Source organism: Neobacillus rhizophilus (genome assembly GCF_018343535.1).
GTDB lineage: Bacteria > Bacillota > Bacilli > Bacillales > Cytobacillaceae > Neobacillus > Neobacillus rhizophilus.
Genome location: NZ_JAGYPF010000003.1, coordinates 1 through 57,671 on the forward strand (window position 1 = coordinate 1; position 57,671 = coordinate 57,671).

Genomic DNA, 57,671 nt, shown 5'->3' on the forward strand with positions numbered 1-57,671 from the left:
CAGGATCAAACTCTCCAATAAAGTTGAGTTGATTAGCTCAAAAATGTTACGTTGGCTTCGTTTCAAATGAAACGAATATTATTGTTTGTTGACGTTTTTGTTTGTTTAGTTTTCAAAGAACCATCTTGCGCGTCGCTCAAAAGCGACTTTATCAATATAACACATGGTGTTTATTTGTGTCAACACCTTTTTTAAAACCGTCCACTGCGTAAAACTTTTTGAAAATGTTTCGCAGCGACGGTTATTAATATATCAAGTATTCACGAAAAGGTCAATAGCTTTTTTTGTTTTTTTACGATAGTTTTTGGCTAACGCGGTAACAGCGATGAAAAACACCCTGTCCCTTTGTCTCAACATTAACGATTTCTAATAAATGTTTTTCAATTAAGTATTCAAGCAGGACTGACATATCAACGGAATACGGCATCAATTCCGGTTCACTCATGATTTCGCTAAACATCCAATGTTCTTTTTTACTTAAAACGTCTATTAAGTGTGAGGAACCGATGTTAGTTCTCGAATGAATCAAGAATTCACTGGCAAGGAATAAAAGCTCGAGCCTTTGTTCCAATGTTTCCTCACTTACAACTAACTCAACATATAATTTATAAATTTCCGGTTCAATTTGTTTCACTTGCTGCCAAACGGTCAGTTCAGGATGAAGGCCATTTTCAATAATCGCTAATCTCGCCAAATGATGCAGGGAGTGAACGACATAATTATAGGCATCTAAATACTGTTTATTTTCAAACAGCGCTTTCCCATCCACATAGCGGCGGATTAACTTCGCAAACTCCAATCCCATTTTTATTTTTCGGCCATGAAACGGAAATTCTTCTAGTTCCTTTTTTAGATTGGCTACATACTCATTACGGTCAAATAAAATTTTGGAATGATGAAGCCATTCAAAAATCTTTCGGTTGCTGCCTAATAAGATCCATTCTTGCAGCTGTAACTCGGTGATAATATGCATGGCAGCTTTTTTGTCATCATACGAATAATGTTTTGTATATACATGCTGATCTGCTTCTTTCACAATCATTAAAAGAATCGCATCAAACGAATCGGTTGTTTGACTTGACCGTTGTTTCTTTTCTACCAATAAAATCCCCAGCGTATTTAATTGGCTTGCCCTTTCTTGATAAATGGGCCGAAGAATGTCTTCCATTCTCAATACCTCCATTTTTCTAGCTAGCAATATATGTTCGACAGGAATAAGAAATATCCTTCTAAAATTTAAGACAAAATTCGACATTCTTCTGTGTATCCTTTTTTCTCGATAGAGAATTGTGGTATAGTTTGTCTAGGAGGGAGAATCATGGCAAAATACTCGAGTAAAATAAATAAAATTAGAACGTTCGCATTGTCGTTAATCTTTGTAGGTTTTATCGTTATGTATGGTGGTATTTATTTTCGCACTTCACCACTTATTATGACCATCTTTATGATTTTTGGTCTGCTTTTTATTATCGCCAGCACGGTTGTTTATTTCTGGATTGGCATGCTATCAACCAAAACCATTTCTGTCATATGTCCCAGCTGCGGCAAACCGACTAAAATGCTTGGCAGGGTAGATATGTGCATGCACTGCCGCGAACCTTTGACTATGGATAAAGCCCTTGAAGGCAAGGAATTTGACGAAACTTATAATAAAAATAAAATGAAATAAAGGGATGACCAGCAATCGGTCATCCCCTTTTTTATAAACAAATAGCCGACTCCAATTAGAATCGGCTTTACATTAATGAACTTCTTTTGCAGAGCAATCAGGACAAGTGCCGTAAATTTCCATGCGGTGATTCGCCACTTTAAAACCAGTGACATGTGTTGCCAAATGCTCCACTTCATCCAAGCCAGGATAGTGGAAATCAACAATTTTCCCGCATTCCTCACAGATCACATGATAGTGATGCGAGGTAACAAAATCAAAGCGGCTGGATGCATCTCCATAGGTCAATTCCTTTACAAGGCCTACTTCACGAAATACTCGTAAATTATTGTAAACCGTCGCCACACTCATATTCGGGAATTTGCCCTCTAACGCTTTATAGATTTCATCTGCAGTAGGATGTGACATCGAGCTTATTAAATATTCAAGTATCGCATGACGTTGCGGAGTAATACGCACCCCAGTATCCTTTAAGGTATCCAACGCTTCTTTTAATTGATTCATCGCCATGCACCTCTTTTCTAAAAGATATTATTACATTGTAATTGTTATAATTAGTTTACTAGGTAATTTGTACTTTTGTCAATATTGTAATACTGCAAACACCGAAGTTCATCAGCTATGTAATGTTTGTTCAGAAGCTCCTAACTGGTGGTTGACAAATCTCGCCGTGACAAACAACAAGTCGGAAAGACGGTTTAAATACGCTAGCACAAACGGATTGACATCCTCCCCTAAACCGACGGCACATCTTTCCGCCCTTCTTGCAATGGTCCGGGCCACATGAAAGGCTGCACCTGCAGGATGTCCCCCAGGTAAAATGAAATTCGTCAACGCCGGCAGGCTTGAGTCCCATACGTCAATTTGTTTTTCCAGTTCTTCGATATCCACTAAAGCTAATGACCACTTTACTTCCTTCCCTTTCGGAGTCGCGAGCTCGGCACCGACATGAAATAGGTTTGTTTGTATTTTATGAAATACTTTTTCAATTATTTCTTTCCCTTGAAAATTTTCCTTAGTTAAATAACTTAATGCCAGTCCAATCATGGAATTCGTTTCATCACAGGTTCCGTAGGCCTCGACGCGAAGGTCGTTCTTTGCCACCCTTTGCCCGTAAATTAGAGAAGTTGTTCCTTTATCTCCTGTTTTTGTATAGATTTTCATTTTTCAATACCCCCTATTGGTAAATTTCAGCTCCACATGTTTATTAAATCCTTACTTCATCATATCACCTGGGTCATTTATTAGAAAAGAAAGAAGGCATAAAAAAGGGGTCCGGATGGACCCAAAAAGTTTTATCTGAGGAGGTATGCCCTAATAAAATGATATTCACATGAAGTACTTTTGCATTGGACAAAAGCCTTTTCTCGTGAAAATAGGCAGTCTATTATTGGTTTTCCCTGATATAGGTTAAGGCTTCTTCGACATGCCCTTTCACCTGAACTTTTCTCCATTCCTTCGCAATATTACCCTCTTTATCAATGATAAAAGTCGACCGTTCAATGCCCATGTACTCTTTCCCAAAGTTTTTCTTTAGCTTCCAAACACCGTAATCCTCCGCCACTTGATGATCTGTATCGGCAAGGAGCAGGAACGGCAGACCGTATTTCTCAACGAATTTTTGATGGCGGTCTACCGGATCTGGGCTGACGCCTAAAATAACGGCATTCAAGTCGGCAAACTGCTCATGTTGATCACGGAAATCACACGCTTCCGTCGTGCATCCAGGCGTCATATCCTTTGGATAAAAATAAAGCACAACATATTTTCCTTTTAACTCTGACAAAGTAACCTTCTCGCCATTTTGTGCTTCTAGTGTAAAGTCTGGTGCTTGTTTACCAATTTCTACTATCATTTTATTCACTCCACTTTGAAAAATATTCCTATTTATAGCCTAACCAATATGATGGAACAATACAACTTTCGTGCACCTCGGGATTTATTTTTCCCGATCAAACATGACCTTCGCTACGAAGGCTGCCGGTAGCGTATAGCCAATTAATGCTTCAATGACCGCAACCAGCCTTCCGAGTCCTTGAGGTATCACATCTCCATTACCGACCGAGAACAGCATCATTGCGCTAAAATAAAAGCTTGATTCAAAAATGTTCCGGTTTTGGCTGTCGGTTATTTCCGCCAAGACTTTCATTCCCGCCAATTCAAAAATTAAATAAATCAGCCCAAATCCGAAGATGACAGTTAAATAGCATGTTCCTAAATAAAAGAAATTGTCAAAGGACACCAATTTGCCCTTGATCGTATTGGGTATAAATAAAGTGCGAATACTCATGAAGATGCAAAAAATCACGATCGGCAGCAAGAAATAAATCACAAGACCACCTCTAATATTTGTACAGGTTAGTTCATTGTATGTGGACTTGGCCAATAAAATATCAAAAAACCGTGCCGAATGTAGCGCGGTTTTAATTAATTATTAATTGCCTGCACCGCGGTATTTTTTGACACCCTGATTCCAGAGGAATACAGAGAGGGCAAAAAAGATGATGCCGATTACAGGTGTTAAAAACGAATAGATATACCATTCTTTTTTTTCAAGAAAAAAGGCCGCGGGATAGACGCCGACGAAAGCAAACGGCAAAATCCAAGTGAGAACGAACCGGATCACCGTATTATAGATATTGACCGGATAGCGGCCGTAGTTGCTGATATTGTACATCATCGGCATGAGCGAGGTTTTCGCATCCGCCCAAAAGCTGACACAGGCCAGCATCACAAAGATGCCGCCGTAAACAAGCGCGCCGCCGATGACGAAAATGATAAATAGAATCGGGTCAAACCAATCCAGCTGCAGGTTTAACCGGGTTCCTGCATAAAACATAACCGCCAAGCCGGTGACCGCCCCTAATAAAGCTTCCAGTTCCAGCCGCTCCAGAATGATCTGAAAAAGACTATGAATCGGCCTAGTTAGAATGCGGTCAAGCTCTCCCCTTACAATATAACGCTCGTTGAAATCCCAGATATTAAAGAAGGCTGAAAAGACCGCGTAAGGAACTAAGAAAAATCCATATATAAAAATAATTTCATCACGGCTCCAGCCTCCAAGCAGCTGGGTGTGGCCAAATACGACCAGGATAAAGACGAGATTGATGGCCTGGGACATCAGGTCTGAGAAAAACTCAACAATGAGGTCAGACCGATATTGCAATCTTGTTTTTATATATTGTGACATGTATTGAAAAAACATTGTTACGTAAAACACCATTTACCCTCCTTGTATGACCAGCTGTTTTTTCGCAATAACCCAAAGAATTTGGATGGGAATGAGGAGGATGATAACCCAAATAAATTGCTGGCCAATGGCTTGAATGGCCTGCTGGTGCGTGAATCCCTCTGTATAGATCATGCTTGGTATATAGCTGATTCCTTGAAACGGCAGGAATTTCATAATTCCCTGCGCCCAGCCCGGGAAAAAGCTCATCGGCAAGAGCAGCCCGGAAAACAGGTCAATGACGACCCGCTTTGCGCGGATAAGGCCTGTATTATTATATAAGAAGAAAGTCGTAATTCCGGTTAATAGATTTAACTGGGTGTTGATGAAAAAGCTTAATAGGATGGAGATGGCGAATAATCCCCATACGCTTGGCTTTAATGTGATTTGGATTGGAAATACGAAATAGACAATAATTAGTCCCGGTAGCGAGAAGAAAAATAACCGGAAAATCCCTTCCCCCAGTCCCTGCATGGTTTTCATGCCGAGGTAGTTGTAGGGACGGATCAGCTCAACGGCCACCTTCCCTTCCATGATTTCCATCGCCATTTCCCGGTCCAGGTTGTTGAAATAAAAGGCCCGTGCCATCCAGGAAATCGCCACATAGGTTGTCATTTGTGTAATGGATAGACCCTGGATTTCCTCCTTACCACTGTAGATCGCTGTCCACAGAAAATAATAGGCGCCGATGTTAATGCCGTAGATGAGGATGCCCGTATAATAATTTGTTCGGTAGGCGAGCATCATTAAAAAACGGATGCGAATCATTTCTAAATATTTATCCAACTTCCACCGCACCCTTTTCATAAATATTGCGGATGATTTCTTCCGTGGATGTTTCGTTTATTTTAATGTCCTTTATTTTAAAAGCGGCGACAATTTTGGCAATCAGCTGTGAGATAAGTTCGTCGTTGTTTTGCATGTTGGCGGTAAAGATTTGCTCCTTTTCATCGTGCTCCCATTTGACAGGGAGGGCGGCTGTGAGTTTTTTCACGGCTGGTAGATCGACTTTTTCAAGGAACTGGAATTGCAGCTCTTTGCCATCCCCTAATGTGTCTTTTAAATTTTTCAAAGCCCCATCATAGATGATATTTCCTTCATCAAGCATAATGACGCGTTCGCATAATGCCTCGATGTCAGAGAGATCGTGCGTTGTTAAGAGAATGGTTGTATTGTATTTTTCATTGACTTCTTTTAAAAATTCACGGATTTTTAATTTTACTAGGACATCGAGGCCGATTGTCGGTTCATCCAGAAAAAGAAGCGGTGGATTGTGGATGAGTGCGGCGGCCAGCTCGCAGCGCATTCTTTGACCGAGCGATAGCTTTCTTACTGGTTTGTCAAGAAGCGGCTCGATATCGAGTGTTTTGATGACATGGTTCATATGGTCGTCATATTGTTCATCCGTTACCTTATATACCTTTTTTAGGAGCCGGAATGATTCCTGGACGGCGATGTCCCACCATAGTTGGGAACGCTGGCCAAACACAACACCAATGGTTTGGACAAATTTTTCCCGCTCCTTATGGGGATTCATGCCGTTCACTTTGATTTGCCCCCCGGATGGGGTTAAAATACCTGTTAACATTTTGATGGTTGTTGATTTACCGGCCCCGTTTTCGCCGATATAGCCGACCATTTCCCCTTGCTTGACGTTAAAACTGATATCGTTGACGGCGCGTGCTATTTTATAATTTCGTGTAAAAAGGTCGCGAAATGCGCCCGCTAAACCGGAACGGCTGGAATAAGCTTTGAATTCTTTTCGTAAGTTGTTTACTTCTATGGCGTTCTTCATTTATACGGCACCTCCTGATGTGGCATGTGGCTTACCCTAATGTTTTAGTTTAGCCAATTGGGAGCGGAGGTACAACTTTTGTGCATTTAATATTTTGGAGGAGGATTAAGGCTGGGAGTGGCTTGTTGTTTTAATAAATGGAGTTCAAGTTGGGTATTATTAGACAGTTTTTTATTTGACGGGGGGAAATGTCTTTGGCAGGCGTTCTTATTGGACAATTTCGGCTGGGCGTTGGGTGAAATGTCCTTTAGAAGTTGTTCTATTGGACGATTCCGGCTTGCCGCTGAGGCAAAATGTCCTTTAGAGGCGTTCTATTGGACAAAACTACCTCACCTCCATCTCATAATGTCCATCATCTGCCTCATGAAGGACAAAACTTTCCTCCTTCCGCCCCATAATGTCCTTCATCTCCCCTATGAAGACCAAAATCCACTCATCTCTCCCCCATAATGTCCTTCATCTCCCCTATGAAGACCAAAATCCACTCATCTCTCCCCCATAATGTCCTTCATCTCCTCTACGAAGACCAAAACCAACTCATCACCGCCTCATAATGTCCTTCATCTCCCCTATGAAGACCAAAATCCACTCATCTCTCCCCCATAATGTCCTTCATCCCCTCCTCCACCCCAAAATGTCAAAATAGTAAATCACCAAAAACATGCTAGAATAGGAATGTTAATAAAAAAGGAGGAAACCCAAGTGCATTTTACCAATTCAGAACGAATACATAATGAAGCTCTCGAACATATTGTCGGCGGGGTTAACAGCCCATCCCGTTCCTATAAGGCAGTCGGCGGCGGCGCACCGATTGTGATGGAACGCGCTCATGGCGCTTATTTTTGGGATGTTGACGGCAACCAGTACATCGATTACCTTGCTGCCTACGGACCAATCATTACCGGTCATGCCCACCCGCATATAACCGAAGCCATCAAGCGCGCAGCAGAAACCGGCGTCCTATACGGAACCCCGACGCCGCATGAAGTAAAATTCGCAAAAATGCTGAAGGAAGCCATTCCGGCATTAGACAAGGTCCGCTTTGTTAACTCCGGAACAGAAGCGGTCATGACGACAATCCGTGTTGCACGTGCGTACACAGGCCGTGACAAAATCATTAAATTTGCCGGCTGCTATCATGGACATTCTGACCTTGTTCTTGTCGCTGCCGGTTCTGGGCCGTCAACCTTAGGTACTCCGGATTCAGCAGGGGTGCCGAAGTCGATCGCCCAAGAAGTTATTACTGTCCCATTCAATGATATTGAACCGTACAAAGAAGCACTAGAAAAATGGGGCGATCAAATTGCGGCTGTTCTCGTTGAACCGATTGTCGGCAACTTCGGAATCGTCGAACCAAACCCTGGTTTCCTAGAACAGGTAAATGAACTTACCCACGCGGCTGGTGCGCTAGTAATCTACGATGAAGTCATTACAGCCTTCCGGTTCATGTACGGCGGGGCCCAAGACCTCCTCAACGTCAAGCCTGACCTTACCGCAATGGGGAAAATCATTGGCGGCGGACTGCCAATTGGGGCCTATGGCGGACGGAAGGAAATCATGGAAACAGTCGCTCCTCTAGGCCCTGCCTACCAGGCGGGAACAATGGCCGGCAACCCTGCCTCGATCCTATCAGGAATCGCCTGCTTAGAAGTGTTAAAACAAGAGGGCCTTTATGAATACTTAGATCGCCTTGGCGCGATGCTGGAAGAAGGTATTCTTGAGGCTGCTAAGGAACACAATATCCAAATTACCATCAACCGCTTAAAGGGTGCCTTAACCGTCTATTTCACTGATGAGAAAATTGAAAATTATGAGCAGGCGGAAAAAACGGACGGTGAGATGTTTGCCAAGTTCTTTAAACTGATGCTGCATCAAGGAATCAACCTCGCTCCATCCAAATATGAAGCTTGGTTCCTCACAATCGCCCATACTGAGGAAGATGTGGAAGCAACTCTCCACGCGGTCAGGAATGCATTTTCTTCACTAAAACAAGAATAAATATGCATATTTCATGCAAGAAAGGGAGCTATACATGCTCTCTTTTTATTTTAAAAAACAAATTGTAAGCGTTTTCATGTAAGGCTTTTCATCTATATTTTCGATTAGAATCATGCCAAATTGATATCCAAACTCTTGAATAATTATTTGATTTCTGAAAATTCATATGATACTATATGTTTATTATTTTTCCTTTTTCCTCTTAACTTTTTTCCTGCAATTTTTCAAGTTATCAATAATCAGGAGGTGAAGCGGCTTCCTTTAGGAATTCTGAAGAAGCCCGACAAAATGACACAAAGATGGACGCCATCTCAATTTAAAGATTTTCATAAACATGAACACGATGCTTGTGGAATAGTCGCTTGCCTTGAAAAAGCACAGACCCCAACAAGGAACAACATTTTTGCTTGTATAGACGCTCTAGTGACCATGAACCACCGCGCAGGCTTTATTAACGGTGAGGGAGATGGCGTTGGAATCCATACAGATATCCCAAGGGACCTTTGGAAGGAAAAGCTGCTTCTGGCAGACCTGGACCCGGCACTCACGGAAAAAGAGGGCTTTGCTGTAGGTCATGTTTTTATCAGCAGGAAAGCAAATTGGGCTGAGGTTAAGCAAGAATTAGCAGACAAACTAGTAAAATATGAATTGGAGCTAATCTTTGAAACAACTGAGGTCACCAATCCATCAGCATTAGGTCCAATTGCCATTCAGGAAAACCCGATTTTTTGGCAATTTGCCATCCTATCAAACAAGAACGGCCAGGAATTAAACAAGGTCCTGTTCGAAGCATTGGTTGATTTTGAAAAAAATGAACTTGTTCACGTAGCGTCTTTCAGCCAAAACCATGTTGTTTACAAAGTAATGGGCGCAGGTGACATTCTGCCGCGCTATTACCAAGACTTAGCAAACCCACTTGTGGCTTCCACCATGACACTTGGCCACAACCGTTATTCTACAAACACTCTCTCCAGCTTTTTCCGGGTACAGCCTTTCAGCGTGCTTGGTCACAATGGTGAAATCAATACCATTTCCAAGCTTCGTGATGAGGCAAGAATGATTGGTGTACCACTTGTAAAAGACGGAAGTGATTCCCAGGATTTAAGCAGAACGATGGAAACATTAATCTGTCGTGATGGCTACTCCTTATTTGAAGTAATGGATTTATTATTCCCGCCGATTATTAATGAAATCAAAGCTTATCCAGAGCATTTACAAGATTTATATACTTATATGCGTGAAGCTTGGGGACATTTTGCCCAAGGGCCTGCCGGCATTATTTCCAGATATGGCGATGAGGCCGTGTTCAGTGTCGATGCACTTGGACTCCGCCCGCTGTGGATGCTTGAAACGGAAACTTCCTACCTATTCTCGTCTGAACCAGGAATCATTCCTTCAAGCGAATACGTGAACGATCCGAAGCCATTAGCACCTGGTGAAAAGGTTGGCTTTAAGTGGAACGGAAACCAGCTTGAAGTTTTTGAACAAAGCCAATACCAAAATGTCGTTTATAACCGTTTTTCAAAACGGGTTAACCTCCAAGGAGCAAGACTGCGTCTGCAGCCGCCGGCACTTGGCAAAACCGTAACCATGAATTATCCAGATAAAATTCATAACGGGCAATACAAATCATTTGGCTGGGAACGCGAGCATATTCAATTAATCGAGCAAATGGCCGAAAAAGGCGTCGAGCCGATTCGTTCACTTGGCCACGACTCACCGCTTGCAGCCTTAAATCCAGAGCGTGTCAACATTGCCGATTATATTAAAGAAAGCGTAGCAGTTGTCACAAACCCAGCGATTGACCGCGACCGGGAAACAGAGCATTTCTCTACCCGTGTCATTATTGGCAAGCGCCCAACATTATTTGCAGCTGCCGAAAAAGCGGAATCAGTCATTGAATTGACAACACCGCTGCTCTTAGAAGGAAAAGCGGGCTTCGCATGTGCAGAAAGCTTAGGACAGCCGACTTTTGATCAGCTTGTCCAGCATTTCCAAGAGCAAAAGCTGATCGCTTATATTTCAACTACCTTCCAAACGGATGAAACGGTTGATGCGGCCATTGAAAGACTTGCAAACCAAGCTGTTCAGGCTGTTCAGGCCGGTAAGTCGCTGCTTGTCCTTGACGATGCAAAAGCCCATCAAGAGAATTCTTATTGGCTTGACCCGCATCTCGTCACATCATCGATTGATCAAGCTTTAGTGAAAGCAGAATTAAGAAGAGATTGTTCATTATTGCTTCGCTCTGCTGCGATTCGTTCGCTTCATGACATTATTACTGTTTTTGGCTTAGGTGCAGATTTAATCAGCCCATACTACATGTTCTTAACGGTTCAGAATGAATCAACAACGCCGTTAACGAACCTTTACAGTGCATTAACGAAAGGTATAGAAAAAGTCATTTCAACGATTGGTATCCATGAACTGCGCGGCTATGGACGACTGTTCTCTAGTATCGGTCTGCACGAGTCGATTGCCAATGTATTAAACATTGTGAACTTCTTCGGCTCCGATGAAATTGAAAATAATTTTGAAGCAATGAAACAGGATGCTTTAAAAAGAGCAGAAGATTATCAGAATGATAAGGAAAGAGTCGGAAAAACGTTCAGCCTCTTCCCACGGATTTGGAAAGCGATTGGCGAAGTGGCCTCCACTGGTGATTACAGCGCATATCGCGATAAAATCTCCGAGCAGGAAGCAGCAAATCCGGTTACAATCCGCCATTTAGTTCAATTAAAGCAAGGCCTAAATCAGGTATCGCCTAACGATGTTGATCTTCGTGTCGGTGATCATGATCTGCCGTTTTTGATTTCCTCTATGTCCTTCGGTTCGCAAAACGAAATTGCCTTCAGAGCTTATGCTGAAGGGGCTGACCGCTTAAACATGGTGAGCTTGAACGGTGAAGGCGGCGAGATCAAGGATATGCTTGGCAAATACCCAAGAACACGCGGCCAGCAGATTGCTTCCGGACGATTTGGGGTTAACGCCGAACTTTTAAACTCTTCTAATCTATTAGAAATCAAAATCGGTCAAGGTGCAAAGCCTGGTGAAGGCGGACACTTGCCCGGTTCTAAGGTGACGGCCAAGGTTGCGGCAGCACGTAATGCTACACTTGGTTCTGACTTAATTTCACCGTCCAATAACCATGATATTTATTCGATTGAAGACTTGGCACAAATGATTCAGGAGCTAAAAACAGCAAACGACCAGGCAAAGATTGCCGTTAAGGTTCCGGTTGTTCCAAACATCGGAACAATTGCAGTCGGTATCGCTAAAGCTGGCGCAGATATTATTACTCTAAGCGGTTTTGATGGCGGTACAGGGGCAGCCAGAATCCACGCCCTGCAGCACGTCGGCCTGCCTGTTGAAATTGGCGTAAAAGCGGCTCACAATGCATTACTTGAAAGCGGCCTGCGCCACAAGGTGGAATTATGGGCTGACGGCGGCATGAAGAGTGTAATGGACGTTATGAAAATCATGCTTCTTGGTGCCAACCGTGTTGGCTTTGGTACATTAGCAATGCTGTCGATCGGTTGTACGACCTGCCGCGGCTGTCATTTAGACACTTGCCACGTTGGTATTGCCACTCAGATTGAAACGGAAGCACAGGCAAAAGACCACGGTCTTCGCCGCTTCGTACCGCGTCAATTTGATTTAGCTGTACAAGGAATTATGAATCTATTCACTGCATTTGGTACTGAATTAAAAGCACTTGCAGCAAGCCTTGGAATCCGCAATCTGCAAGATGCAGTCGGTCGTTCCGAACTATTAGAGCAAGTGAAAGGCCAAAATCAGTTGAACCTTTCTTACCTATTAAAGCCATTAGAAATCAGCCAATTTGCTAAAGTTGAAGCTTCTAAGTCTGTTTCCGAAGCGCAAATGCAAGTGGCAGCTGGCGCTGAGTATCTTGATGCGAGTGTGGATCAGCTTCACTCTTCAAGAGAATTCGTCAGCGTAACATCTGAACAGCGGGTATTGGGAAGCCGAGTTTCCTGCCACCGTGTCCGCGGCAGATTGGATGGCTCTTACAAGCAGCTTCCTCCAGTTCAGCTTAAGTACAAAGAAGGCTCCATCCCTGGTAACGGACTAGGCGCATACAACAGTGAAGGAATTGAAATCACCGTTAACGGAGGCGGTCAGGACGGCGTTGGTAAGACCTCCTTTGGCGGTAACATTCATGTTCTAAAATCAAAAGGCAAAAACGGCTATTACGTCAACGGCTCTGTTGGTAAAGGCTTCGGATACGGTGCCCAAAAGGGTCTCCTTGTTGCTCAGGGCAACGCTGATGCCCGTGCCGGAATCCGTCTCTCCGGTGCCGACTTAATCATCGGCGGCCAGCTTAAAAGTGCGCTACCTGAAAAAGAAAACGGCAATATCGGTTCCAACGCTAATATCAAAGGATTTGCGTTTGAATATATGACAAACGGACGCGGTCTTGTTCTTGGAGACCCAGGTCCATGGATTTGCGCAGGTATGACCGGCGGTGTTATTTATGTCCGCCAGCAGCCTGAACTTGGATTAACCAAGGAAGCTGTACAGAGAAGGGTTGCCAAAGGCGCCAAAGTATCTGTCGTCAATTTAACCGAAAAAGGCAAACAGGACATCAATGAGCTCTTAGGCAAATATACAGCCCTGTTAGCCGAGAACGGCCAAACGGAAGAAGCCGAACAGCTTCAAAGCTTGCTAGCAAGCCCAGAGGAGCACTTCGTGCAAATTACTCCTGTCAAAGAGCAGGCTGACCCATCTGTATCTACAGAATAATAATATTGCAAAAAGCATTCGCATATTATTGCGGATGCTTTTTGATTTAAAAAAGTAATTTCGACTTTGAGAATTGTTCAGCTCCAGCGCCCTGTGACTAGTGTACTTCGCCTTCGTGTTTCCTTTATCTCAGTCGAAGCGCTACAGTCCTGTCGTGCGCTAACCGGGGGCTTCCGCTTTTCGTCTATTAAGCAACTTTTAAAAATAATGTCATATAATTTCTCTTGATTAAATAGTTTAATCCCTGTATAGTACTTAATTGTTTAGCTCTCGAGCAAACTATAATAAATTATTTATCTTTGAAAGGAATCTATTAACAAATGAAGTTAGGTGCCCGCATTTTAAAAACGGGAATTGCGATTGTCTTGTCTCTATACTTGGCATATTTGCTGCATTCACCCTCTCCTGTCTTTGCAGCTATTGCCGCAATCTTTGCCATCCAACCGACTATTTACCGCTCTTTTTTAACAATTATTGAACAGGTTCAAGGGAATATCATTGGCGCCATCCTAGCAGTCGTCTTTGTTCTTCTGTTAGGAAATCATACGATCGTCATTGGACTGGCAGCGATTACTGTCATCACTCTTAACCTTAAATTTAAATTGGAAAATACCATTGGGTTATCGCTTGTTACGCTTATTTCTATTATGGAGGCACCGGGAAGTGATTTTATCACCTTTGCGGCAATCCGCTTCTCCACGATCATGATTGGGGTATTTTCGGCCTTTATCGTCAACCTGGTGTTTATGCCGCCCAAATATGAAAATAAGCTTTATTTAAAAATTGGCAGCACAACCGAGGAAATCATCAGATGGATCCGCTTGAGCATACGCCACGATTACGACCACCAATTGCTGAAAACGGATATTGGTAAGCTAAAGGAAAATATTAAAAGCATTGAACAATTTTATACGATGTATAAAGAAGAGCGAAGCTATTTTAAAAAGAACCTTTTAGAAAAATCAAGAAAACTCGTTGTTTACCGACAAATGACCATAGCCGCCAGAAAAGGTCTTGATACCTTAAAAAGGATTCATCGCTTTGAAAATGAACTATTGCTGCTGCCAGAACCATTTAAGGAAGCCATCCGGGAGCAGCTTGACAGCCTCATTTACCAGCATGAGCAGATTATGCTACAGTTCATTAAGAAAATACCTATTTCAACAGCTTCACCCGTCGAAAAGGTCAGCATAGATAAAAAGCTGCTCTTTGACCTCTTCTTAGTCCATCAAAAAGAGTTTGCAGCTGATGATGATAATCAGCATCTCTACCATACCATGCAAATTGTCGCCTCAATTATTGATTACAGCGAGCAGGTGGAGCATCTCGATGTGTTAATTACCAGCTTTCATTCGTTCCACCACAACGAAGTATCCATTGAGGAAGAAAGCAACCAATAGAAAAACCGAAGCCATTACGCTTCGGTTTTTTTTGTGAATCCAGCACTTTTATTTGCGATTTTTCGAGTTTTATTTGCTAATTCAACCCTTTTATTTGCGTTTTTGCAAACTTTATACGTTGGCTTGCTCTTCCTTACTATCCAGCTGCTGGACTTGAAATAGTTTATAATAATTCCCTTGCTTAGCCATTAACTCATCGTGCGTACCTGATTCCACAATCTGCCCATGTTCAATCAGAATAATTCTGTCAGCATGTGTGATCGTTGATAGCCGGTGGGCGACGATAAAGGTCGTTCTGTCCTTCGCCAGTTCCTCCAGTGCCTCTTGAATGTAGTGTTCACTTTCCAAATCGAGTGCTGAAGTTGCTTCGTCAAGAATTAAGATAGGTGGATTTTTCAAAAAGACACGGGCGATCGCGACCCGCTGCTTTTGGCCGCCGGACAGCTTGACGCCTCTTTCCCCCACCTTCGTATCATAGCCATCCGCTAGATGCTGGATAAACTCGTGGGCATTGGCCGATATAGCAGCCGCAAACACTTCTTCTTCGGTAGATCCCGGCTTACCTAGTAAAATATTATCCTTAACCGACTCGCTGAATAAAATATTGTCTTGGAACACGACACCGATTTTATCCCGTAACGATTGAACCCTAAATTGGCGGATATCTACCCCATCAAGCGTAATCCGGCCTTTGGTGACATCGTAAAAGCGCGGAATCAGACTTACCAGTGTGGATTTACCTCCGCCGCTCATCCCGACAAGCGCGATTGTTTCTCCCTTTTTCACCTGAAGGTTTATATTTTTTAATACCGACTCTTCGTTTTCGTTATAAGCGAAGGAAACATTTTCAAAGTTGATATTCCCAGTTACCTGCTCGCATTCCACCGCATCCGGGGAATCCACCACATCATATTTTTCATCCAAAAATTCAAAAACCCGGTCCATCGATGCAAACGACTGCGTAATTGTCGTGGACGAGTTCACCAATCTTCTAAGTGGATTGTACAGCTTATCAATGTAGGCGAAAAACGCCACCATCGTCCCTAAGGAAAGCTGATGGTGAATCACGAGATAAGCGGAGTACCCAATCACAATCAATGGAGCAATATCCGTAATCGTATTTACCGCTGAAAATGATTTCGCATTCCAGCTCGTGTGTTGGAGTGCTTTTTCTAAAAAGTTCTTATTCTGCTTATCAAACTGGGTTTGTTCGTATTCCTCAATCGCAAAGCTCTTAATTACCGGCATGCCCTGCACCCGCTCGTGGAGATAGCTTTGTACCTCAGCAAGGGCTTGTGAGCGTCTTCTGGTGAGGTTGCGCAGATTCCCGAAAAAGTACTTAATCGAGAAAGCATACAGCGGGAACAACAAAATAGATACAAGCGTTAGCTTCACATTCATAGAAAACATGAGAATAATGGCAATAACAATGGTGGCGATATCAAGCCAGAGGTTCATCAATCCGGTCACAACAAACGTTTTTGTCTGCTCAACATCATTGATGACCCGTGAAATGATTTCTCCTGCCCGGGTATTGGCATAATATTTGAAGCTTAATTTTTGAATATGCTTATACATTTTATTGCGGATATCATATAAGACCTTGTTTGATGTCCATTGCGCATAATACTGGCGATAATACTCAATCGGCGGCCTCAGGATCACAAAAACGAGCAGCATGACGCCCATGATGAGCATTAATTTATGAATTTTTCCATCGGTGGATAAGGCATGATTGCCAATGATATCATCGATCACATACTGAATTAAAATGGGAATGATGAGCGGAATGGAAAATTTAATAATACCGATGAAAATCGTGGCGATGATTTGCCAGCGGTATGGTTTGACAAATTGAAGGTATCTGCGGATGCTTTCCAAACCAGTTTCCCCCCTTCTTTCTAAAGTGAAAATAATGAAAACTCGCCGATTTGCGAGTCCGATAGGACGGTTCATGAGGCGTAGTTGAATTTATACTTTCTTTTTAGCCAAATAAAAACCTGTTGATGAAAATCAACAGGCGTTTGTTTCATAACACACCAATTAACGTCTGTATGTTAAATAACGCTCATACCAAATATCAATAAAATCTGGTGCGAATGGGCCGCTTCGCTGCCTAATCCATTGGATTAGTTTGTCTACATTCCGTTTTAGGATTTGGTCAATGACATCTGGATAATTCATTTCCCGGCGGTGACGTTCATATTCATCCTCGTCAAGAAGATTAAAAGTCATGTCAGGATACACCTTAATATCAAGATCATAATCAATATATTTTAACGCCTCTCCATCAAAAATGAAGGGTGAGCTTATATTGCAATAATAATAAATCCCGTCTTCTCGAATCATGCCAATGACGTTAAACCAATATTGGGAATGAAAATAACAAATGGCTGGTTCCCGTGTAATCCACGTTCTGCCATCCGACTCCGTGACAAGTGTCCGATCATTTGCGCCAATCACTAAATTCTGCGACCCTTTTAAAATCGTTGTTTCTTCCCAGACGCGATGGATGTGCCCATTGTGTTTATAGCTATGTATTTGTACTGGTTCACCTTCGATGGGTACGCCCATTTTCTCCCCTACCTTCATTTCCGAACCTTTGCTAACCTGACCTGCTATTTAAATTAAACGACAAAAGGCAACAAAGTAAATTCCTGTTTTCTATTATTATAACGGTTGAAGCCGGAATTTAAAACAAAAGAACCATATTTCTATGGCTCTTTGTAAAAATTTGCGGATTATTTTTTCCTCTAAATGGTTTGTGTTAAATTCATTTCCCGGTAGGAATTGATCACTTCTTCAGTCTGTTTTTCAAACATCGCCTGAATTTCTTTTAATTCCTTTTTCATTTGTTGAATATCGGCTTGGATACTTTCTAAATCAGTTTCATTTTGCAAAGCCTGCAATTCCGCTTCGATCTGCTGGCAACGCTCAAGTTCAGCCTGAAGAAAAAGCAACTTTTCCATTGTTGCCATTTGCTCGGAAACTAATCGATTAAAATGATCCATTTCCCTCACCGCCTTAATAATTGTCCTTACTAATAATTCTTTGTGGCAGATATTTTTTCCTTTGACTACTTATGTAAAGTAAAGGGAGGTTTTGTCGAATTTCCGCATAAAAAAAACTCGATGATTGGCGAGCCCTAAAGGGCGAAGACAGAGGCGTAGTTGCACTTAAGTTTATACTTGCTTATTAGCCGAAAAAAAGAAGGCACTCTACCGGTTAAGAGTGCCTTCCATGTAAGTATTGTTATTAGCTTTGGCCATATTGACCAGATGTACCTTGGTTTTTACGAGCTTCTGATTGTTGATTTTGCTGTCTTACTTCTTGTGCATTTGTTTCAGCACCAAATTCAGTTCCGAATTGGCCAGCAGCACCTGCGCCAGCAGCACCTGCACCAGCAGACTGAGCGTTTTGTTGTCTTACTTCCTGGATGTTAGTTCCAGCAGAAGTTTTGTTTGGTTGTTGATTGAAGTTAGCCATTTGTTATCACCTCCACGAGTTTAATTTACCCCGGCTCGTGGAGTTTATCCGTCAATTTTTCAAAAATAATTTTTAAACAAGTAACGAAATGCCCCCATCGACGATGATGGTCTGGCCGCGAATCATGTTTGAGTCGTTTGAAAGCAGGAACATAATGCAATTCACCATATCATCCACTTCAACCATTTTTCCGGCAGGCGTTTTTTGTCTTGCCTCTTCTAGGAGTTCTTCGCGATTTGGAAAAGATTTTAGGGCATCCGTATCAACAGCACCACCTGAAACGGCATTCACGATGATATTTTTCGGAGCAAGTTCCACTGCTAAATATCTAGTGAGTGCTTCTAGCGCCGCTTTTGATACCCCAACGGCTGTGTAATTTTCCAAATAGCGGATCGATCCTAATGAGCTGATGCTGACAATTTTTCCGCCACCGTTTCTTTCCATCAGTTTTGCCGCTTCCTGGGCGCAAAATAACAGGGCTTTACTGTTGATGTTTAGTGTCCAATCCCAATGTGATTCCTCCAGTTCCATCGCTGGACGCTGGACACCTGATGCGGCATTGTTTACGAATACATCTAAGCGGCCAAATTCCTCGTCAATTTGCTTGAACATTTCTTTTATTTTACTGACATCGCCGACATTGGCTTTGACGATGAACGCTTTCCTGCCTAAAGCCTCCACTTGCTCAGCAGTTTCTAAGGCACCCTTTTTGCTTCGCGCATAATTAATGACGATATCATATCCTGCTTCTGCTAAGCGGATGGCGGCTGCTCTGCCAATTCCACGGCTGCTGCCTGTTACTAATGCTACTTTTTCTGTCATCTTTCTGTCTCCTACCTTTTATTCAATTGGTTCCATTTTAGCTTTTCCATGAATAGATGACAATTAATATACAAAACTAAGGCAAGAAACCCTTTTGAAAGGATGTAGTCAAATGTATGTAGGACGAGATATGACCGAACTCTCGATGATGGCAAAAAACGATTGGAAGGATAGCGAACTTGCCTTTTTTCATCATGCCATGCAGCAGATTACTCCCTATTTGAACAGTGAGGGGCAATCTATTCACAGACAGATTATTGAAGAAATTGAAAGCCGAGGCGGCTTAGACAGAACTGAAGCAAATTACACACACGGCACCAAGGCCACATACGATTAAAGATTTATGCTCAAAAAAAAGGGCCTAGCCCCAGAGCTGCATGACTGTGTTAAGCTTTAGCAGCATTGGGGTCAGGCCTATTTGAATATTCGAGATAGATTTTGAACATTTTTTGATAAGGGACTGGGAAGGCGTAGTCCTTTATTTCATCTAAAGTGACGAGTTTCCAATCGCTTCCTTCCGGTATGTTAGATTGTAATTCTCCGTTATAAATTTTGATATTCCAGACAAGATGAGAAAAAACATGCTCGAGTTGCCCGATGATTTTTTCTAACTTTAAATGGATTTGCAGTTCTTGCTCGAAAAGCTCGGAAATCTTTTCACGCTCATGGTGCAGCGGGTGCTGAATTTCGACGTTCGGGAATTCCCATAAATTAGCAAGCAATCCATCTGATGGCCGCTTATGAATAAGAATTCTTCCTTCTTCATCTGTAAGCAGTACTGCTGCAAGCTGCACATCCCGGGTTTTATTCTTTTTCGTTTTGATTGGCAGTTCCGCTTGAACCCCTTCCTCAAACGCTTGGCAGTGTTCGCGGACTGGACAAAGCAGACAGGATGGCGAAGTCGGAGTACAAACTAGCGCCCCAAGCTCCATTAATGCTTGATTAAATGCTGAAGGATCCTCATGCGAAATCATTTCCCGGACAGCATGTTCAAAAACTTTACGTGAAGATGGCTTCGCGATATCCTCCCATATATTTAAAATCCTCGAAAACACCCTCATCACATTGCCATCTACTGCAGGTTCTGGAATACCGTAGGCAATGCTTAAAATGGCCCCTGCCGTATATGGGCCTACCCCTTTAAGCGTAGAAATTACTTCAGGGGTGTTCGGCACTTCGCCATTATATTTTTCTTTAACTTCTCGAACGGCGGATTGCAAATTCCGGACCCGAGAATAATAGCCGAGTCCCTCCCACGCCTTAAGGACCTTGTCCTCCTCGGCTTCTGCCAAGTCATCTATTGTTGGAAACCAATCTATAAAACGGTTAAAGTACGGGATAACGGTATCCACTCTTGTCTGCTGCAACATAATTTCGGAAACCCATACCTTATAAGGGTCACGGTCCTTCCGCCAAGGCAAGTCACGCTGCTCTGCCTTAAACCAAGAAATTAAATCATGTTGAAAATCATTTATATTGATTTTTTCGATATTTTTTAGCTCAATCATCATAAACTTACTCCTTTTTGCTTGTAAACAACTCTAAAAAAGGGGAATATAATATTAACAATTCTTTTTTAACGATATGCCAAATTGGGCGTTTTGACAAGATAATTTGAAGGGGGATTTTTTACCTTTGGATACTGGAACTCATATTGTAATGGGCATTGCGCTCGGGGGGCTGGCCACGCTTGACCCGGCCGTTTCCGCCAGCCATGCCACTGCTGCCAGTGTTTTAATTGGAACGATTGCCGGTTCACAAATTCCGGACATTGATACAGTCTTAAAGCTACGAAATAACGCCATTTATATACGAAATCACCGGGGAATTACCCACTCTGTTCCTGCCGTCCTGTTATGGCCGCTTCTACTTACTGGGCTGATTTATTTCTTTTTCCCCGATGCAAACCTGCTTCACCTCTGGGCGTGGACGTTTGCTGCAGTTTTTATTCATGTCTTTGTTGATATTTTTAACGCCTATGGAACGCAGGCACTAAGGCCTTTTTCGGCTAAATGGGTTGCACTTGGTGTCATTAATACGTTTGATCCGTTTATTTTTACCATGCATGTTATTGGGATCATCGCTTGGGTTCTCGGTGCACCTCCTGGATTTACCTTTTTAGCGATGTATATCATCATAATCGGCTATTATTTACGAAGGTACCAAGCTAAAAAACGTGTTCTTGTGGAAGTCAGGGCTTTGATCCCTGATGCGACTGAGATTATCATCGCCCCTACAATGAGGTTCCATCAATGGCGGATTGCGGCCATGAACGAAAATATTTTTTTTGTGGCTAGTTCGATTAACGGTAAGGTCGAAATTCTTGACCGTTTCAGACGGATTCCTGTACCAAAAACACCTGTCATTGAAGCAGCCAAAAAGGATCATAACATATCAGCGTTCCTATCCTTCTCTCCGGTTTATCGCTGGGAGGTGGACGAATATGACAACTATTACGAGGTGCGCTTCATTGACCTGCGCTACCGGAGTAACGGCCACTATCCGTTCGTCGCTGTTGTCCAGCTTGACTGCGATTTAAAGCCAATCAGCTCTTACACCGGCTGGGTTTTCAGCGAGAAAAAACTACGAAAAAAATTGGGGATTATTCCAGGATAACATAGAAAAAGCGGGGGATATTTTAATCACCCGCTTTTTTTTAATGCAATATATTTTTTGCATGAGCTAAATATATTTCATATTTAGGATTGGTTGCCGTGAAATCATGCAGTTTGTCTCCATAATTTTCAATCCACTGTTTGACAACTCTTTCCGTCATTTCGCTGCCCATATACTCTTGGCCTGCCCTGGCGAATGTCGTTTCAAAATCATCCCATAAAAGCTCCACCCATGTCCGGGCTTCGTTATAAGAAAGATGGTCGTTTTTGTTTAATAAAATTTTGGTCAGTTTTTCATGGTAGTCGTTCATCTATCCACCCCATTGGCAATTTCTTATCACATAAGCAAAAAAATTAAGTAAATAATAATAGTACGTGGTCAGCATTAGGCTGTCCTATGCTTTTTACGTTTTCTCATTCCCTTTAATTGGAGGTACAGCATGAGAAATAAACAGCGCAGCTTTCCAAATCAAAATAACAATAAGTTCGAAGGAGAGCCACGGGCGAAAGCCGAATATGCCTCTAAAAGAGCTAACGGCACCATTAACACGCATCCACAGGAGCGCATGAGAGCATCTGGTGAGCGTGATGATGAATCGCCTCAAGTTTGGCAATAAGTATTAAAAACAAGCCAGAGACCTTGGGTTCTCTGGTTTGTTTTTATATTAATTCAGCCATTTTAATAAAGAAATCGGCAGTGCCTCTTGGGTTCCGTCCCCCTTCGTACGATAGCCCCAGGCAAAAACGCCATTCATATAATCGATTTTGAAATACTCTCCAGGTGCACCCTCAATTTCGTAAATTTCACCTGGCTTAAAGGTACTAGGGTCCATTATGTACGCCTTTGCCATAAGCACCTTTCTTTCCAACACGGCAAATTCACTGACCATTCCCATTTGTTCCGCTTTGCGGGCTTTCTCTTGAAGCTTGGATATTTCCTGTCTTAATTCCTGCTCGGTCATGTCACTATACCGTTTCTCCTGCTGCATCGATAATTCCTCCCCGTTCCTCTTTATTTTAGTATAGTGATTTTTGTAAAATTAATAAAGGCAAAACTACGGAAGGATATGACGATATGAAAACAATTATTATTACCGGGGGAGGATCCGGATTAGGAAAAGAATTAGCGCTGCTTTTTTCCCAGAAAGGGTATCATGTGGTGCTGGCCGGCCGGACTGTTGAAAAATTGTCTTCTGTGAGGAATGAGCTTGCGGATGGCGGCGGGAATGCTGATGTTATGGTAGTGGATATTAGGAATCGTGAGGATGTTTTTTCAAAGGTAAAAGAATTGTGTGGCAAGTATGATGTGTACGGCTTGGTGAATAATGCCGGGGTCGGCCATTTTGGGCCTTTCGGTGATATGGATGATGCTCAGATTGTGGAGATGTTAGATACCAATGTGTTGGGAACCATTCTTATGACAAAAGCCGTTCTGCCTATTTTGCTTGGACGCCGCGAAGGCCGGATAATGAATATTATCTCCACTGCCGGCCTGCGCGGGAAGGTAAACGAAGCCGTTTATTGTGCCAGCAAATTTGCGGTGCGCGGGTTTACCGAAAGCCTACAGAAGGAATTTGAAGGGCGAAGCATAAAAATAAACGCTGTCTATATGGGCGGCATGGACACACCGTTTTGGACTGACAGCGACCATGTGAAAGACCCATCGCGTTTGCGATCGGCCCGAGAAGTGGCGGAATTTATTATGGAGCAGATGGAGCAGGATACGATTGTTATTGAGAGTAAGAAGGGATGATGGGATTATTTAGTGCTGTGAACACCATGAAGGACATTTTGAAAGCTTTCTTGGTGCTGTTTGTCCTTCATTAGTTGGATGAAGGACGTTTTATGGCGTTCCCTGGGCGGTTCGGTCTTCATGGGCTTATATGAAGGACATTTTGTGGCAGCTCATAAAGCGTTTTGTCCTTCATGGGCTTGATGAAGGACATTTTGTGGCAGCTCATAAAGCGTTTTGTCCTTCATGGGCTTGATGAAGGACATTTTGTGGCAGCTCCTAAAGTGTTTTGTCCTTCATGGGCTTGATGAAGGACATTTTGTGGCAGCTCCTGAAGTGTTTTGTCCTTCATGGGCTTGATGTGAAGGACATTTTAAGGCGATCCCTGATGTGTTTTGTCCTTCATGGGCTTGATGAAGGACATTTTGGGGCGGACCCTGATGTGTTTTGTCCTTCATGGGCTTGATGAAGGACATTTTAAGGCGATCCCTGATGTGTTTTGTCCTTCATGGGCTTGATGAAGGACATTTTGAGGCGGCTCCTGATGTGTTTTGTCCTTCATGGGCTTGATGAAGGACATTTTGGGGCGGCCCCTGGTGTGTTTTGTCCTTCATGGGCTTGATGAAGGACATTTTGAGGTGGCTCCTAATGTGTTTTGTCCTTCATGGGCTTGATGAAGGACATTTTGGGGCGGACCCTGGTGTATTTTGTCCTTCATGGGCTTGATGAAGGACATTTTGGGGCGGACCCTGGTGTGTTTTGTCCTTCATGGGCTTGATGAAGGACATTTTGCGGCAACTCCAGATGTGTTTTGTCCTTCATGGGCTTGATGAAGGACATTTTGACCCGGACCCCCTTGTATTTTGTCCCTCATTAGCTTAATGAAGGACATTTTGAGGCGGCCACTAGGGTATTTTGTCCTTTAGAGATCTCCTATTGGACATTTCCTCTCCAAGCCCTACCCGTTTTGTCCTTTACCTGCTTTCTATTGGACATTTCCACTCAAACCCGCACCCGTTTTGTCTTTTAAAAGCCTCTTAATAGTCATTTTGCTTCCAAAGGGAGAACATATTGTCTTTTACAGCTCAGACAAGTATTTCTCAATCAACTCCATGGAAAAACCTTTCCGATAAAGTACCTGTTTCATTTTTTGCTCGAATTCAAAACCACTATATTGCGAGTATTTCCGAAGGGCCTTTTCACCATGATAGCGGATCGCTTCAAGCTCGCCACCACCACCATCATCGTCAGCATTATCTGCTTTCCTCGTACCCGCATCCTCAAGCGCAATCTGAATAACTTCATACGAATACCCTTTACGAAGCAGCATCTGTTCCAGCTTTTGTTTCTGGGTCCGCAGCGAATCCTTAGATCCCTTTTTGAAAAACTTCTCGATAAGCTTAGAGGCCTTTTCGATTTGCTGTTCCTGCGTAAATTCCTTTAGCGCCTCAACCAAAATTACCTCGCTAATCCCCTTTTGCTTTAGTTCCTGCTTGACCACATCAGGGCCTTTATCCGTGGTATTTGCCTGCGTCCGCACAAAGGCGAAGGCAAATTCCCTGTCATTTATGTATTTCTGAGCTGTCAGCTTATGAATAACCTCATTAATAACTGGCTCTTCCATTTCTTTTTCATCAAGATAGTCTCTGATTTCTTTTTCTGACCTTATTCGCCGTGCCAGGTAATGAACTGCTAAATTATAGGCTTTGCGGATGTCGTCTTGATATTGAATTTCCAAAAGGGAAAATTCGTCCACTTCCATCCCTTTCTTTAAGCCAAATTTGATCAGCACATCACTGTCAACACTAAAGGCAAATTCTTCACCTTTGCCGTAATCCATAAAAATATTAAAACGGTCTGTATTTTTTTGCTGTGTGGTGATTTTTGTAATTATAGCCATCACGGTCACCCCCACTCTAATTTACCATATTGGTTAAAAAATATAATAAAATAAAGGTAATAAGGAGGGCGAAAAAATGAAAATTGCGATTGCGGGCGGAACAGGCTTTGTTGGTAAAGCACTTGTAAAAGAATTAACCAAAAACGGCCACCAGGTAATTGTTTTAACGCGAAAAGCAAATCAGGATGGACCTGTTCAATACGTTCAATACGTTCAATGGCTGCACCCAAATTCTAACCCAGCCACGTTAATGGCAGGAACGGATGTCATCATCAACCTAGCCGGTGAATCCATAAACAGCGGGCGCTGGACAGAGCATAGAAAGAAAACCATCTTGAACAGCCGGCTCGAAGCCGTCCATGAGCTTCTAACAATCATGAACGAATTAAACCCAAAACCAAAAGCATTTATTAATGCCAGTGCGGTCGGGTATTACGGGACCTCATTGGATAAGACTTTTTCAGAAGATAACAAAGGCAGCGGTGATGACTTCCTGTCACGTACAGTCATGGAATGGGAAAAAGAAGCCGCAAAAGCAACCGAAATTGGGATACGATCCGTTTTTTGCAGATTTGGCATCATCCTTGATCAAGAAGAAGGTGCCCTGCCAAAAATCGCACTCCCTTATAAATCATTTATTGGCGGGCCAATCGGCACAGGAAAGCAGTGGATGTCATGGATTCATATTGAAGACGTTGTTAAAGCCATACTCTTTATCATCGAAAATGAAACCGTTCAAGGTCCGGTCAACTTTACGGCCCCAAATCCTGTCACCATGAATGAATTCGGCTTAGTACTAAGCGAAGTTCTCAAGCGGCCGAACTGGCTTCCAGTGCCTAGCTTTGCCTTAAAAACTCTATTAGGGGAAATGAGCACACTGGTGATCGATGGCCAAAAAGTGCTGCCAGCCAAACTCTTAGAATCCGGCTACACCTTCCAATATCCAGATTTAAAACCTGCGCTGAAAAATATATTTACTTAAAACCGTATCTTTCAGAGTTGATAAGGCAAAAATGGTGAAGTGTACATTATGTACCATTTTTACCTAATTCAAATAGTTGAAAGGATGAGCATGATGTCAGAAAATAAGAAGCGCAATAAGGATCGGGAAAGAACAAATTTAACAAGTATGCAGGAAGTCGCGTACGGTCATGAGTTTAAAATGGCGGACCGGGCCGGCGGCTACACGAAACGTAAAAGGTAACTTACTAAAAACTTTATATAAATTTTCCATTAATGGACCCCTTGCCATTTGCAAATGCTAGTAAAGGGAGCAAGCCTTTAGCTCCACTAGCGATAAAATGAAAGGGGTTTTTTTTAATGGGCCGTTCACACGGGCATAAAAGTCGTGACAAAAACAAAGCCTCACTTCCTCAAGTACCGAAAAATATGAAATCAGATGGACAGGACGTAGAATTCTCCAAGGAAATGGCGGATGGAGCTGACTTAGAAGCAATGGCGCGTGCAAATGCGGCAAACCAGCGTGTCAGAAATCGCAAATAGATAAATGAAAACTCGACGATTGGCGAGTCCGATAGGACGAAGACAGAGGCGTAGTTGAATTTATGCGTTAGGAAAGAATAAATTTGTGAAAATTTATTCTTTCCTATTAGCTAAAAAAAGAAGAAGCAGGATTCCTGCTTCTTTAAATGTATTTAAAAGGGGGAATTAACGATTATTAATTGGTGCTGCCTTATTGCATTTTTACCTCATTTACATGAGCCTTTTTGAAATAGCCTTTGATAAAAGGAACTGCATATCGGTCAAGCCCGAAATAGTAAGCTCCTGCACCTGCGAATAAAAGAATCATCGCGGCTGTATAAAGAATTGGGTTCGTGCTTGTCGTACCTGCCAGCATAAAGTTCAGGTTCATAAATGCACCGGCAACCAAGGCTGGGATAGTGGCAAGGCCAACGATTAAGCCAATACCGACTAACATTTCTCCCCAAGGTATTAATGTATTAAAAATTCCCACGTTAGGAACAGCGAATTGCTGTAAGAAATCTGCGTACCACGCTTGAACTGCAGGGTGATCGCCGGTTGCTGCCGCCATTGCTCCTTTTAGGAATCCGGTTGCATCAAAACCGCCTGTTAACTTATGATATCCTGCCTCAATCCATTGTAATCCAAGCCAAACACGTAATACTGTCCAAACAACAGCTGCGTATGGAGTTTTGTACCATCTCATCATAATCATCTCCAAGTTTTTTGTGAAATGATTCACAATTTTATTTGGTTTTACCCCTTTTTAAAGGGATTGATCAGCTAGCTGTTTCTTATAAAGAAGTGTTTGTGAATTGTTTCACTATCTTCTTTACACTTTTAATATACTCCCCTCCTATTGAAAAAACAACGGCTTTCACAGTTTCTTAACATATTAAAGTTAGAAATTTGAAAAGAATGTGAACTCGATACGGCATGTTAGTGTTATCCTTCCCCTTCACCTTTTGTGGACAATGTGAATAATGTGGACAACACCAGCTTCCCCCTTATAAAACCTGATTTTTAAAATCAGCCTTTCTGTTAATAATAATCGGTAGGTAACCGCTTCCGAAATTTGGATAATGTGCATAAACCTGCGGAATGCCTATAAATACAGGACTTTAGATGTGGAAAAAACGCTGGATAAATTAATGTCCATTCATAGCAAAGGAGCATCAGATAAAAGATGCCCCTTAAACCCTATAATGCCTTTGCTTCCTCGTTCCCCCGAACAAGGAATTCTTCCTTACCCAGGATCGAAAAATATTGAACCGATGGTTGTCTTTGAGCAAGCTGCTCTATGTCCTTTTTAGTACCCTTTAGAACAAAGATTCCTTCAGAGATTTCATCCACCAGTGTAATAGCGGGACTGCCATATTTTTGGACCAGTCCTTGAACCAGCCAGTATTCCCTCTGGTGTTCATTTTTTAACTCAATGTCCTCCCCTGAGGTTTTCAAATAATTAGATTTAGTCATGTGGCTTTGACATACATGGACTAAATCCTCAATGATGGCACTAGCAGTTGGGTACATGCCTGCACCCGGTCCTTGAAGGGTGATTTCGCCAACGATATCAGATTTTACATTCACCGCGTTCTCCACCCCTTCAACATGGTAAAAAGGGTGTTCAGAACCGACCAGAACCGGCTTCACCGATGCCTGAATGCGGGTGCCAGACTTCCAGATGCTCGCGATATGTTTAAACCTTAGCCCTAAGTTTTGCGCTGCTTCGATCAATTCACTTGTAATAGACGTAATCCCTACCCGCTCGACATTACGCCAGTCAGGCTCTTCTCCAAATGCCAGCCTGCTGAGGATCATTGTTTTATAAAAAGCATCAAAGCCTTCCACATCATTGGTCGGATCCGCCTCGGCATAGCCATTTTCCTGTGCACGCAGCAAGCTTTCGGCAAATGACTGCCGCTTCTCCCTCATCTCGGTCAAGATGAAATTTGACGTTCCATTAAGGATTCCCAGGATCCGCTGGACACGATTAATTTTTAAAAGCTGTCCGAGAGTTTGAATGACCGGAATCCCTCCCGCCACTGTTGCCTCAAAACCAACCGACACCTGATGCTGTTCCGCTAACTCTATAAGCTCATTCCCGTGGTGGGCAAACATCTCTTTGTTCGCTGTAATGATGTGGCAGCCCCGTTGGATTGCTTTTTTCAAGTAGGTAAAAGTCGGGTCTTTATCCACGATGCACTCAATCACGACATCAAGCTTCGGCAATTGCAGAATTTCTTCGAAGTCCGTTGTCAGCAGAACATTTCCGTTAATCTCCCGCGGCTTTCGCTTGTTTCTGACAAGGACGGCAGCAACCTCTACTTCCTTCCCTAATTCTGCCGCTAGCTCATCGCTATGTGATTGAATGGTCCGATAAACCCCTTCACCAACCGTACCGAACCCGAGAATTGCCACTTTAATTACAGACATGTCTGCCACCCCTTTATTTTTTTGAAAAATAAAAACCCTCTTCATAAGAAGAGGGCTTTATTCCTCCTCTTATCTATCAGGCTACAAATAACCTGCAGGAATTAGCACCTTTTCAAGGAATACCTTGAAGGTTGCCGGGCTTCATCGGGCCTAGTCCCTCCGCCGCTCTGGATAAGAGATATTTATTTGATTTTTCATTAAATTTCCAAAGATATATAAAAAGTATATTATCTGAATTTTCAAGAGTTGTCAATATTAAAGTGGTAAAAGGGCGACCGTTTCTTTTGCTGCTAATTTCTCAACCATATCCAGCCATTTCTGTGGTTTGTTTGAGAGCACCGAGTAATAGGTGGTAAGAAAGTCTCTAACAAGTGATGCCGGAATTTCGGCGATTTCTTCCTTTATCGGCATGAAGCATAGATCGAGGCCAGACACCGCTTCCCCGTTGTTTTCCCAGGACGGGTGAACGTAAGCAAGGTCAAGGCGCTTATAGCCTAAATGTGACAGAACCTCACGGCGCACGTACGGGTCCATGACCTTCACGCCGCCAAATTCGTGGTGCTCTACACGGTATGGGTCATAGATTTCGGCAAACATTCCGAAAAGCTCTTTTCCGTTTTGGGCAGCAAGCTGTTTTAAGTCTTTCAGACGATTTTCTGCTAAAAATCGGCCAAGCGAGAGGCCTGGTTTGCTGATGATGGTGAAGTCGGTCATCGCAATGTTCCAGTCCGGATAATAGCGGTATTCAGTGGCACCGACGACCTCTTCCTCATAGACGGCAACGAATACGCGGATACTTGGGTCTTCTAACGGTTCTTTCCACAATTCATATTCGAGGACCTCTTCCGGAGGAAAAATCTGTCCCATTAAATCGTGAAGCTTTTTAAAATTTGGGTCTTCGATATTGGTAATGCGTTTAAATTCCATTTTTTCTAATTCCCCTTCTAAATTATTTAAATGGGTTCTTCCATTCCATTAATGCCGCATTGTTGAGGGATTCTTCATCCTCTAAATAGTTTCTGGCGACACCGATTGGGACACGTCCGCAGCGGAGGAGAAAGCTGATGACGGGATCCTTCAGCTCGCCTTTAATGACAGCTTCTAGATACTCTTCCGGCGTCATTTTTTCAGCCACTTTATGATAGCACGGCATCCGACCGCCACCCAGCAGTCGGTCATAGCCTTTTTCAATGACCACATGGTACATGGCATACATCATTAATTTTCCGAGCCCAAGCTTGCGGTACTTCGGACGGACGCTGATATCAACAATGTAGAGGGTGTTGCCGTTCGTATTATGGTTGCGGATGTAGCCGTGGTCGGTAACTTCTTCCCAAGTATGGCTGTGATTGTCCGGATCCAACTCGACACAAACTCCGGTGAGCGAGCCCGCCAATTTCCCATTGATTTCAACGCATAATGCCCCTTCCTGAAACAGGGTCACATGATTAGTTAATTGTTCTTTATTCCACCAAAGCTCTGATGGAAAAGGAGGCGGGAAGCATTCGGACTGGATTTCGATGAGCTGATCAAAGTCCTCCATTGTGTAATTACGGATGCAAACCGGCAGAGGCCGGTCCTGATCATAAACGTAAAATTCACTACGATACATGGCAAGACCTCCCTCGTTTTAATTCCAATCTGTATATAAATCGGTGCGGCGGTCGCGCCAGGTGGTCACAGAACCGCGCGCGCGAACTTCGTATAGCAGTTCCAGGTCAAGGTCGGCTGTTACGACCATGTCGTTGTTGATTTCCCCTTCTACTAAAAGTCCTTTTGGCGGGAACGGGATATCGTTTGGAGTGATGATGACGGCCTGGCCAAAGTTTGCCCGCATGAAATCAACGGTAGGCAGCGCGCCAACCGTTCCGGTTAACACCACATATACCTGATTTTCAATCGCTCGGGCATGGCTCGTGTAACGAACGCGGTGGAAGCCGTGGCGGTCGTCCGTACAGGATGGACAGAAAATCACGTCTGCTCCCTTCGCCTTCGCCATCCGGACGATTTCTGGAAATTCAATATCATAGCAGGTTAACAGAGCAATTTTTCCTTTTTCTGTTTCAAAAATTTGAAACGAGTCCCCTGCTGCCATATTCCATTCGTTAACCTCGGTTGGCGTGATATGCAGTTTAGCCTGCTCGCCTACACGGCCATCTGGGTAAAATAAATGGGCAGTATTGTAGAGCTTGCCATCCTTTTCAAGAACATGGGTCCCCGCGATGATATGCATGTTGGTTTCTTTTGCAAATTTAATAAATAGTTCACGGTATTGGTTGGTGAAGCTAGGCAGGTCATTGATGGTCAGGCTTTGTCCTTGACCATTTCCAATGGAAAGTAATTGCGTAGTAAAGAATTCAGGAAAAAGGACAAATTCAGCCCCGAATTCTTCGGCGGTTTTTATATAATGCTCACATTGAGCGGCAAATTCCTCAAATGAGTTGATTGTGTGAAGATGGTACTGAACAACAGATACTCTAAGTTTCATTTTTCGCCTCCAGATTGGTTATTGGAAGTTAGATTCCATATAGAATTATCTTATAATCTAGCATTTTATACAAATGAAATGCCTTCCATATTTACGGGCATATAAAAAGCCAGCACGGTCGCTGGCTTTAATTGTAGAGATCCTACTAATTTCTTTTCCAAAAGGTAATTTAGTTACCTATTTAAAAAGCTTACTGCTCTAGTTTTCCCTCAGCAAGTTTAATTTGCTCTCTTACCTGCTCCGGCGAGGTACCGCCAAAGCTGTTTCGGACCGCTACTACATGCTCCGGCGCCAACACAACGTAAATATCCTCTTCAAACAGAGTACTAAACTGCTGGTATTCGTCCATCGTCAAATCCAACAGGAATTTGCCGGATTGGATCGAGTAAAGAACAATTTTCCCAATCACTTCATGTGCCTCACGGAATGGCAATCCTTTGCGGACAAGGTAATCGGCAATGTCAGTAGCATTAGAAAAGTCATTATTGATAGCTTTTCGCATGACATCCTTGCGAACGGTCATTGTTTCAATCATTGGTGCCAAAAGCTTCAATGAGCCTTCTAGGGTAACCACCGTATCAAACATGCCTTCCTTGTCTTCCTGAAGATCTTTGTTATAAGCTAGCGGCAGTCCTTTCAACACAGTCAGCAAGCCAATCAGATTGCCATACGTGCGTCCTGTTTTTCCGCGCAGAAGCTCTGGTACGTCAGGATTCTTTTTCTGTGGCATGATGCTGGATCCTGTACAGAACGAATCATCGAGCTCGACAAACTGAAATTCCTGGCTTGACCAAATAACCAATTCCTCTGAAAGACGAGAAATATGTGTCATTATGATTGAGCCAATCGACAGGAATTCTAGGATAAAGTCGCGGTCGCTGACGGCATCCATACTATTTGGATAGATGGTCTCAAAGCCTAGTTGCTCGGCAACAATCTCACGGTTAATCGGGAATGTTGTTCCTGCCAACGCTCCCGAACCAAGTGGCAGCCAGTTCACGCGTTTCAACGAATCCATCAGTCTCTCCTTATCCCGCTCGAACATCCAGAAATAAGCCATTAAATGATGGGCGAATGAGACAGGCTGCGCGCGTTGCAAATGGGTGTAGCCCGGAATCAGCGTTTCCACATGCTCCTTCGCTTGTCCGATAATCGCCTGCTGAACCTCTTCAACCAACGTGATCAACTCAGTTGTCTTTGTTCTTAAATAAAGATGCATATCCGTCGCCACTTGGTCGTTCCGGCTGCGGCCTGTGTGGAGTTTCCCGCCAACAGGTCCAATCTCTTCAATTAGCTGTCTTTCAATATTCATATGAATGTCTTCATCTTCAACTAAAAATTCGACCTCGCCGCGGTCTACTTTTTCCTTAATCAGCAGAAGGCCGTTTTTAATTTTTTCCGCATCCTCCACTGGGATAATGCCACATTCACCAAGCATTTGCACATGAGCAAGGCTTCCTGCAATATCTTCCTTAGCCAGCTTTTGGTCAAAGGAAATCGATGCTGTAAACTCTTCCACTAATTTGTTGGTTTCCTTTGTAAAACGTCCGCCCCATAGCTTAGACATCACTTGCTCCTCCTAAATGTAAGAAGATTGCCCCCGAAACAGCTTCGAGGGCACTCCAAATTTATTTTTCAAATAAGATTATTGTTTCACAACAGATTCTTCTTTTTTATTAACCTCAGAATATACCTTTGTTGGCAGACCCCAAAGCTTAATGAAACCAACCGCTGCATTATGATCAAAGGCATCGCCTTTTGTATAAGTAGCAAGCTCTTCATTGTAAAGGCTATGAACGGACTTACGGCCGACAACCGTATGGTTACCTTTATGAAGCTTCACGCGGATTGTTCCGGAAACAACCTTTTGAGTTTCGTCGATAAACGCATCAAGCGCAGCTTTCAATGGTGAATACCAAAGACCTTCGTAAATGATTTTTGCCATTTGCTGGTCTACCTGTGTTTTGAATTGAGTTACTTCACGTGGTAATGTCAAGAACTCCAATTCTTTGTGAGCATTGATTAAAATCAGTGCAGCTGGGTTTTCGTATACTTCACGGGATTTAATCCCTACTAATCTATTTTCGATGTGGTCGATACGGCCGACACCATGTTTGCCGCCAAGGGCATTTAACGTTTCAATCATTTGAACAAGCGGTAAAGTTTCACCATTAAGGGCTACAGGAACACCTTGTTCAAATTCGATTTCAATATATTCAGCCTGATCTGGAGCTAATTCAATTGGGTTGGTCCAATCGTATGCTGCTTCAGGTGCTTCTGCCCATGGATCCTCGAGAACTCCTGCTTCGCAGGCACGGCCCCAGATGTTGGCGTCAATCGAGAATGGATTGTCTAAATCCACTGGAATCGGAATCCCATTCTCCTGTGCATAGGCGATTTCTTCGTCACGGGTCATACCCCATTCACGAACTGGTGCGACAACCTTTAGACTTGGATTTAATGCCTGTACGGAAACCTCAAAGCGGACTTGATCGTTTCCTTTACCAGTACAACCATGGGCAACCGCTGCTGCTCCTTCCTGCTCTGCCACATCAACCAATAATTTAGAAATTAACGGTCTTGATAGAGCAGAGGATAAAGGATATTTGCCTTCGTATAAGCAGTTAGACTTTAATGCAGGAATAATATAATCCTTTGCTAGCATTTCTTTGGCATCTACCATGATGGCTTTGATAGCCCCAACGTTCAATGCCTTATTTTTAATAGCTTCTAAGTCTTTTCCTTCGCCGACATCAAGTCCTAGCGCGATAACATCATAGCCATATTTTTCTTGGATCCATTTAACCGAAACGGATGTATCTAAACCGCCTGAATAGGCCAATACGATTTTTTCCTTAGCCATTTTAAACGCTCCTTACATTACTGTGTATTTAAATTCATTCAATGGTATTATTATACATCAAATCTCAAAAAAAGAAAGTCTATTTCTTAAAGAAAATTCGCCGATTGGCAAGCCCCTTAGGGCGAAGACAGAGGCGTAGTTGCCCTTATTTGTTTGGGAATAATAAATTTTGGAAAAAATTTATTATTACCTATTAGCCTAGTAAAAGTTTTAAAATTGCTTTTTGTGCATGAAGACGGTTCTCTGCTTCATCAAAAACAACGGAATGAGAGCCATCGATAATTTCTGCCGTTACCTCTTCACCGCGGTGGGCAGGCAGACAATGTAAGAAAAGATAGTCATCTTTTGCCAGTTTGCATAGTTCTGCATTCACTTGATAGCTTTGGAATGCCTCAAGGCGTTTTGCCGTTTCTTCTTCCTGACCCATGCTGGTCCAAACATCTGTTACGATTACATCTGCATCCTTAACTGCTTCCTGTGGGTTGTTTGTAATCGTAACGGTACTTCCTGTTTGTTGACCAAACTTGATGGCTCTTTCGGTAATTTCCCCATTTGGCAAATATCCTGACGGGCTCGCGATGCTGATATCCATGCCTACTTTTGCAGCACCTTCCATTAATGAATGAGCCATATTGTTATTTCCGTCGCCTACATAGGCAAGCTTTAAACCCGCTAATTTCCCTTTATTCTCTAAAATGGTTAATAAATCGGCCAGGACCTGGGTTGGGTGCTGCAGATCAGTTAAACCGTTAATAACCGGAACGGTAGCATGCTCTGCTAATTCTTCAACCGTCTCGTGTGCAAATGTACGAATCATAATGCCGTCAACATAGCGTGATAAGACCTTGGCTGTGTCAGAAATGCTCTCCCCGCGGCCAATCTGAATGTCTCTTGAACTTAAGAAAATCGCATGGCCGCCTAGCTGCAGCATTCCTACTTCAAAGGATACTCTTGTACGTGTGGATGATTTTTCAAAAATCATTCCCAGGACCTTCCCGCCCAAATGCGGATGCGGCTTTCCTTGCTTTTGCTGGGCCTTTAATTCCTGGGCCACTTCTAGCATATAAAGAATTTCTTCTGTTGTATAATCAGCCAGCTGAAGGAAATCCTTCCCCTTCAGCTGTAATTTATTTGAATTTAATTTAACGGCTTCTAACATGAACCGCACCTTCCTTTTCCAATTGATAAAACTCGCTTACAGTATGAACTGTAAAATCTGCTGCTACTGTTTTTTGCAAGTCGAGGATTGCTTTCACCGTATCAAGGTGGGTGTACACCGGCACCTTATAGCGGATCGCCTGCTCGCGGATATAAAAGCCAAATTTCTGTTTGTTCCGTCCTTGATTTGGCATATTGATTACAGCTTTCATGGGTTGCTTTTTGAACAGGTCATTCACATCCTGGTCGTTTTTCACAACAGTCTCTACAATGATGCCATTCGCTGCTAAAAAGGCTGCAGTGCCTTCTGTTGCGGCAAGCTTCCATTTTCCTGCAAGCTCTTTTAAAATTGGCAGGCTTCCCGCTTTCTCACGGTCAGAAATGGAGCATAACAGGTAATCTTCTTCGGCAGTTCCTCCTATGGAAGGAAGCGCCTTATTGAGGGCCTCCTGGAAAGTTCCGCCCATACCAAGTACCTCACCAGTTGACTTCATTTCCGGACCAAGCACATGGTCAACACCCTTTAACTTGCTTGATGAAAAAATTGGTGCTTTTACGGAATAGTATGCCGGTTCAGGAAGCAAACCTGTTGTTTGACTTACATCCTTAAGAGTCTCGCCTAATTGAACTCGTACTGCCCATTCAATCATTGGAACGCCAGTTACCTTGCTGATTATCGGCACCGTTCTTGACGAACGAGGATTCACTTCTAAACAATAGACGATATTTTCATAGACAACGAATTGGATATTCATCATGCCGATGATTGAGGTAACCTTGGCAATTCTGGCACCGTACTCGATTAACGTCTCTTTCGTTTCTGCTGTTAACGAAATCGGCGGGAATACGGAGATACTATCACCGGAGTGAACCCCTGCTTTTTCAATATGTTCAAAGATTCCAGGAACGACAATATCGTTACCGTCACTGATAACATCAATTTCACACTCTAATCCTGGCATATATTTATCTACTAATAATGGCCACATTTTTTCGTTAGAATTTTTTTCGAGCTGCTGAATGTAACTGATTAATTCTTCTTCTGAAAAAATGGTAAACATGGACTGTCCACCGATTACGTAAGATGGTCTTACGAGTACCGGGTAACCAAGGATTGTTGCCGCATCGAGCAATTCCTGAGCACTTTCAGCTGTTTTCCCTTCGATATGCGGAATATCTAGTTCCTCTAAGAGCTGATAAAATTCTTTTCGGTCTTCGAGTTGGTCGACATGTTTTACAGAAGTTCCTAAAATTTTGACGCCCTCTGCTTCTAACTCATGGGCAAGATTAATAGCCGTCTGCCCGCCGAACTGAATTAGGACGCCTTCAATCTGTTCTTTTTCAATCACATGCAGAACATCCTCGGCAGCAAGAGGTTCAAAGTAAAGGCTGTCGGCAACTGAGTAATCCGTGCTGACTGTTTCCGGGTTATTATTGATGACAACCGCCTGATAGCCTTTTTTCTTAATGGCCTTTGCGGCGTGTACAGAGCAATAATCGAATTCGATTCCCTGGCCGATTCGGATTGGCCCTGAACCGATGACAAGGATTTTCGGCAAGTCTTTAGCTTCAACCTCGTCAAAGCCCTGCCAAGTAGAGTAATAATATGGCGTTACCGCATCAAATTCTGCGGAGCAGGTATCAACCATCTTATAGCCTGGTTTCAGGTTTAGTGCTTTACGTTTGCTTCTAATTTCTTTTTCAGGAACACCATAAATTTGCGACAATAACTTATCACCAACATTGGTGCGCTTGGCTTTCTTCAGGAGTGTGTCAGGCACTTCGCTCCATTGGTAACTAGCCAATTCCTTTTCCATGGCCACCATAGAGCTAATTTTGTGTAAAAACCACGGGTCAATCTGAGTCAACTGTTGCACTTGTTCAAGCGTCAGCCCTCTTCTGAACGCTTCAGCAATAATGAATAACCGCTGATCATTGGCCGTTTCCAAAAGCTGTACCAGGGCAATATCTTCTAAAGATTGATTTGCTTCTTTGCAAAGACCGTATACATTCATTTCCATCGAACGGATTGCCTTGTTTAAAGCTCCCTCGAAGGTCCGGTCAATCGCCATGACTTCTCCCGTTGCTTTCATCTGCGTTCCTAGCGTCCGGTCAGCTTCAGGGAACTTGTCAAACGGGAAGCGCGGCAGTTTTACCACAATATAATCAATCGCCGGTTCAAAAGATGCGAAGGTATTGCCTGTTATCGGATTCACAATCTCATCCAAGTGATAACCGATTGCGCACTTTGCCGCCATCCTTGCAATCGGATAACCCGTAGCTTTGGAGGCAAGTGCCGAAGAACGGCTGACCCTTGGGTTTACTTCGATGATGTAATATTCGTTGGATTCCGGATGGAGTGCGAACTGAATGTTGCAGCCCCCGATAATCTCTAATTCTCTGATAACTTTTATCGAAACGTCACGGAGCATTTGATACTGAACATCTGTTAATGTTTGCGATGGAGCAACGACAATTGAGTCGCCGGTATGAACACCGACCGGGTCCATGTTTTCCATGTTACAAACGATGATGCACGTATCATTGGCATCCCGCATGACCTCATATTCAATTTCCTTCCAGCCCTTGATGCTCTTTTCCACTAATACTTGATGAATCGGGCTGGCTGCCAAACCTTTTTTCAAAACGATCTCAAGGTCCTCTTCGTTATAGGCAAAACCTCCGCCATCTCCGCCTAGCGTATAGGCAGGGCGAATAATAACTGGATAGCCGATTTCGTTAACGAATGCAAGGCCTTCGTCGTATGTGTGAATGATCGCCGATTCCGGAATCGGTTCGCCGATTTGCAGCATCAAATTCCGGAACTTCTCGCGATCCTCGCCGTTTTTAATGGAGGCAACCGAGGTTCCCAGCAGCTCCACATTATATTTTTCAAGAATTTTTTGCTCAAATAATTCAACAGTTAAGTTCAAGCCTGTTTGCCCGCCAAGGGTACCGATGACCCCGTCCGGTTTTTCTTTTTGAATGATTTTTTCAATCGTTTCCACATTTAGCGGTTCAATATATACCTTATCGGCAACTGCCTCATCTGTCATGATGGTCGCCGGGTTGTTATTGATGAGGACAACCTCAAGTCCCTCTTCCTTCAGGGCGATACACGCCTGCGTTCCTGCATAATCAAATTCTGCAGCCTGCCCGATGACAATCGGGCCTGATCCGATGACTAGTACTTTTTTCAGGTTCTTATTTAATGGCATAACGTGTCTCTCCCACTGAAGCAATCTTGCTTACGAATTCTGTTAAAATATAAGTGGTGTCGCTTGGTCCCGGGTGCGCTTCCGGATGAAATTGCACGGTTTGAATTTGATAGTTTTTATGTGTTAATCCTTCAATGGACTTGTCATTCACATTTCGGTAGGTGACGTTGAATACCTTTTCGTCGATGCTGTTATCAACGACTACGTAGCCATGGTTCTGGGCGGTGATTTTTACTTTGCCGGTCATTAATTCTTTAACCGGATGGTTGCCGCCGCGATGACCGTAGGCAAGCTTTTCTGTTTTAGCACCGTAAGCAAGGGCAATAAGCTGGTGTCCCAAGCAAATACCAAGTGTCGGATAGTTCTGGCTGATTTTCTTGATTTCCGGGAACCATTTTTGCAGTGACATCGGGTCCCCAGGTCCGTTGCTGATGAGCACACCATCCGGTTCTAAAGATTTTATTTTTTCAAACGGCGTGTTGTAAGGAACAACCGTTACCGCGCAATTTTCTGCTAACAGAGCGGTAAGGATCGATTTTTTATAACCGAAATCCATTAAGACCACATGCGGGCCGTTATTTTTGAAAAATTGCACCTTTTTCGTGGATACTTGGTCTACCCATAATGGCGTTTTTTCTTCTAACGGGAAGCTTTCTTCAATCTTTTTGCTGATATAACCCTTAACGGTTCCGCGGCTGCGGATTGTTTTAACTAGTAGTCTTGTATCGACGTTTACGATTCCGGGAACACCGGCCTGTTTTAGTTTTTCAGAAAACTTTTGAAAGGATTGATAATGGCTCGGTGTTTCACATAAGTCGCCGATGACAACCCCAGCAAGTGCCGGTGAAATGCTTTCATCATCCAAGGCGTTGATTCCATAGTTTCCGATAATCGGATAGCAAAATGTAATGATTTGTCCAGCGTAGGACGGGTCAGTGATAATTTCCTGATAGCCGGTCATGCTTGTATTAAAAACTACTTCCCCGAGAGATTCGTTATTTGCGCCGATTAGCACACCTTCAAATACTTCTCCCGTTTCCAAAGTAAGATATCCATGTTCCAACCTACCTCACTCGCCTTTCTCTAAACTTTGGAACGCCTTTTCCAGTTTTATTATAAATTCGTCAATTTCGTCTTTTGTAACAGTTAACGGTGGTAAAATTCTGATGACATTAGGACCTGCTGTTAAAATTAACAGGTTTTGTTCGATGGCTTTCTTGACAATGGCTGATGCATCATTGTCGACGACTAAGCCTTTTAAAAGTCCTGTGCCACGGAGTTCTTTGATAAAAGTGTATTTTGCAGACAGGTTCTCAAGCTGTTGGTCGAGATACTCTGCCATTTCGTTCGCGTTGGTAAGTATGTTGTTTTCAAGTATATGTGTAACGGTTGCCAACCCTGCTGCTGTTGCCAGCGGGTTGCCGCCGAATGTGCTGCCGTGGCTGCCTGGTTCAAAGCCTTTTGCCGCTTCTTCCTTGGCAATAATGGCGCCAATTGGAAATCCAGAGCCAAGACCTTTAGCAACGCTGATGACATCCGGTTCGATGTTGTATTGTTGGTATGCAAAAAGGGTTCCTGTACGGCCGATGCCGGTTTGGATTTCGTCAACCATTAAGAGAATTCCGTTCTCCTTACAAATCTGGTCAAGCTTTTGCACCCATTCTGGGAATGCTGGAATGACGCCGCCCTCACCTTGGACAAGTTCGAGAAGAACTGCCGCCGGTTTTAGCTCCACCAAGACATTGAGTGCCTCCATGTCGTTGTATGGCAGATAGCTGAAACCAGGCATCAATGGTGCAAAGCCGTTTTGAATTTTCTCCTGGCCGGTTGCCGTTAGGGTTGCTAATGTTCGGCCGTGGAAGGATTGCTTGAAGGTCACGACTGTGGATAAGCCGCTGCCTTTTACTTTGTTTGCATATCTTCTTGCAAGTTTAATCGCTGCTTCGTTTGCTTCCGCCCCGCTGTTGCAGAAAAAGACTTGATCGCCGCAGCTGTTGGCTGCAAGGAGGCCTGCTAATTTTTCTTGGTTTGGGATATTATATAGATTTGAACAGTGCCAAAGGTTTTGCAGCTGTTCTTCAAGTTTTTCTTTTATAGCATCCGGTACATGGCCCAGGTTGCAGGTTGCGATACCGGAGGTGAAATCTAAATATTTTGTGCCTTTGTCGTCCCAGACGTAGCTTCCTTTGCCTTTTTCGAGAGTGACAGGGAAGCGTCCGTAGGTTGGCATTACCGGTGAAATGTGAGAGACGGTATTATTGGCTGTCATTACGCTATCTCCTCTTCTAAAACAATTTTTGTTCCTATATTTTTTCCGTTCACGTAATCTAGTAAGCTGCTTTTTTCAAAACCGTTGATGATGGCCACTTCACTAATGTTATGGACAAGGCCATCGATGGCCGCTTTTACTTTTGGAATCATGCCGCCGTAAATAGTTTTGTTTTCGATCAATTCTTCAATAATCGCTTTAGAAACTTTATCAAGCTTCTTCTTGGCTCCTTCTTCTTCGACCAGGATTCCTGGGATGTCGCTGATAAAGCAGAGGTTAGCCTGGAGCGCCTTGGCGATGGCAGACGCCGCGATATCACCATTGATGTTGTAGCGCTGGCCGTTTGCATCAATTCCGATTGGGGAAATGACTGGGATGTAGCCTTGGCTGACGATTCCCTCAATAACATTTTTATTTACATCAACAACTTCCCCCACGAATCCAAGGGTTTGGGCGTCTGCTGTCGGTTCAGCTTTTAACAAGCTTCCATCTACGCCGCTGACCCCAAAGGCAGTGCCGCCGACTTCTGCGATGTTTCTAACAACCTGCTTATTGACCATGCCGCTTAATACCATTTCAACGATATCGAGGACATCATGGTTGGTCACTCGAAGTCCGTTCACAAATTTAGTTTCTATATTTAAACTTTTTAATAATTGATTGATTAATGGGCCGCCGCCATGGACAATAACTGGAGTCCATTCGCCTGATTCTTGCATCTTTACTATGTCTTCATAAAATGACCTTGGCAGATTTTCTAACACACTTCCGCCACACTTAATGACTAGGTATTTCATTTTTCAAAAAGCCTCCTTAAGTGCGATAGGATGCGTTGATTTTTACGTAATCGTAGGTAAGGTCGCATCCCCAGGCGGTTGCACTGCTATTTCCTTGATTTAACTCTACAAAAATTTGTACAGTTTCTTGTTCTAGGTAACTCTTTGCTTCTACTTCGTCAAACGGACAAGGCAGCCCATTTTCAAATACAGGGATGGAGCCTAATGACACCTTTACTAAGTTTGGTTCAACAGGGACACCGCTGTACCCAATCGCTGTCACGATTCTGCCCCAGTTGGCATCTGTTCCGTAGATGGCCGTTTTTACGAGGTTGGAAGAAATAATCGATTTTCCAACCGCTCTCGCATCTTCAGCCGTTAAAGCACCATTTACCTGAACCTCGACAAGTTTTGTTGCCCCTTCACCGTCACGGGCAATTTTTTTAGCAAGGGTTTCACTGACAACTTTTAATCCGTTAACGAATACATCCCAATCAGGATGCTCTTTGGTAAGCTGGTCATTTTCAGCTAATCCATTTGCCATGACTAAAACCATGTCATTCGTACTTGTATCGCCATCAACTGTAATCATATTGAAAGTTTGGTTGGTAACTTCTCTAAGTGCTGATAAAAGGTCTTCATGTGCAATGTTTGCATCGGTTGTGACAAAGCCAAGCATGGTTGCCATATTTGGATGGATCATACCGGAGCCTTTCGCCGCTCCACCGATACTGACTGTTTTGCCGTCAATTGTGAACTGAACGGCTATGTGCTTTGCGCAAGTGTCAGTAGTTAGGATGGCTTGTAGGAAGTTCTCCTCTGCTTCAAACTCCGGTTGAAGGATTTGGCTAATTCCTGTCGTTATCTTATCCATTGGCATTAATTCGCCAATCACTCCTGTTGAAGTGACGGAGACTAGGTGCTCTTGAATATTTAATTGACTTGCAAACTCTTTTTGCATCTGGTAAGCGTCTTGAATACCCTGCTCCCCTGTACAGGCGTTGGCGTTACCGGAATTGACAATGATTGCCTGGGTCTTATTTTCTTTTGCGATGCTTTCTTGTGTTACTAATAGTGGAGCTGCTTGGAATAAATTAGTTGTGTAAACACCAGCCACATCAGCGGGAACTTCTGACACAATATATGCCAAATCAAGTCTTTTTCTTTTCACTCCGCAGTGCATTCCGCCTGCTTTGTATCCCTGTGGTAATGTTATTCCTGCATTTTCTAAAACAACGATTTCGTTGGTTGATGTTGCTTGTGTCAATGTAATTTCCCCCTTTATGGTTCCCTTGTTCATATTCAATCAAACTATTTAACTATCAATTTATTATGGATACATCGGGATATCTTGGAGACCTGCTTGCTCATCCCAGCCGTTCATTATATTTGCATTTTGGATTGCCTGCCCTGCCGCACCTTTTACCAAGTTATCGATTACAGAGATGACTGTAAGTCGATTGGTCCGAGGGTCAACATGTAAGCCGATATCACAATAGTTGCTTCCCCATACTTCCTTTGTAGAAGGCACCTTCCCTATTGGCCTTACTCTTACAAATGGTTTATTTTTATAAAATTCATCATATATTTGATGAACATCTTCTGTAGTAACCTTTTCTTTTAGTTTTATATAAATAGAACACATAATTCCTCTAGTCATCGGTACTAAATGTGTTGTAAAAGATACCGTTATCGGGTTACCGGCCTCGTCTGTGAGGACCTGCTCAATTTCCGGTATATGTTGATGTGCTCCAAGTTTGTAAGCCTTTAGGTTTTCATTGATTTCTGCGTAATGGTTGGTGAGAGAAAGCCCCCGTCCTGCTCCACTTACACCTGACTTTGCGTCAATTATTATAGAATCATAGTCTCCTAGGTTTGTTTTAAGGATTGGTATTAGCCCCAGTGTTGTTGCTGTTGGATAGCAGCCTGGATTGGCAATTAAATTTGCGGTTTTAATTTTTTCCGGATAAATCTCGCTTAGCCCATAGACCGCTTTCTTTAAATACCCCTCATCCGCGGGGGAATGTTTATACCAGGTTTCGTATTCTTCAACCGACCTTAACCTGAAATCTCCAGATAAATCTATACATTTAATCCCTTTATCGATTAATTCTGGGACCATCCTGCTACTTACCCCAGATGGTGTTGCCAGAAATACTACATCATTTTTATCGGCTAATTGATTTGGTTCAAATTTTTCTAGTGGTTGCTCAATTATTTCCGAGATATGCGGGTAAGTATCACTAAATTTATTTCCTGCCTGGGAGTTTGAAACGACAGTACCAACCTCCAAATAAGGATGCTTATTGATAAGCCTAATTAGTTCAATTGATCCGTAACCCGTACCGCCTATAATAGCAGCCTTCATTATGTCTTCACTCCCGATTTCGTTTATAATGAATTATTATACATTCACATATATAATTATTCAATGAAAAAATCACATATTTTTCAGATTTAATTCTATTTTCAGGTATAAATTTGTGTAAACGCTTTCAATAATTTTTAAATAAATATACAACTATTTATGCAATAAATCATAAAAAAAAGCCCATAAAGGGCCAGATTACTATGTATTCTTATTATTGATTCAACAGGTTTAACATACTTCTTAATTCATTAACCGCAATTTGTCCAGGTGCAGAACCCACCTTCGCCGCGCCAAACGTCAGTGCGGATCCAAATCCTGCTACACGGCTGATTGCCCCTTTTTGTCCCATTGAAATAGTAATTATCGGTCTGTCTGCATATTTTTCATACATTATATTCGTTGCATCTAATAGAGCTAGTACATCTTCATTTGTTTTAGGCATTACAGCAATTTTGGGGATGTCGCCTCCAAGGTCCTGGGCACTGCGTAAGCGTGATACAATTTCTTCTTTCGGCGGTGTTTTTTCAAAATCATGGTTGGAAACAATCACGAAAACATCGTGTGAATGAGCAAAGTTAATTAGGGTTTTAACATCCTTTTCTTCATTAAATAACTCCACATCTATAAAATCAACCTGACCAGTTTGCAAAATTTCCTTATTTAATTCAATGTAATGGTCATTGCTAATTTCTTTTTCTCCGCCTTCCTTAGTGCTTCGGAAAGTAAAGATTAAGGGTATGTCGGTTAAAACACTACGAATATTGGCTAGTGCCTCTTTTACTTGCATGAGGTCATCTACCTGTTCGAAATGATCAACCCTCCATTCTACAAGATCCAGGTCAAGTGTCTTATGAAGTCTAGCCTCTTCTATTAATTGAGATGTAGTTCTCCCTACCATCGGTACGCATATTTTTGGGGTACCTTCACCTAACGTTATCCCTTTAACTTTAATTGTTTTCTTCATTAAACTGCACCTTCTCTAAAATTTCGTCCGCAATTTGCTCGGGAATCTTATAATCAGTACTTATTTTTATATGGTGGTTAGAATAAATTTCTCTTCTATTATTATAAAGTTGTTCCATTTCTTCGATTGTTTTTCCATGTAGGACTGGGCGGCTGTCAATGATTAGATCTAATCGTTCCTTCCAGCAATCAAAAGAAATATCAAGTAAAATGACTGTAGCCTTGGATAAACAGACCGCACGGATTTCCTCTTGAAGAAATGCTCCGCCGCCTAGCGAGAGAACCAAGTTTTTTTCTTCATTTAAGCTAGTAATTAGGCTTTTTTCCTTTTCTCTAAAAACCTTTTCTCCATATACTTTAAATATTTGCGATGGGGGCATTTTGAATTCCTCTTCAATTAATTCATCCGTATCGATAAATTGTCGATGTAGTTTTTCTGCAAGAAGTTTACCAACGGTTGTTTTGCCCGCTCCCATAAATCCGATAAAAATAATGTTTTTATCTTCTGCGTTTTGGTGTGCCGTCAAAATTTTCAGCTCCTATCATAGATGTTTTGCATTTATCTTACAAACGATTTTTTATCATGATAAACAGCCACTGTGAGGCCGAAACTGCCATTGGGATGATGAGATCCCATAACATTAAGTCCCATGATAAAAAGGAATCTGCACCATAAAACTTCAAAGCTATTATAACCATTAATCCTGGTATTGTTGAAATTAGCAGCCAATATATTAGCAGCCTCTTTTCATCTCTTTTTATAAAATGAACTACTAGAAAACACAATATTAGCATGATTGATATAGAAATTACCGATAGAAAAGGCATAGCCACTACGAAACTACCGCCTAAGGCAAAAGTAAAAAGAGCTAGAATGATTATTAAAGCCGGTACTGCTAGGTACTTCAATCTAAATCTCTCCTTAACATAATACCTTTTTAAGAGTCTATACTTATGAAGGACATTTCCTTCACGTTCTTTATCGAATTTGTCCTTCATCCTATTATGAAAGATATTTTACCAAAACACCACAAGAAACTTAAATATTCTGCAAACTCATCAAATAGCACCCATATAGAAAAGAGACCCCTCTAGGAGCCTCTCACATTATTGTTTCATCTTCGGATCAAGCACATCGCGCAGTCCGTCCCCCATCAGGTTAAAGCCTAATACAGTCAACATAATAGCCACACCTGGAAAGAACAGTGTCCACGGTGCTTGGGTTATATAGTTCTTAGAGTCAGCCAGCATTTTCCCCCATTCAGGCTCTGGCGGCTGGGCGCCTAATCCCAAGAAACCAAGTGCTGCCGCTTCGATAATCGCAGTTGCAATCGCCAATGTTGCTTGGACAATGACCGGGGAAATACTGTTCGGTAAAATATGCCTCAAGAGAATCCGGGAATCCTTCATCCCAATGGCTCGGGCAGCCATGATATATTCCTCCTGCTTGACGCTTAACACCTTCGAGCGAACAAGTCGGCCAAAGTTTGGGATGTTGATTACAGCAATCGCGATTAGAGCATTGCGTAAAGACGGTCCTAAAATAGATACTACTGCAATCGCTAATAGAATACTAGGAAACGCCAGCATGACATCAAAAACCCTTGAAATGATAGCGTCCACCCAGCGGCCATAATAACCGGCGACGATGCCAAGTAGAGTTCCAACTACGACAGATCCTAGTACGGAAAAGAATCCAACCCATAAAGAAATTCGCGCACCATATAAAATCCTTGAAAAGATGTCCCGGCCAAAGTCATCCGTGCCAAACCAATGCTTGCTCGATGGGGCCTGCATCCGGTCTGCTAAAACTTGTTCTTTGAACCCGTATGGCGCTACCAAAGGAGCAATAATCGCGATAACAATAAAAAATAGCACGATTCCCAAGCCAACAACGGCAAGTTTATTTTTATAGAAAGATTTTAGTGCTTCCTTCCATGGAGGTGTCAGCTTTTCTTCAGCGGGTATCACTAGGATATCTGCTGCATTTTTAGCAAGTTCAGCCACATTAACTCCCCCCTACTTATTATATTTAATCCGCGGATCAACAAAGACATACAATAAATCCACGATTAAGTTAATCAATACGAAAATCGCAGCAATCAGCAAAATTCCTGACTGGATAACGGGATAATCACGATACGCAATCGCGTCATATAGGTATCTTCCGATTCCCGGCCAGCCAAAGATTGTTTCTGTTAGTATCGCACCACCTAAGAGAAGGCCTGTTTGTAGACCGATAACCGTTAAAACAGGTATAATGGCATTTTTCAAAGAATGTTTGTAAACTACCCAGAACATCCTTAAGCCTTTCGCACGTGCTGTACGAACGTAATCCGAGCGCATGACCTCAAGCATGGTGGCGCGAGTCATCCGGGCAATGATTGCCATTGGAATTGTCGCCAGCGCAAGGCTTGGCAGAATTAGATGTTGAACAACGACCCAAAATTGATCGAATCTACCCTGCAGCAAGGTATCGATTAAATAAAGATTCGTAATCGCCGAAATGGGATCTCTGACATTCTCCCGGCCAGTTGTAGGCAGCCACCCTAACTCAATCGAAAAAGCCCATTGCTCCATTAGACCGAGCCAGAAAATTGGCATCGATACGCCTACCAGGGCAAGAACCATTGCAACATAATCAAACCATGATTTAGAGAACCAGGCGCTGATGATTCCCGCGTTTACGCCTACAATCACGGCGATAATCATCGCAACCAGTGTGAGTTCAAATGTTGCTGCTAGATATGGCCAAATTTCCACGTTTATTGGACCTCTAGTCCTCAAAGAGGTTCCTAAATCGCCTTGAAAAAGCTGACCAATATAATCAAAATATTGTATGTACCAAGGCCTGTCCAACCCTAATTCCCTTGTTAACGTTGCAATCGCTTCGGCGGTAGCCCTTTGTCCAAGGATCACCTGGGCAGGATTCCCCGGAATCGCATGGATAATCGCAAATACTACCAGCGTCATTCCAAATAAAACTGGGATTAAGGAAAGAATTCGGCGAACTGTGTAAGTAAACATTTGTTTCACCTCTTTTTTTCAAAAAATAAAACCGTACCGTTTGTTGATAAAAGGGGAGGAAAAAAACTCCTCCCCCATTCAAGATGGATTATTTAAAGTACACTTTTGTTAATGCTTCAGATCCAGTTGGATGTGGTAAATAATCTGCCACATCTTTGGCTGCTGCTAACAGCGGTGTAGAGTGAACAAGCGGAACCCATGGAGCATCATCATGAATGATTTCCTGAGCTTTCTTGTAAAGCTCGTTACGCTTAGCTTGTTCTGTTTCAGTCTGTGCAGCAATCAATACATCATGAAGTTCGTCATTGCTGTATTGAGAGTAGTTGTTGCTGCCAATGCTGTCTTTATCAAGCAATGTGTATAAGAAGTTATCTGGATCACCATTGTCACCAGTCCAGCCAAGCATGAACATGTCAAACTCGCCTTTTGTTGCTTTCTGTAAATAAGTAGCCCAGTCAACAGATTGAATCTTAGCTTTTACATTAATTTTCGCTAAGTCCGCTTGAATAACCTCTGCAACCTTTTGTGCTTCAGGCATGTAAGGACGTGCTACAGGCATTGCCCATAGGTCGATTTCAAAGCCTTTTTCATAGCCTGCTTCTTTTAATAATGCTTTTGCCTTTTCTAAATCGTAATCATAATCCTTGATGCTATCGTTGTAGCCTTCAATGGACGGAGGCATTGGGTTCTTCGCTGCAAGAGCCTTTCCGCCGTAGAATGCTTTGATAATATCTTTCTTATTAACTGCGTGGTTGATTGCTTGACGTACTAACTTGTTATCAAATGGCTTACGAGTAGTTGTTAATCCAAGGTAACCAACGTTCATAGATGGACGCTCGATCACTTGAAGCTTGTCATTTCCTTTAACAGTAGCTTCGTCTGAGTTGTTCAGACCGTCCATTACATCGATTTCGCCATTAGCAAGAGCGTTTAGACGTGCAGTGTTTTCCGGAATAACACGGAAGACCACTTTGTTTAACTTAGGAAGACCTTTTTGCCAGTAGTCAGGATTCTTTTCAAGTGTAATTGTATCGTTTTGCTTCCACTCTACGAATTTGAATGGACCTGTTCCAACCGGATTTTTTCTAAAGTCGTCGCCAAATTTTTTCACAGCTGTTGGGCTCGCGATACCAAATGGAGACATTGCCAGGTTCTTTAAGAAAGGAGCCTGTGGCCTTTTTAATACAAACTCTACTGTGTATGGGTCAACTGCTTTTACTTCTTTAATAACGTGGCCTTCATCAGCCTTGTAACCGCCAAACATGGTATAATACGGGAATTTATCTTCGTTCCCGTTCATCCAGCGGTCAAAGTTGAAGACTACAGCGTCTGCATTGAAGTCTGTTCCATCATGGAATTTTACGCCTTCTTGCAGTTTGAATGTGTAGGTTAAACCGTCATCAGAAACCTTCCATTCTTTAGCAAGACCAGGGTGCAGGGTTGTATCCTGCTCGCCATACTCTAATAGTGTTTCAAAAATGTTCTCAGTTACTTTAAAGGCTTCCCCTTCAGTTGTGGTGATTGGGTCTAATGATGTGGAGTCACCGCCACGACCATAGACTAGCGTATCCTTTGCTGAACCGCCGCTAGTAGCAGGCTCTTTCTTGCCGCCAGTTTCTTTGGTCGTTTTGCCGCCGCAGCCTGCTAAGAACATGCTAAGGGCCAATAAGAAAATCAACAGCAATTTAATTGACTTTTTGCTCATAAGTGTTTTTTTACCCCCTAAAGCTTTTTTATTTATCATCAATGCCGCCTACTACTTGTTATACAAATGACAGGCAACAAAATGACCATTAAGGTTGTGTTCTGTTGGTCTAGTAGTTTTACAAATATCCATGCACTCCCCGCATCTTGTGTGGAAGGCACAGCCTGAAGGAGGATTTGCCGGACTTGGCAGTTCGCCTTCTATTAAAATAGTCTTCTTTTTGACATCCGGGTCCGGAATCGGGACTGCGGACAGCAGTGCTTTCGTATAGGGATGCTTTGGATTTTCATAGAGTTCCTCACTATCAGCTAACTCTATCAATCTTCCCAAATACATCACGCCAACGCGGTCGCTGATATGGCGAACCACTCCTAGGTCATGAGCGATAAATATGTAGGTTAACTGAAACTCTTTTTGGATGTCTTTCATCAGGTTAAGCACCTGTGCTTGAATCGAAACATCGAGTGCGGATACAGGTTCGTCGGCAATGATTAGCTTTGGCTTTGTCATCAATGCTCTGGCGATGCCAATCCGCTGGCGCTGCCCGCCGCTGAATTGATGCGGATAGCGTTTCGCATGATAGCTGCTCAAGCCTACTACCTCAAGCATTTCTTTAACACGTTTTTGGCGTTCCGTTTTTGTTCCAATTCCGTGCACAATTAAAGGCTCTTCGAGAATTTGCTCTACCGAATGCCGAGGGTTCAATGATGCATATGGGTCCTGGAAAACCATCTGGATATCGCGACGAACCTTCCTTAATTCCGAGTTCGACATACTCGTAATCTCTTTATCTTCAAAAACAATTTTCCCATCACTAGCTTCAATTAAGCGCATAAGCAAGCGGCCGGTCGTTGATTTACCACAGCCGGATTCGCCTACGATGCCTAAAGTTTCACCTTTTTTCACATAAAAAGAAACATCGTCAACGGCCTTTACTTCCCCTTGTTTTTTTCCAAAAAGTCCACCGGTGATTGGAAAGTACTTTTTTAAACCATTAACCTCAAGAAGTAACTCCGACATGTTTGTCACTCTCCTCTTTCAATGTATGTAGGAAACAGCGCACTTCATGTCCGTCTTTTTCCGATTTAAATAATTGTGGGGAATCGGTATGGCACTGGTCAAACGCTTCCGCACATCTGGCGGCGAAGCGGCAGCCATTGTGAACAGTACCTGGTACCGGAACCGTTCCTGGAATGCTGTAGAGTCGTTCTTTCTTACCTCTCAAGTCTGGAACCGATTTCAATAATCCTTTTGTGTAAGGATGCTGCGGGTCTTTTAGAATTCTTCTGACATCGCCCTGCTCAACGATTTGTCCGGCATACATGACGACGACACGTTCACATATTTCTGCGACTACGCCCAAATCATGAGTAATAAGGATGATGGATGTTTTCGTTTTTTCATTTAAATCCTTCATTAAGGCAAGGATTTGCGCTTGGATGGTGACGTCGAGTGCCGTTGTCGGCTCATCCGCAATCAGGACTCTTGGGTTGCAGGCCATCGCCATGGCGATCATCACCCGCTGCCGCATGCCGCCTGATAATTGATGCGGATGTTCTTTTAAAATCCCTTCCGCTCTCGGTATTCCAACTAGCTTAAGTAATTCAATGCTCCGGACTCTTGTCTCTGCCTTAGAGAGGTCCGTATGTAATCGAATGGCTTCCGTCAACTGATTCCCGATGGTAAACAGCGGGTTCAAGGATGTCATCGGCTCCTGAAAAATCATCGAGATTTGGTTGCCGCGTATTTTCCGCCACTCTTTTTCTGTTAAGTTCGTTAAATCAGTTCCATTAAAAATAATTTCGCCCTTTTCAATTTTCCCCGGCGGTGATGGAATCAAGCCCATAGTTGCTAAGGAGGTAACACTTTTACCGCTGCCGGATTCCCCTACAATTCCTAGGATTTCGCCTTCCTTAAGTTCAAAACTAATCCCATCCACTGCAGGTAAGAGCTTTTTTCCGGATTGGAAGGAAACTTTTAAATCGTTTATTCGAAGAATGGAATTTTGATCCATACTAAACACCTGCCTGACTAGACTATTATTTTCAAATAAATAACGTTCTGAAATATTATAATATAATAAATTTTAAAATTATTATGACATAAGTCACCCTGTAAGTGCTATCTAAAAATGTCATTTTGGGGAAAAATTTTAAAATGAGGGAAAATAAGGGATACTACTTTAAAGCGTTAAAGTGGAAATAAGCGACAAATAAGGCAATTTAAGTCATTAATGTAAAGAGGCCAGACCCTTGCGCTTTAATATGTTACGCAGTTTCGGCCTGACCTAAATGGTTAGTTATTTTTTTATACCAGTATAGATTTCGATCGCGTCTCTTAGAAATTCGGCTGTGCCAGGTTGGTCTTTGTCGTAGTAGGCTTTGAATCTTTCATCGTCGACGTACATTTGCGCCAGTCCTGCGTGGGCTTCTTTACTGTAATCCTTCCAGTAATAGGTGAGCCATCGCTTATGGAGGTCTGCTGCTTTCTGTGCCAACTCTCCTGCAGGGTTGCCAGTTTTCATAGCCGCCGCTAAGATGGTTTTAATTTCTTCAGCTAACGCGGTTACCTCTTGATACTGCTCCTCGCTCATATTCATGACCTTGGCATTCGATTGATTGACCACATCATCGCCGTACTTAGCGCGGACTTCCTTGCCATATTTTTTCTCATTTTCATCTATCATTTTCTTCTTGAAGCCTTCGAATTTTTCTTTATTAGACATCTTGAATCTCCCTTCTGTCATCGCGATTGTCTTTTCAACATTCGCGATTAACAAGTCTAATTGTTCCCGCTTTTCGAGGAGCTTTTGGCGATGTTCCATGAGTGCTGCGGCACCATCGAAGGAAGGGTCCGTTACAATCTCCTTGATTTGGTCGAGACTAACACCTAACTCCCGGTAAAACAGAATTTGCTGGAGCCGATCCACTTCTGCCTGCCCGTAAATTCGGTAACCTGATGAATTGATTCTTGCCGGCTTAAGAATCCCTATTTCATCATAATACCTTAGCGTCCGGGTGCTAATCCCTGCCAAACTCGCAAGCTTTTGCACCGTATATTCCATTCCTCTCACCTCCTCACCAACAACGATACACCTTTACGCAACGTCAATGTCAATCACTAATATGCCTTTATTTTTAAAATTTCTTTGCACAAATTGTCGAGTAGTTTTAATAATAATTGGTTCTTTTTCCCTTTATAATGAGAGGGTGATTGTACTATTTTAGAGGTTGAAAGGGGAAAGCAAAGATGGCTAAATTAGTTGTTATTTATGATCAACCGAAGGATCAAGAAGGTTTCGAAAACTATTATTTCAATGTTCATATTCCTTTAGCAGAAAAACTGCCTAATATCACAGGTGCGGAAGTTCACCGCGTTTTGCAAAAGCAAAACACAAGCGATAACCAATATCTTCTTGCAGAACTTCATTTTGAAAACTCAGCCATTCTAGCTCAGTCATTAGCAACCCCTGAGGGCCGTGAAGTCACTGCAGACGTGGCCAATATGATGCAATTTCTGAATAAGCCTCCAGTTGTTTTAATCGTGGATTAATTAATAGGGATATGAACAAACAGCAGGCACCAGGCCTGCTGTTTGTTCATTCCAGAGAAACTATCTGTCATTGTTTGTCCCCATTATTGCATATGTATTACAAAGGAGGCGGACAAACATGCATACTTCATTTTCAACTATGAATCTACTGCGCTATTCGGTCGCATACGTGTTTATCATCTCAGGTTTAATGAAACTACTTAACACTGATTTAGCCAACTATTTTTTGAGCCTGAGGCTGCCATATCCTCAGCTCATGTTGAAGCTTGTCATTCTTCTAGAAATTGGCTGCGGTGCTTTAATTCTGGCGGGCAAAGCTGTAAAAAATGCCGTCATACCCTTAATCGCAATTATGATAGCAGCTATTTTATTAACGAAGCTGCCAACACTTAACACGGGGCTTTTGCAATCTGCTTTTAACGCACGCTTAGACATCGTCATGTTAATCCTATTAATCGCTTTATACAAACAAAGTCCATGATTAAGTTTACCAGATTGTTAATGCAATCTGGTTTTTTATTTACAGGAAATATTAGACAGAATCCACGATATATTCCCTATGATAAAATTATAGGAACAATATGTTTGGGAAGGAAAAAAACATGGATTTAAAAGAAAAGGTAAAAAATCTCCCCATTACTCCCGGGGTTTATTTGATGAAGGATTCTGCTGGCCAAATCATATATGTGGGAAAAGCCAAAAATTTAAAGAATCGAGTTCGTTCCTATTTCCAGCATTCCAAGGCCCATTCTAAAAAAACGATAAAACTTGTTGCTACATTAAAGGATTTTGACTACATCCTGACAGACACGGAGTTTGAAGCCTTTCTCCTGGAATGCCAGTTAATAAAAGATATCAAACCTTTTTTCAACAGGAAAATGAAAAACCCGCAGAACTATTCCTATATCGTCATGAGAATGGACGAGCTTCATCCTACGCTTGAAGTAACGAATGTTTGCATTGAAAATGACGGAAATCTTTATTTCGGACCCTTTATCAGTAAGTTTGCAGTAGAAAAAGCGGTACAGGGGATCAAGGAATTTTTTAAAATTAGCTGCAGCAACCGTTCCACAGGAGGTTCTCCATGTTTGAATCATTCTCTTGGCCTCTGCATCGGCTTGTGTACAGGAAAAGTCCCGAGAGAAAAATATGATTCGATATTAACCCGCATCATCGCCTTGATCAAGGGAGATGACTTAAGTCCGCTTGCGGAAATGGAGGAAAAAATGGCTGCTGCTGCGGGGCAATTGGATTTTGAACTGGCCGCAAAGTATAAAGGATATTTGGAGGCAATCAGTTTTCTTCATTATAAAGAGGGTGTCGTTGATTTTGCGGAGGCCAATCAAAATATCGTCACGATCGAATTTTTGGATGACCGCACCTTTAAACTTTTTTTAATCAAAGGCAACACGGTGTTATTTTCAGAGAAGTTTTCGCTTGAAGGAACGGATGTCGTTATAACGGTAAGGGCGAATATCTTGAACTTTTTCAAAGGTGTCAGGGATGAAACACCCCTTAATGTCCACAAAGAAGACCTTGACGAAGCACAAATTATTTATAGCTATTTAACAGGTAATCATGGCAGATACGCCCTAATTCCTGATGCTCTGCTTACTGCACAGGATCACACTCTCATGGATGAGACAATTCTAAAATTACTAACAAAGCCCTAGAGATCTCGAGGGCTTTTTATTATGGATAAATCATCCAAAAGATACCAAAATACAAACTTATCCGAAAATAATTATTATTTTAAAAAAACTTTCTTTTCGCGTGAACATTTTCTGAAAACATAATAAAATCAAGGTTTTTAACCGTTTTGTAAATCTAATTCCAGAAAAAAGATTTTGACCATTCACAACTTTAAAAGTATTATAGAATAACAAAAGGAGGTAGATTTATGTCAAACATAAATAAACAGAAAATTGTGGACAGTGTACCTCAGAAGGGCTTTTTCGGTCACCCTAAAGGCTTATTTACACTGTTCTTTACAGAGTTTTGGGAACGTTTTTCTTATTATGGAATGAGAGCAATTCTCGTATACTATATGTACTATGAAGTTTCCAAGGGCGGCCTTGGAATGGACCAAACTCTGGCATTATCTATCATGTCCATTTACGGATCGTTAGTTTACATGTCCGGAATCATTGGCGGCTGGCTGGCTGACCGGATTTTCGGTACATCAAAAGCAGTGTTCTATGGCGGTATTTTAATCATGTTTGGTCATATTGCGCTAGCCATTCCGGGAAATATTACGTTATTCTTTGTTTCCATGGTATTGATTGTTCTTGGTACAGGGCTGCTTAAGCCTAACGTTTCCACCGTGGTTGGTGATATGTATGCAGAGAACGACAATCGCCGTGATGCAGGTTTCAGTATTTTCTATATGGGGATTAACCTTGGGGGATTTATTTCACCATTAATCGTTGGGTCCCTAATGGGTGTCAGCTTCCATTTAGGATTTGGTATCGCAGCGATTGGTATGTTCGTAGGGTTAGTAATGTTTGTTTTAACAAAGAAGAAAAACCTTGGATTAGCCGGTACTACAGTTGCAAACCCGCTGTCACCTGCTGAAAGGAAAAAAGTCTTTACTTATATTGGATTAGGCATTGTCGTGATTGCCGTAATTTGCGCCATTGCGATTCCTAATGGCTATTTAACATTTGAAACATTTGTTAACCTAATTGGTATTTTGGGTATCTTAATTCCTACTATGTACTTCATTGTCATGTACCGAAGCAAAAAAACAACATCGGTGGAACGCTCTCGATTAATCGCTTATATTCCGTTATTTATCGCGTCTGTTATGTTCTGGGCGATTCAAGAACAGGGTTCAACGATTTTAGCAAACTATGCGGACAAACGTACCCAGCTTGATTTTGCAGGAATTCATATTTCTCCTGCATGGTTCCAATCCTTAAATCCATTATTCGTTATTATATTAGCGCCTGTTTTTGCATGGCTTTGGGTGAAGCTCGGAAAAAAAGAACCGAATATTCCACAGAAGTTTTCATTAGCATTATTGTTCTCTGGTTTATCATTTATCGTGATCTTGCTTCCTGCTTACTTTGGCGGAACAGATTCTTTGGTAAACCCATTATGGTTGGTGCTTAGCTATTTAATCTGCGTACTTGGTGAATTGTGCTTATCACCAGTTGGATTATCAGCTACAACTAAGCTGGCGCCTGCTGCGTTCTCAGCCCAAACAATGAGCTTGTGGTTCTTATCAAGTGCTGCTGCTCAGGCGATCAACGCACAAATCGTAAAATTCTACACACCAGCAACCGAAATGGCCTACTTTGGCACAGTCGGCGGTGCTTCATTAGTATTAGGTATTATCCTGTTAATGCTTGCACCTAAGATTCAAGGGTACATGAAGGGCATTCGATAATTTTTATAAAAAGCAAAGGTGTCTGCCGTATAGTCAATCGGCAGACACCTTTTTTATCTTTTATTAAATAAATGTTTAACGCCATAAATCGGATGATACAATAGCATCCACGGGCCGGAGTAGCGCATGACGGCTTTGATTTTTTGTCGGTAGGCTGGTTTATAACAGTGAACTTTACAATGGGAGCAGGATGATTTCTCCTCACCAAAACGGCAGAAGGAGAGCCTCAACATACAGTAGTTTTTCAACTCCTGACATTCATTGCACAAACCATTGGGATGTTTATGCTTATGGCGGCAATAAATCTCAATCATTTGCTTGACGATTTCTTTTTCCTTTTGGATAACTGGACCAGTGTTTGGTTCTATTAAACGCGCTCCCATGTTAAAAACCTCCTACCTATAGATTCATCACTTACCTTTAAGATAACATGAAAGCTAGTTTATAGATGGAAAACTTTTTACAAATTCCGCACATTTAATAGAAACTAAAAAAGTACTCCCGCGAGTACTTTTTAGAAAACTCTATACCTCTTGCAAATCCTTGTGAAAAACAATATCGTTCA

At 42.5% G+C, this 57,671-nt stretch carries 57 protein-coding genes and 1 riboswitch (1 of these 58 running past the window's edge); of the genes, 15 read left to right on the top strand and 42 right to left on the bottom strand.

The window, feature by feature from the left end; genetic code table 11:
- Nucleotides 1–292 precede the first annotated feature (292 nt).
- Nucleotides 293–1,168: a nucleotidyltransferase-like protein gene (locus KHA99_RS13490; RefSeq protein WP_213118012.1), complete on the bottom strand. Its 876-nt coding sequence runs from the start codon at nt 1,166–1,168 to the stop codon at nt 293–295.
- 147 nt (nt 1,169–1,315) lie between these two features.
- On the opposite strand from KHA99_RS13490, the gene KHA99_RS13495 reads away from it, so the two are divergent.
- The gene (locus KHA99_RS13495; protein ID WP_307852092.1) at nt 1,316–1,669 is read left to right on the top strand and encodes a YgzB family protein; all 354 of its coding nucleotides are present in this window, start codon (nt 1,316–1,318) and stop codon (nt 1,667–1,669) included.
- A gap of 72 nt (nt 1,670–1,741) precedes the next feature.
- Here KHA99_RS13495 and perR read toward each other — a convergent pair whose 3' ends face one another.
- The 7 genes from perR to KHA99_RS13530 form a co-directional block, all read right to left on the bottom strand.
- Nucleotides 1,742–2,179 (bottom strand): Fur family transcriptional regulator, encoded by a 438-nt coding sequence (gene perR, locus KHA99_RS13500; protein WP_213118014.1) that lies wholly within the window; start codon nt 2,177–2,179, stop codon nt 1,742–1,744.
- Between the two features lie 105 nt (nt 2,180–2,284).
- The gene (locus KHA99_RS13505; protein WP_213118015.1) at nt 2,285–2,833 is read right to left on the bottom strand and encodes a cob(I)yrinic acid a,c-diamide adenosyltransferase; all 549 of its coding nucleotides are present in this window, start codon (nt 2,831–2,833) and stop codon (nt 2,285–2,287) included.
- A gap of 223 nt (nt 2,834–3,056) precedes the next feature.
- A complete protein-coding gene (bcp, locus tag KHA99_RS13510; RefSeq protein ID WP_213118016.1) occupies nt 3,057–3,524 on the bottom strand; it encodes a thioredoxin-dependent thiol peroxidase in 468 nt (155 codons plus the stop codon).
- A gap of 84 nt (nt 3,525–3,608) precedes the next feature.
- Nucleotides 3,609–4,001, bottom strand: a complete 393-nt coding sequence (locus KHA99_RS13515; RefSeq protein ID WP_284037353.1) for an ion channel — start codon at nt 3,999–4,001, stop codon at nt 3,609–3,611.
- Between the two features lie 102 nt (nt 4,002–4,103).
- Nucleotides 4,104–4,889: an ABC transporter permease gene (locus KHA99_RS13520; RefSeq protein WP_213118017.1), complete on the bottom strand. Its 786-nt coding sequence runs from the start codon at nt 4,887–4,889 to the stop codon at nt 4,104–4,106.
- Between the two features lie 3 nt (nt 4,890–4,892).
- On the bottom strand, nt 4,893–5,684 hold the full coding sequence (locus KHA99_RS13525; protein WP_213118018.1) for an ABC transporter permease: 792 nt from the start codon (nt 5,682–5,684) through the stop codon (nt 4,893–4,895).
- Nucleotides 5,677–6,693 (bottom strand): ABC transporter ATP-binding protein, encoded by a 1,017-nt coding sequence (locus KHA99_RS13530; RefSeq protein WP_213118019.1) that lies wholly within the window; start codon nt 6,691–6,693, stop codon nt 5,677–5,679. Before KHA99_RS13530 ends, KHA99_RS13525 begins: the two co-directional genes overlap by 8 nt.
- A gap of 702 nt (nt 6,694–7,395) precedes the next feature.
- Between KHA99_RS13530 and KHA99_RS13535 the strand changes: the two genes are divergently transcribed.
- The 3 genes from KHA99_RS13535 (at nt 7,396) to KHA99_RS13545 (ending at nt 14,852) form a co-directional block, all read left to right on the top strand.
- Nucleotides 7,396–8,691, top strand: coding sequence for a glutamate-1-semialdehyde 2,1-aminomutase (locus KHA99_RS13535; protein WP_213118020.1), 1,296 nt, complete (start codon nt 7,396–7,398; stop codon nt 8,689–8,691).
- 288 nt (nt 8,692–8,979) lie between these two features.
- Nucleotides 8,980–13,452 (top strand): glutamate synthase-related protein, encoded by a 4,473-nt coding sequence (locus tag KHA99_RS13540; RefSeq protein ID WP_213118021.1) that lies wholly within the window; start codon nt 8,980–8,982, stop codon nt 13,450–13,452.
- 320 nt (nt 13,453–13,772) lie between these two features.
- Nucleotides 13,773–14,852 (top strand): FUSC family protein, encoded by a 1,080-nt coding sequence (locus KHA99_RS13545; RefSeq protein WP_213118022.1) that lies wholly within the window; start codon nt 13,773–13,775, stop codon nt 14,850–14,852.
- A 111-nt stretch (nt 14,853–14,963) separates the two neighbouring features.
- On the opposite strand, the gene KHA99_RS13550 is transcribed toward KHA99_RS13545, so the two are convergent.
- The 5 genes from KHA99_RS13550 to fabL all read right to left on the bottom strand — a co-directional run bounded on the left by KHA99_RS13550 (nt 14,964) and on the right by fabL (nt 19,160).
- Complete coding sequence (locus tag KHA99_RS13550; RefSeq protein ID WP_249366679.1) at nt 14,964–16,733, bottom strand: ABC transporter ATP-binding protein; 1,770 nt, start codon at nt 16,731–16,733, stop codon at nt 14,964–14,966.
- Nucleotides 16,734–16,895: 162 nt separating this feature from the next.
- Nucleotides 16,896–17,426 carry a nucleoside tri-diphosphate phosphatase gene (ntdP, locus tag KHA99_RS13555; RefSeq protein ID WP_213118024.1) on the bottom strand — a complete coding sequence of 177 codons (531 nt, stop codon included), beginning with the start codon at nt 17,424–17,426 and terminating at the stop codon, nt 16,896–16,898.
- Between the two features lie 179 nt (nt 17,427–17,605).
- Nucleotides 17,606–17,863 carry a YgaB family protein gene (locus tag KHA99_RS13560; protein ID WP_213118025.1) on the bottom strand — a complete coding sequence of 86 codons (258 nt, stop codon included), beginning with the start codon at nt 17,861–17,863 and terminating at the stop codon, nt 17,606–17,608.
- Nucleotides 17,864–18,107: 244 nt separating this feature from the next.
- Nucleotides 18,108–18,338, bottom strand: a complete 231-nt coding sequence (locus KHA99_RS13565) for a gamma-type small acid-soluble spore protein (RefSeq protein ID WP_213118026.1) — start codon at nt 18,336–18,338, stop codon at nt 18,108–18,110.
- A 72-nt stretch (nt 18,339–18,410) separates the two neighbouring features.
- The gene (fabL, locus tag KHA99_RS13570) at nt 18,411–19,160 is read right to left on the bottom strand and encodes an enoyl-[acyl-carrier-protein] reductase FabL (protein WP_213118027.1); all 750 of its coding nucleotides are present in this window, start codon (nt 19,158–19,160) and stop codon (nt 18,411–18,413) included.
- A gap of 112 nt (nt 19,161–19,272) precedes the next feature.
- Between fabL and yfhS the strand changes: the two genes are divergently transcribed.
- A complete protein-coding gene (gene yfhS / locus KHA99_RS13575; RefSeq protein WP_213118028.1) occupies nt 19,273–19,497 on the top strand; it encodes a mother cell protein YfhS in 225 nt (74 codons plus the stop codon).
- A gap of 49 nt (nt 19,498–19,546) precedes the next feature.
- On the opposite strand, the gene mutY is transcribed toward yfhS, so the two are convergent.
- Entirely contained in the window at nt 19,547–20,671 is a 1,125-nt protein-coding gene (gene mutY, locus KHA99_RS13580; RefSeq protein WP_213118029.1) for an A/G-specific adenine glycosylase, read from the bottom strand.
- Between the two features lie 124 nt (nt 20,672–20,795).
- On the opposite strand from mutY, the gene KHA99_RS13585 reads away from it, so the two are divergent.
- Nucleotides 20,796–21,776, top strand: coding sequence for a metal-dependent hydrolase (locus KHA99_RS13585; protein WP_213118030.1), 981 nt, complete (start codon nt 20,796–20,798; stop codon nt 21,774–21,776).
- Between the two features lie 40 nt (nt 21,777–21,816).
- Here KHA99_RS13585 and KHA99_RS13590 read toward each other — a convergent pair whose 3' ends face one another.
- On the bottom strand, nt 21,817–22,086 hold the full coding sequence (locus tag KHA99_RS13590) for a YfhJ family protein (RefSeq protein ID WP_213118031.1): 270 nt from the start codon (nt 22,084–22,086) through the stop codon (nt 21,817–21,819).
- 129 nt (nt 22,087–22,215) lie between these two features.
- Between KHA99_RS13590 and KHA99_RS13595 the strand changes: the two genes are divergently transcribed.
- Nucleotides 22,216–22,392 (top strand): small, acid-soluble spore protein K, encoded by a 177-nt coding sequence (locus tag KHA99_RS13595; protein WP_213118032.1) that lies wholly within the window; start codon nt 22,216–22,218, stop codon nt 22,390–22,392.
- A gap of 48 nt (nt 22,393–22,440) precedes the next feature.
- On the opposite strand, the gene KHA99_RS13600 is transcribed toward KHA99_RS13595, so the two are convergent.
- The gene (locus KHA99_RS13600; protein WP_213118033.1) at nt 22,441–22,764 is read right to left on the bottom strand and encodes a YfhH family protein; all 324 of its coding nucleotides are present in this window, start codon (nt 22,762–22,764) and stop codon (nt 22,441–22,443) included.
- Between the two features lie 86 nt (nt 22,765–22,850).
- On the opposite strand from KHA99_RS13600, the gene KHA99_RS13605 reads away from it, so the two are divergent.
- On the top strand, nt 22,851–23,528 hold the full coding sequence (locus tag KHA99_RS13605; RefSeq protein WP_213118034.1) for an SDR family NAD(P)-dependent oxidoreductase: 678 nt from the start codon (nt 22,851–22,853) through the stop codon (nt 23,526–23,528).
- A gap of 1,057 nt (nt 23,529–24,585) precedes the next feature.
- Here KHA99_RS13605 and recX read toward each other — a convergent pair.
- On the bottom strand, nt 24,586–25,407 hold the full coding sequence (recX, locus tag KHA99_RS13610; RefSeq protein WP_213118035.1) for a recombination regulator RecX: 822 nt from the start codon (nt 25,405–25,407) through the stop codon (nt 24,586–24,588).
- 76 nt (nt 25,408–25,483) lie between these two features.
- On the opposite strand from recX, the gene KHA99_RS13615 reads away from it, so the two are divergent.
- From KHA99_RS13615 to KHA99_RS13625, 3 genes are all read left to right on the top strand, one after another.
- Nucleotides 25,484–26,389, top strand: a complete 906-nt coding sequence (locus KHA99_RS13615) for a TIGR01777 family oxidoreductase (RefSeq protein WP_213118036.1) — start codon at nt 25,484–25,486, stop codon at nt 26,387–26,389.
- Nucleotides 26,390–26,482: 93 nt separating this feature from the next.
- The gene (locus KHA99_RS13620) at nt 26,483–26,611 is read left to right on the top strand and encodes a YfhE family protein (RefSeq protein WP_213118037.1); all 129 of its coding nucleotides are present in this window, start codon (nt 26,483–26,485) and stop codon (nt 26,609–26,611) included.
- A gap of 116 nt (nt 26,612–26,727) precedes the next feature.
- Nucleotides 26,728–26,910, top strand: coding sequence for a YfhD family protein (locus tag KHA99_RS13625; RefSeq protein WP_213118038.1), 183 nt, complete (start codon nt 26,728–26,730; stop codon nt 26,908–26,910).
- A gap of 190 nt (nt 26,911–27,100) precedes the next feature.
- Here the strand turns inward: KHA99_RS13625 and KHA99_RS13630 are convergent, their stop codons facing one another.
- From KHA99_RS13630 to KHA99_RS13740, 23 genes are all read right to left on the bottom strand, one after another.
- Nucleotides 27,101–27,595 carry a DoxX family protein gene (locus tag KHA99_RS13630; RefSeq protein ID WP_213118039.1) on the bottom strand — a complete coding sequence of 165 codons (495 nt, stop codon included), beginning with the start codon at nt 27,593–27,595 and terminating at the stop codon, nt 27,101–27,103.
- A gap of 494 nt (nt 27,596–28,089) precedes the next feature.
- A complete protein-coding gene (locus KHA99_RS13635; protein WP_213118040.1) occupies nt 28,090–29,325 on the bottom strand; it encodes a homoserine dehydrogenase in 1,236 nt (411 codons plus the stop codon).
- 66 nt (nt 29,326–29,391) lie between these two features.
- Nucleotides 29,392–29,503: riboswitch (SAM riboswitch) on the bottom strand.
- A gap of 77 nt (nt 29,504–29,580) precedes the next feature.
- Nucleotides 29,581–30,252 (bottom strand): GNAT family N-acetyltransferase, encoded by a 672-nt coding sequence (locus tag KHA99_RS13640; protein ID WP_213118041.1) that lies wholly within the window; start codon nt 30,250–30,252, stop codon nt 29,581–29,583.
- 22 nt (nt 30,253–30,274) lie between these two features.
- Complete coding sequence (locus tag KHA99_RS13645) at nt 30,275–30,937, bottom strand: GNAT family N-acetyltransferase (protein WP_213118042.1); 663 nt, start codon at nt 30,935–30,937, stop codon at nt 30,275–30,277.
- An 18-nt stretch (nt 30,938–30,955) separates the two neighbouring features.
- A complete protein-coding gene (locus tag KHA99_RS13650) occupies nt 30,956–31,813 on the bottom strand; it encodes a carbon-nitrogen hydrolase family protein (RefSeq protein ID WP_213118043.1) in 858 nt (285 codons plus the stop codon).
- 190 nt (nt 31,814–32,003) lie between these two features.
- Nucleotides 32,004–33,380 carry an argininosuccinate lyase gene (gene argH, locus KHA99_RS13655; RefSeq protein ID WP_213118044.1) on the bottom strand — a complete coding sequence of 459 codons (1,377 nt, stop codon included), beginning with the start codon at nt 33,378–33,380 and terminating at the stop codon, nt 32,004–32,006.
- A gap of 78 nt (nt 33,381–33,458) precedes the next feature.
- Nucleotides 33,459–34,676 (bottom strand): argininosuccinate synthase, encoded by a 1,218-nt coding sequence (locus tag KHA99_RS13660; RefSeq protein WP_213118045.1) that lies wholly within the window; start codon nt 34,674–34,676, stop codon nt 33,459–33,461.
- Nucleotides 34,677–34,869: 193 nt separating this feature from the next.
- Nucleotides 34,870–35,835, bottom strand: coding sequence for an ornithine carbamoyltransferase (argF, locus tag KHA99_RS13665; protein ID WP_213118046.1), 966 nt, complete (start codon nt 35,833–35,835; stop codon nt 34,870–34,872).
- Complete coding sequence (carB, locus tag KHA99_RS13670) at nt 35,819–39,052, bottom strand: carbamoyl-phosphate synthase (glutamine-hydrolyzing) large subunit (RefSeq protein ID WP_213118047.1); 3,234 nt, start codon at nt 39,050–39,052, stop codon at nt 35,819–35,821. Before carB ends, argF begins: the two co-directional genes overlap by 17 nt.
- Nucleotides 39,039–40,115 (bottom strand): carbamoyl phosphate synthase small subunit, encoded by a 1,077-nt coding sequence (locus tag KHA99_RS13675; protein WP_213118048.1) that lies wholly within the window; start codon nt 40,113–40,115, stop codon nt 39,039–39,041. The genes carB and KHA99_RS13675 overlap by 14 nt, the downstream gene beginning before the upstream one ends.
- A gap of 6 nt (nt 40,116–40,121) precedes the next feature.
- Nucleotides 40,122–41,321 carry an acetylornithine transaminase gene (argD, locus tag KHA99_RS13680; RefSeq protein ID WP_213118049.1) on the bottom strand — a complete coding sequence of 400 codons (1,200 nt, stop codon included), beginning with the start codon at nt 41,319–41,321 and terminating at the stop codon, nt 40,122–40,124.
- Complete coding sequence (argB, locus tag KHA99_RS13685) at nt 41,321–42,118, bottom strand: acetylglutamate kinase (RefSeq protein WP_213118050.1); 798 nt, start codon at nt 42,116–42,118, stop codon at nt 41,321–41,323. The genes argD and argB overlap by 1 nt, the downstream gene beginning before the upstream one ends.
- 16 nt (nt 42,119–42,134) lie before the next feature.
- Nucleotides 42,135–43,397: a bifunctional ornithine acetyltransferase/N-acetylglutamate synthase gene (gene argJ / locus KHA99_RS13690; RefSeq protein ID WP_213118051.1), complete on the bottom strand. Its 1,263-nt coding sequence runs from the start codon at nt 43,395–43,397 to the stop codon at nt 42,135–42,137.
- A gap of 30 nt (nt 43,398–43,427) precedes the next feature.
- On the bottom strand, nt 43,428–44,465 hold the full coding sequence (argC, locus tag KHA99_RS13695) for an N-acetyl-gamma-glutamyl-phosphate reductase (protein ID WP_213118052.1): 1,038 nt from the start codon (nt 44,463–44,465) through the stop codon (nt 43,428–43,430).
- 214 nt (nt 44,466–44,679) lie between these two features.
- Nucleotides 44,680–45,432, bottom strand: a complete 753-nt coding sequence (gene aroD, locus KHA99_RS13700) for a type I 3-dehydroquinate dehydratase (protein WP_213118053.1) — start codon at nt 45,430–45,432, stop codon at nt 44,680–44,682.
- Complete coding sequence (locus KHA99_RS13705) at nt 45,416–45,958, bottom strand: shikimate kinase (RefSeq protein WP_372447601.1); 543 nt, start codon at nt 45,956–45,958, stop codon at nt 45,416–45,418. The genes aroD and KHA99_RS13705 overlap by 17 nt, the downstream gene beginning before the upstream one ends.
- A gap of 37 nt (nt 45,959–45,995) precedes the next feature.
- Nucleotides 45,996–46,340: a hypothetical protein gene (locus tag KHA99_RS13710; RefSeq protein ID WP_213118054.1), complete on the bottom strand. Its 345-nt coding sequence runs from the start codon at nt 46,338–46,340 to the stop codon at nt 45,996–45,998.
- Nucleotides 46,341–46,538: 198 nt separating this feature from the next.
- Entirely contained in the window at nt 46,539–47,438 is a 900-nt protein-coding gene (gene nikC, locus KHA99_RS13715; protein WP_213118055.1) for a nickel transporter permease, read from the bottom strand.
- Between the two features lie 12 nt (nt 47,439–47,450).
- Nucleotides 47,451–48,458 (bottom strand): ABC transporter permease, encoded by a 1,008-nt coding sequence (locus KHA99_RS13720; protein ID WP_213118056.1) that lies wholly within the window; start codon nt 48,456–48,458, stop codon nt 47,451–47,453.
- 88 nt (nt 48,459–48,546) lie between these two features.
- On the bottom strand, nt 48,547–50,163 hold the full coding sequence (locus tag KHA99_RS13725; protein ID WP_213118057.1) for an ABC transporter substrate-binding protein: 1,617 nt from the start codon (nt 50,161–50,163) through the stop codon (nt 48,547–48,549).
- Nucleotides 50,164–50,214: 51 nt separating this feature from the next.
- A complete protein-coding gene (locus KHA99_RS13730) occupies nt 50,215–51,183 on the bottom strand; it encodes an ABC transporter ATP-binding protein (RefSeq protein WP_213118058.1) in 969 nt (322 codons plus the stop codon).
- Nucleotides 51,164–52,177 carry an ABC transporter ATP-binding protein gene (locus KHA99_RS13735; RefSeq protein WP_213118059.1) on the bottom strand — a complete coding sequence of 338 codons (1,014 nt, stop codon included), beginning with the start codon at nt 52,175–52,177 and terminating at the stop codon, nt 51,164–51,166. Before KHA99_RS13735 ends, KHA99_RS13730 begins: the two co-directional genes overlap by 20 nt.
- 285 nt (nt 52,178–52,462) lie before the next feature.
- The gene (locus KHA99_RS13740; protein ID WP_213118060.1) at nt 52,463–53,227 is read right to left on the bottom strand and encodes a MerR family transcriptional regulator; all 765 of its coding nucleotides are present in this window, start codon (nt 53,225–53,227) and stop codon (nt 52,463–52,465) included.
- Between the two features lie 185 nt (nt 53,228–53,412).
- Between KHA99_RS13740 and KHA99_RS13745 the strand changes: the two genes are divergently transcribed.
- From KHA99_RS13745 to KHA99_RS13760, 4 genes are all read left to right on the top strand, one after another.
- Nucleotides 53,413–53,715, top strand: coding sequence for an EthD family reductase (locus KHA99_RS13745; RefSeq protein ID WP_213118061.1), 303 nt, complete (start codon nt 53,413–53,415; stop codon nt 53,713–53,715).
- Nucleotides 53,716–53,833: 118 nt separating this feature from the next.
- Nucleotides 53,834–54,196, top strand: a complete 363-nt coding sequence (locus KHA99_RS13750; RefSeq protein ID WP_213118062.1) for a DoxX family protein — start codon at nt 53,834–53,836, stop codon at nt 54,194–54,196.
- A gap of 121 nt (nt 54,197–54,317) precedes the next feature.
- Entirely contained in the window at nt 54,318–55,388 is a 1,071-nt protein-coding gene (locus KHA99_RS13755; RefSeq protein ID WP_213118063.1) for a GIY-YIG nuclease family protein, read from the top strand.
- Between the two features lie 227 nt (nt 55,389–55,615).
- A complete protein-coding gene (locus tag KHA99_RS13760; RefSeq protein ID WP_213118064.1) occupies nt 55,616–57,106 on the top strand; it encodes a peptide MFS transporter in 1,491 nt (496 codons plus the stop codon).
- Nucleotides 57,107–57,159: 53 nt separating this feature from the next.
- On the opposite strand, the gene KHA99_RS13765 is transcribed toward KHA99_RS13760, so the two are convergent.
- Both KHA99_RS13765 and KHA99_RS13770 read right to left on the bottom strand, forming a co-directional pair.
- On the bottom strand, nt 57,160–57,489 hold the full coding sequence (locus KHA99_RS13765; RefSeq protein ID WP_213118065.1) for a nitrous oxide-stimulated promoter family protein: 330 nt from the start codon (nt 57,487–57,489) through the stop codon (nt 57,160–57,162).
- Between the two features lie 141 nt (nt 57,490–57,630).
- Nucleotides 57,631–57,671, bottom strand: the 3' end of a protein-coding gene (locus tag KHA99_RS13770) for an ATP-binding protein (protein ID WP_213118066.1). 1,522 nt of this gene lie beyond the right edge of the window; 41 of the gene's 1,563 nt are visible here — the last part of the coding sequence; the start codon falls outside the window, past its right edge — the gene reads right to left on this strand; its stop codon occupies nt 57,631–57,633.

Excerpts from the sequence above, each read along its gene's own strand:
- aroD (WP_213118053.1), bottom strand. The coding sequence starts at position 45,432 with ATGAAGAAAACAATTAAAGTTAAAGGGATAACGTTAGGTGAAGGTACC.
- KHA99_RS13745 (WP_213118061.1), top strand. The coding sequence starts at position 53,413 with ATGGCTAAATTAGTTGTTATTTATGATCAACCGAAGGATCAAGAAGGT.
- KHA99_RS13595 (WP_213118032.1), top strand. The coding sequence starts at position 22,216 with ATGAGAAATAAACAGCGCAGCTTTCCAAATCAAAATAACAATAAGTTC.
- KHA99_RS13565 (WP_213118026.1), bottom strand. The coding sequence starts at position 18,338 with ATGGCTAACTTCAATCAACAACCAAACAAAACTTCTGCTGGAACTAAC.
- yfhS (WP_213118028.1), top strand. The coding sequence starts at position 19,273 with ATGTATGTAGGACGAGATATGACCGAACTCTCGATGATGGCAAAAAAC.
- bcp (WP_213118016.1), bottom strand. The coding sequence starts at position 3,524 with ATGATAGTAGAAATTGGTAAACAAGCACCAGACTTTACACTAGAAGCA.
- KHA99_RS13605 (WP_213118034.1), top strand. The coding sequence starts at position 22,851 with ATGAAAACAATTATTATTACCGGGGGAGGATCCGGATTAGGAAAAGAA.
- KHA99_RS13730 (WP_213118058.1), bottom strand. The coding sequence starts at position 51,183 with ATGTCGGAGTTACTTCTTGAGGTTAATGGTTTAAAAAAGTACTTTCCA.
- argJ (WP_213118051.1), bottom strand. The coding sequence starts at position 43,397 with ATGAACAAGGGAACCATAAAGGGGGAAATTACATTGACACAAGCAACA.
- KHA99_RS13505 (WP_213118015.1), bottom strand. The coding sequence starts at position 2,833 with ATGAAAATCTATACAAAAACAGGAGATAAAGGAACAACTTCTCTAATT.
- KHA99_RS13725 (WP_213118057.1), bottom strand. The coding sequence starts at position 50,163 with ATGAGCAAAAAGTCAATTAAATTGCTGTTGATTTTCTTATTGGCCCTT.
- KHA99_RS13760 (WP_213118064.1), top strand. The coding sequence starts at position 55,616 with ATGTCAAACATAAATAAACAGAAAATTGTGGACAGTGTACCTCAGAAG.
- KHA99_RS13660 (WP_213118045.1), bottom strand. The coding sequence starts at position 34,676 with ATGGCTAAGGAAAAAATCGTATTGGCCTATTCAGGCGGTTTAGATACA.
- KHA99_RS13735 (WP_213118059.1), bottom strand. The coding sequence starts at position 52,177 with ATGGATCAAAATTCCATTCTTCGAATAAACGATTTAAAAGTTTCCTTC.
- KHA99_RS13720 (WP_213118056.1), bottom strand. The coding sequence starts at position 48,458 with ATGTTTACTTACACAGTTCGCCGAATTCTTTCCTTAATCCCAGTTTTA.
- argH (WP_213118044.1), bottom strand. The coding sequence starts at position 33,380 with ATGTCTAAGCTATGGGGCGGACGTTTTACAAAGGAAACCAACAAATTA.
- mutY (WP_213118029.1), bottom strand. The coding sequence starts at position 20,671 with ATGATGATTGAGCTAAAAAATATCGAAAAAATCAATATAAATGATTTT.
- KHA99_RS13620 (WP_213118037.1), top strand. The coding sequence starts at position 26,483 with ATGTCAGAAAATAAGAAGCGCAATAAGGATCGGGAAAGAACAAATTTA.
- KHA99_RS13740 (WP_213118060.1), bottom strand. The coding sequence starts at position 53,227 with ATGGAATATACGGTGCAAAAGCTTGCGAGTTTGGCAGGGATTAGCACC.
- argB (WP_213118050.1), bottom strand. The coding sequence starts at position 42,118 with ATGAAATACCTAGTCATTAAGTGTGGCGGAAGTGTGTTAGAAAATCTG.
- argD (WP_213118049.1), bottom strand. The coding sequence starts at position 41,321 with ATGACAGCCAATAATACCGTCTCTCACATTTCACCGGTAATGCCAACC.
- KHA99_RS13540 (WP_213118021.1), top strand. The coding sequence starts at position 8,980 with ATGACACAAAGATGGACGCCATCTCAATTTAAAGATTTTCATAAACAT.
- KHA99_RS13640 (WP_213118041.1), bottom strand. The coding sequence starts at position 30,252 with ATGGAATTTAAACGCATTACCAATATCGAAGACCCAAATTTTAAAAAG.
- recX (WP_213118035.1), bottom strand. The coding sequence starts at position 25,407 with ATGGCTATAATTACAAAAATCACCACACAGCAAAAAAATACAGACCGT.
- KHA99_RS13645 (WP_213118042.1), bottom strand. The coding sequence starts at position 30,937 with ATGTATCGTAGTGAATTTTACGTTTATGATCAGGACCGGCCTCTGCCG.
- argC (WP_213118052.1), bottom strand. The coding sequence starts at position 44,465 with ATGAAGGCTGCTATTATAGGCGGTACGGGTTACGGATCAATTGAACTA.
- KHA99_RS13750 (WP_213118062.1), top strand. The coding sequence starts at position 53,834 with ATGCATACTTCATTTTCAACTATGAATCTACTGCGCTATTCGGTCGCA.
- KHA99_RS13755 (WP_213118063.1), top strand. The coding sequence starts at position 54,318 with ATGGATTTAAAAGAAAAGGTAAAAAATCTCCCCATTACTCCCGGGGTT.
- KHA99_RS13650 (WP_213118043.1), bottom strand. The coding sequence starts at position 31,813 with ATGAAACTTAGAGTATCTGTTGTTCAGTACCATCTTCACACAATCAAC.
- KHA99_RS13630 (WP_213118039.1), bottom strand. The coding sequence starts at position 27,595 with ATGAGATGGTACAAAACTCCATACGCAGCTGTTGTTTGGACAGTATTA.
- KHA99_RS13765 (WP_213118065.1), bottom strand. The coding sequence starts at position 57,489 with ATGGGAGCGCGTTTAATAGAACCAAACACTGGTCCAGTTATCCAAAAG.
- KHA99_RS13560 (WP_213118025.1), bottom strand. The coding sequence starts at position 17,863 with ATGGATCATTTTAATCGATTAGTTTCCGAGCAAATGGCAACAATGGAA.
- carB (WP_213118047.1), bottom strand. The coding sequence starts at position 39,052 with ATGCCATTAAATAAGAACCTGAAAAAAGTACTAGTCATCGGATCAGGC.
- KHA99_RS13545 (WP_213118022.1), top strand. The coding sequence starts at position 13,773 with ATGAAGTTAGGTGCCCGCATTTTAAAAACGGGAATTGCGATTGTCTTG.
- KHA99_RS13600 (WP_213118033.1), bottom strand. The coding sequence starts at position 22,764 with ATGCAGCAGGAGAAACGGTATAGTGACATGACCGAGCAGGAATTAAGA.
- KHA99_RS13590 (WP_213118031.1), bottom strand. The coding sequence starts at position 22,086 with ATGAACGACTACCATGAAAAACTGACCAAAATTTTATTAAACAAAAAC.
- fabL (WP_213118027.1), bottom strand. The coding sequence starts at position 19,160 with ATGACAGAAAAAGTAGCATTAGTAACAGGCAGCAGCCGTGGAATTGGC.
- KHA99_RS13625 (WP_213118038.1), top strand. The coding sequence starts at position 26,728 with ATGGGCCGTTCACACGGGCATAAAAGTCGTGACAAAAACAAAGCCTCA.
- ntdP (WP_213118024.1), bottom strand. The coding sequence starts at position 17,426 with ATGGGCGTACCCATCGAAGGTGAACCAGTACAAATACATAGCTATAAA.
- KHA99_RS13635 (WP_213118040.1), bottom strand. The coding sequence starts at position 29,325 with ATGTCTGTAATTAAAGTGGCAATTCTCGGGTTCGGTACGGTTGGTGAA.
- argF (WP_213118046.1), bottom strand. The coding sequence starts at position 35,835 with ATGTTAGAAGCCGTTAAATTAAATTCAAATAAATTACAGCTGAAGGGG.
- KHA99_RS13490 (WP_213118012.1), bottom strand. The coding sequence starts at position 1,168 with ATGGAAGACATTCTTCGGCCCATTTATCAAGAAAGGGCAAGCCAATTA.
- KHA99_RS13530 (WP_213118019.1), bottom strand. The coding sequence starts at position 6,693 with ATGAAGAACGCCATAGAAGTAAACAACTTACGAAAAGAATTCAAAGCT.
- KHA99_RS13615 (WP_213118036.1), top strand. The coding sequence starts at position 25,484 with ATGAAAATTGCGATTGCGGGCGGAACAGGCTTTGTTGGTAAAGCACTT.
- perR (WP_213118014.1), bottom strand. The coding sequence starts at position 2,179 with ATGGCGATGAATCAATTAAAAGAAGCGTTGGATACCTTAAAGGATACT.